This is a genomic window from Colwellia sp. 6_MG-2023, assembly GCF_030547765.1.
Taxonomy (GTDB): Bacteria; Pseudomonadota; Gammaproteobacteria; order Enterobacterales; family Alteromonadaceae; genus Colwellia.
In genome coordinates, this window is record NZ_JAUOPP010000028.1 from 1 (window position 1) to 56734 (window position 56734).

Here is a 56734-nt window from a genome sequence, read left to right on the forward strand (position 1 = left end):
AGATAACTTATTAAAACAGCCCGTTGATGATTCGTTTTGCCTGAACCCCTTGGAACTGGAGCGCATTGTAGAGATTTCTGACTGTACGTCAACACTTTTTTTCAATTAATCCTTAAATTTCTGTTATTTTTTAAGGACAGGGTTAACTATGATCATTAAAACATCAAAAACGATGTTTTTTAAACAACTTACCATATAAATCGCTTCGTCCAGTAAAGTACAACTTTGAATTAGTTTATCTGTACGGCTAAACAATCATCTCATTATTGAAGTAATAGCTTCACCAATGTTGATGATCACATCAATAGTTCGCTGCTTAGATAGCAACTATTATTAATTCAATATTAACCATAATAAATAAAAACTAAAGTTACCTAACTTGAACGCCGAATTAGAAAGCTTAGATTTTACATTAAAAATGGAAGCAATAGATTAAAGATATAAATAATGTACTTTCCATACTACTATCTATAATGCTAAAAAACTCTTTTCTCTATGTTGAGAAATAGATAAGAGTAGCTACTATTATTTAATGAATAGTGTTGGGGATAAAAAAAGTTATTAGATAAGATTTTTAATCACCCTAGGTAAAATCTTCAGGTAGTGACGCTTACTAATGTAGCTTTAATAAAATGCTTTACGATAGCGATCTTATCTTTTACTTACTTTCATCAATATTTGATTAAGTCCGGTAAAGCACCTTGATAACATGCCAACCAAATTTAGTTTTAACTAAATGTGGCTCTAATATTGCTCCACTGAACGCAACTTTATCAAACTGCGGCACCATTTGACCTCGTTTAAATTCACCTAAATCACCACCCTTCTTACCTGATGGGCATGATGAATGCTTTTTAGCTAGCGTTTGAAACTTAGCACCTTTACCTAACTGCTTAATAATATCTTCTGCAAGCTCTTTGTGCTTAACTAATATATGAAGTGCGTGTGCTGTAGCTGCCATAAGAAACCATCCTAATATTACTGATAACTCAACCTAGATTGAACACATAAATAAATCCTTTGTAAAGATCTTATATCAGTTCAGAGCTAATCTAGATAACTGCTATTTTTTTGACATAAAAAAACCCCGACTCTTACGAATCAGGGCTTTATAATGGTGGTACCAGCGGTCGGACTCGAACCGACACGTCTTGCGACAGGGGATTTTGAATCCCCCATGTATACCAATTTCATCACGCTGGCAAAGGCTTTACGCCCGTTTTGCAATTTGCAAAGAAGTCATTTTTATTTTAAAAACTGATTTCTTTATAAACTAGTGTCTAACTACCGAACTACTCTATTACTACATATTCTTCGATAACTTGAAGAGGTGGCATTATACGAGATATCCTTGTGTGTGCAATAGTTTTTCTTAACTCAGTGGCTATTTGCTGTTTATTTATTCGATTATGAATCAGGATGATAAGCTTTAAGGAATAGATCAACGGCTTTATCAACTTGTTGTTGAATGTTTTCGTCTGTTATCTCCTTATTAGGCAATAACAAAGCTTTAAAATGTAATCGGCCCTTCACCATTTCCATAAGGATTTGTGTAGCAAATAACGGGTCATCTATTGATATGACATTTTCTCTATCCAACTGTACTAAATAATCAGTTAGTGGCTTCATTCCTTTAAGCGGACCTTTTTCATAAACCAGTACTCCTATTCCAGGTAATTTAGGAACGACTTGAAGCACTAAACGATAAAGTGAAACAATAGTATCTGACACAATTCCTTTAACAAAGCGAAAACACATTTCCCTAAGTGCATCTCTAGGTGCTAATTGAATCAATTTAATAGATGCAACACTGGCAGTATGAATAAGAACTTGCTGCTGTATTACCGATGTCAGCAGACCCTGTTTATTACCAAACTCATTATATATGGATCGACGCGATCCCCCTGCCTCGGCAATAATCATTTCAAGCGATGTTTGAGCATAACCATGCTTTAAAAAGAGTCTTTTTGCCGCATCAAGTATTAACTCTCCACGCGAGCTTAAGTCATTTAAAATTAATTCTTCGTTATAGGCCATATTCAAATCTTATTTCACTCTTGTTTAACTATCGTTTGACATTGGTACTACATAGTACCAAAATGTAGATAATTTAACAGTATCAATTTACTTTTAACATATACTACCCTATACAAATGAATAAATTTCATTATTGGAATCATTATGAGACTATTATTAACGCTCCTTTTAACTACATTTTTATTTAGCTGTAGTGAGGAAAAAATCATAACTGAAAAAGCTATTAGACCAATTGCTTGGGAAAAGGTTAGCGAATCGACTTTGCAACAGTTGCGTACTTTGTCTGGCATTGTCGCTCCCGTTGAGTCAACAAGCTTAAGCTTTGAAGTAATGGGAAAGGTGGAAAGCGTTGAAGTAAAGCTTGGCGATACCGTTAAAAAAGGTCAGGTGTTGGCACAACTAAATCACCGCAGCCTTACACTCTCTGTAAAATCGGCTAAAGCACAACTCGATAAAGCAAACTCTGATCAAGTTGAAGCTAAAAACAGTTTTACTCGCTACAGCCAGTTAATTAAAAACGGTTTGGTATCTCAATCTGGATTTGATAACGCAAAAGCTAATTATGAATCGAGCGAAAGCGCGGTAGGTGTTGCTCAGGCACAATTAGATATAGCTCAAAAAAATCTACAAGATGGAACATTACTTTCTCCCTATAACGGTATAATAACAAAACGCTTAATTGAACCATCACAGCAAATCAGCTCTGGGCAACCCGCTTTTGAAATTGAAGGTAAGCATGGTTTGGAAGTACATGTCATGGTACCTGAAACCTTGATCAAAGAATTACAGCACAACAGCATGATACCAGTACGGTTTCCAGTATTACCCCAAACTAAAATGTTAGGTCGAGTTACAGAAATAGGAACCAGAGCAGAAGCAGCGAATGCTTTTCCTATCACAGTTGTCTTACAGGAAGAAAACCCATCATTAAGAGCAGGAATGACAGCTGAAGTAGATTTTACTTTTGAGGATGAAGGAGATAAGGGATACCAAGGAGTTGCTATCAGCGTGCCATTTAGTGCAATACGAGCAGGTCTGAATCAAAAAAGTTATGTATTTATCTACGACCCGGCGACACAATCGGTTAAACAAAGCGAAGTTAAAACTGAAAATATACGTAACAACATTGCCTTTATTTCCTCTGGTTTAAAAAGTGGTGAGATCATTGCTATTGCTGGTGTCGCATTCTTACGAGACGGCCAAAAGGTAACACTTCTAGATAACACTACACAGCGCTTTAATTAAGAACCAACATAATGAATATCACTCATATAGCTTTTAAGTATCGTAAAACTGTATTTTTTATTCTTACATTATTATTAATTAATGGTGTATTTGCCTATTTTACCTTACCTGCACAAGAAGACCCAACTATAACGATAAGAGAATCTGTTATTTCAACTTCTTTTCCTGGGATGGCACCTGAACGTGTAGAGCAGTTAATAACCAAGAAACTTGAAGAAGAAATTAGAAAAGTACCTGAAGTTAAAGAAATAAGATCGCTTTCAACTACGGGAAACTCAACTATTCATGTCAAAATTCATGATCGGTATTTTAATCTTGATGATATCTGGCAGGATGTTCGTAATAAAGCCGTAACCGCTCATACCAAAATGCCTTCAGGTACTAGCACCCCTTATGTAAATACAGAATTTGGTGATGTTTCAGTGGTAACACTAGCTTTAACTGCTGATGGTTTCGACATGAGTGCTATGTATGATATTGCACAGCATATTCGTGATACCTTATATAGCGTTGAAGGAACAAAGAAAATTGAAATTTTAGGCCATTTAGAAGAGCGTATTTTTCTAGAGGCATCAAATGCAAGATTATCGCAACTCGGTATTTCTCCTCAAGCGCTGATCAATGAATTACAAAAACAAAACATTATCCGCTCTGGTGGTGAAGTCGATACAGGTAAAAAGAGTTTCATCATAGAACCATCAGGAAATTTTGGTAGTGTCCCTGATATCGCCAATACTTATATAAATATACCTAACACCGAAGATTTTATTGCGTTAAAAGATGTGGTTAGTATTAAACGAGACTATATCGATCCACCGGACAAATTAGCTTATTACAACGGTAAACCCGCTATCTATTTTGCAATTTCTATGTTGCCTCAATACAACATTTTAGAATTTGCGCCACGTATAAAAACCAATATTAATAAAGTAATTGCTAGTCTACCTATCGGTTACCAACTTGATATTGCTACCTATCAAGCTGAGCAGGTAGAAAAAACAGTACAAGGCGTCTCAATTAACGTACTACAAACACTCGCTATTGTCTTAGTCGTAGTTGTACTATTTTTAGGCTTAAGAACTGGCTTAATTGTCGGGGCTATTGTTCCATTTGTTATGTTAACAACCTTATCAATAATGCTATTTTTTGATATGAAATTAGAGCGTATGAGTTTAGCGACTTTAATCATATCATTAGGTTTATTGGTTGATAACGGTATTGTTATTGCTGAAGATTTTAAGCGAAGAATTGAAGATGGTATTAGTCGTTTCGATGCCATGTTACAAGGTTGTAAAGAGCTCGCCATTCCATTATTAAGCTCCTCTATCACAACAATTTTATTTTTCTTACCATTGATGTTAGCTGAACATGTCGCAGGTGAATTTACTCGTTCAATCTCGCTCGTCATTTTGATTACCTTAATGACAAGCTGGATACTGGCTTTATGTGTCACGCCTATTCTTTGTTACTATTTTATAAAACCGTCGAAAGCCGAAATAGAAAACAGTTTGGTGAAAGGCAAGTTATCCACCATGTATGAAGGTTTTTTGCATTCCGTATTAAAACACAGGCTAATCTTTATTAGCATAATATTAATTTTATTTGTTGGCGCAATTGGTTCAATGAAATTTGTTGCCAAACAATTCTTTCCAGAGTCTGATCGTACGCAAATATTAATGTACATTGATTTACCTAACGGTACTTCTTCACGTGAAACTAATCGCCAAATGAAAGACATATTTACCTGGTTAGATAACAAAGAAAAATTTGCTTTTATTGAAAATTATTCTGGCTACGTAGGCTTCAATGGACCACGTTTTGTATTATCACTTAACCCTGAAGATCCAGCTCAAAATAAAGGTTTTATTGTGCTTAATGTAGTTGAAGGTACAGACGTAGCCAAAAGAGTATCAGAATTAGGAACACAGCTTGAAGCCAAGTTCCCCAATATTTCTGCTCGCGTGAAAAAAATGTTCTTAGGCCCATCTGATGCAAAGACAATAAAAATTCAAGTTAAAGGCCCAGACAAAAACGTTATTTATCAAAAAGCACAACAAATTATGGACTTGCTCCATCAAGTTCCTAATACTATTAACATACGTAACGATTGGGAAAACTTGATTGTTAAAATAGATGTTAAAATTGATCAACATCGAGCCAAAAGAGCAAGTTTAACATCATCTGAAATAGCCGACGCCTTACAAACATATTTTTCAGGGGCGCAAATAACAGAATATAGGGAAGGTGATGAAATTATCCCTATCATTTTACGCGCGCAAGAAAGTGAACGTAATAACTTAGACAAACTACGCACACTTAATGTCTATTCTGAAAAAACAGGAAAAGCGATCCCGTTATTCCAAGTAGCAACATTTGTACCTGTAAATCAATTTTCTGTTATACACCATGAAGATATGTTTCGTACTATTAGCATTGAAGCACGTAATACGGGTATGGCAGCAGAAGATCTACAAAAAGTTATAGATAAAAAAATTCAACTGTTAGCAGCTGACTTACCCGTTAATCACGAAATATTCTACGGTGGTGCAATTAAAGAATCTAAAGCGGCCCAAAAAGCATTAAGTGCTAGTATGCCAATGGTGATTGGTTTTATATTAATACTACTTGTTGCTCAATTTAACTCCTTTAGAAAAGCAGCGATAATTACCTTAACCATGCCGCTCTCTTTTATTGGTGCTGTAATTGGTTTATTAGTGATGCAAGCACCGTTTGGTTTTATGGTTACTTTAGGATTATATAGCTTGGCTGGTATTATCATTAACAATGCTATCGTACTCATTGATCGCATTAACATTGAAGTTCAAAGTGGTAAAACGCAATACCAAGCTTTAGTGGATGCTTGCTTAACGCGATTACGACCTATTGCAATGACAACAATTACAACAGTAATGGGCTTACTACCATTAATTATCAGTAAAGACCCATTGTTCTATGGTATGGCTAATGTTATTGCTTTTGGGTTAGGTATTGGTACCATATTAACACTTGCTGTTGTGCCTGTACTTTATTCTACATTTTATAAGGTTAAGGCTGAATCCTAAACGAACTTAAAATAGTGAAGGTGAATGCCATTTGCAGGTATTCACTTAGCTTAATTTTCACGATTACACACTACTTACTTAAACTCTTGTAGTGTCTTTGATAGACTACGCTTTTGTTAAGCTACCAATCGTATTTTGAGCACTTTGTATGACTTCAACTGATGTAAATGAATTTCCTCGCGCTGGATTCCGTCGCCGCTTTGGCTCTTGGATTTATGATCTACTTATTGCTATTGCCGTTTATATGCTTGCCGGTGCAATATCCTTTTTTATTTTTAACTTATGTATTAGGTATGGGCTTATCGATATGCAAGGCTTCGAGCACTCAATAGATTTACAGCGTTCTTCATTGCTTTTTAGTGTATTAATCTATGGTTGGAATATTGCCTGGGTAAGCTTTTTCTTTGTGTTTTTTTGGTCAAGAACAGGCCAAACATTAGGTATGAAGGCATGGCGTTTACGTGTACAAAATCAAGATGGTACACGTATTACTGAAATGACAGGAATAAAACGTTTACTCCCTACTCTGCTTGGCTTAGGGAATTTAACCGTAATATTTGATCGTAAAAATAAGCTCAGCTTACAAGATAGACTCACTAACACGGAAGTGGTTGTTTTGTCATTAGAAGCGAATAAAGGCAGACTATGAGAGCTCACCAGCTTTTATAACAAGAAAGCAGGATCAATTTTTATATAGCTATTTTAGATTCGGCTGTTCAAGGTGAGCTTTAAATATATCATTTTATTATGTTGGTTTTTTATTCATAAAATACCAAGCCAACATAATAAAAATGATACTTGGTGAAACAGCACCTATTAATGGTGGGAATTGGTACACCAAGCTTAATGAGCCTAATACTTCATTACAAACAAAGAAGATAATACCAGTAATAACCCCCATCATAATACGCGCGCCCATAGAAACAGAGCGTAGCGGTCCAAAAATAAATGACAAAGCAACTAATAGCATTACCGCAACCGTTGCAGGTTGCACCAGTTTCCGCCAAAACGCTAATTGATATCGGCTAGGATCTTGTTCATTCGCTTCTAAATAATCTAAATAATCCACTAAGCCTCGTATCGATAAGGATTCAGGTGTTACGGTTACCACGCCTAACTTTTTAGGTGTTAATGAAGATTCCCATACTTGTTTGTCTATATTACTACTACTAATTTTTTGCTCGTTTAATTGTGTATTTACCACGTTTGATAATAACCAGGCTTCATCTTTATATACTGCCGACTCTGCACTTAACCAACTATCTAATTTGAGGTCATCATTAAAACGATAGACTTGTACTTTCTTTAACTGTCCTTGCTCTAACACTTCGCCAATATTAACAAAATAATCGCCATCTTTAGCCCACACTCCATTTTTAGCTGAGATTAAACTCCCACCGGATATAGCCTGAGCCCGAATTTCTCTTGCTGTTGCTTCTCCTTCAGGCGCTAACCATTCTCCCACAGCCATAGAAACAAAAATAAGTAAAATTGCCGTTTTCATTACCGATTTAATAATATCTAAACGTGATAAGCCAGCTGCTTGCATGACTACCAGCTCACTATTACTCGCTAACATACCAATGCCAATTAATCCGCCAATTAATGCTGACATGGGAAAAAAGACTTCTATATCTCGAGGAACAGAATAGAGTACATAAAGTGCAGCATGCGATAAATCATAATTACCTCGTCCCACAGCACGCATTTGTTCAACAAACTTTATAATACCGCTAACACTAACAAAAACGGCCAAGGTTAAAAAAGTAGTGGATGCGACAATACGCCCAATATAAACATCTAATATTTTCATTAGATCTGGCCTCGAACATTATTACGCTTAAAACTAGGCAGTTTTGCTTTAATCTTTCTGCCGCTACTACGCTCTTTCATTAAAAGAATAATACCTAAAAATAAAGCACTAATATGAATAGGCCAAAGACCAACAGCTGAGGGTAGCGCCTGTCGCTCTACCCCAGATTTCATTGCCGTTAATAATAAAAAATATCCTAAAAATAACATTAATGCCGGCAACATTTTAGCAAATTTACCTTGTCTAGGGTTAACAACACTAAGAGGCACAGCAATAAAGGTTAAAATAATGCATGCAAGCGGAAAAGCGATACGCCATTGTATGGTTGCACTATACTCAGCTGCAGTCTTAACGTCTGTTGAATTAAATAATTGTTGTGTAGGTAAAGCACTCAGCTTACGATGTTTTTGTTCTACTTCTTGATCTTGAATTTGTATATAGTATTTATCAAACGTAACTGCCTGAAAGACCCCGTTAGTTGCATCTTTGTGATAACGCATACCTTCGGTTAGTACTAAGCGTTGAGATCCTGAATCTTCCTCAAGCACTTGTCCTTTTTTTGCATAAACCAAACTAGAATTAATAATACTCTCTTCTGGATGATTTACGTTAGGCAATTGAGCTACAAATACTTTATCAAAACTATTGTCATTGCGATTCTTACCATGAATAAAAACAACCGCTTTTTCATTACCAGTTTTTTGAAAACGTCCGGCAATTAAAGAGCTCAAGCCCGAATCTGCGGCTAACTCGTCTGTTACTTGGTATTGATACTCTGATGCCATAGGGGCTAAATATAAAGTAAATATACCGGTAAAAATAGCAGTAACAAAAGCAAGCACTAAAGTCACTCGTACAACGTACCACTCACTCACTCCACAAGAATGTAGTACGGTCATTTCGTTATCCGCATAAATGCGGCCATACGCCAATAAAATACCTAAAAATAAACTTAAAGGCAGCATCATACCTGCCAAATCAGGAACTTTAAGTGCAATAAATGTCATCACCATTTGCCCAGGAATACTACCTTCTGAGGCGTCACCTAAGACACGAACAAATTTTTGACTGATAAAAATGGTCATCAACACAAAAAATACTGCTAGCTGCGTTTTTGCCACTTCTTTTAATAAATAACGAAAAATGATCACAAAAAGATCCCATTAAAACTGTGTTTTTTCTGACAATCGACAAGTTTTTCTAGTAAACTTGCCGTTTTCATAACTAAACTATATAGTCGACATATAAAATTAATTGATATATGTAGCTATAATTATAGCCCTTAGCACTATCACTTGAATAGTTAAGAGTGCAATTTTTTACTAGTTTTAGCAAGAGATACCCTCATTAAACGTAAAAGGAGAACTTCATGGAGTTCGGTATAAAAAGCGGTAGCCCAGAAAAGCAACGTAGTGCCTGTATTGTTGTTGGTGTGTTTGAGCCTCGTCGTCTTAGTTCAACAGCAGAACAACTTGATGAAATAAGTGAAGGCTATATAAGCAATCTTTTGCGTAAAGGTGATTTAGAAGGTAAGTCAGGACAGATGTTATTATTACATCATGTACCTAATATTCTTAGTGAACGTGTTTTATTGGTTGGTTGTGGTAAAGAACGTGAATTAGACGAACGTCAATATCGCCAAATAATCAAAAAAACGATTAATACACTAAATGAAACAGGTTCAATGGAAGCAGTATGTTTCTTATCTGAACTTCATGTTAAAGGTCGTGATACTTACTGGAAAATTCGCCAAGCGGTAGAAGCAACCCAAGATGGTTTATACAGTTTCAATAGTTTAAAAACTCATAAAGAAGAGCCTCGTAGACCTTTACGTAAAGTAGTATTTAACGTACCTACACGTCGAGAGCTACCAATTGGTGAGCGCGCTATTAGCCACGCATTAGCAATTGCTGAAGGTATTACAACCTGTAAAAATGTTGCCAATATGCCACCTAACATTTGTAATCCGGCATATTTAGCAGAGCAAGCCAAAATTTTAGCCAATGATTACGATAAAGTATCTACCACAATTGTTGGCGAACAAGAAATGGAAGAGCTTGGAATGGGGTCATACTTAGCCGTAGGCCGAGGTTCTGTAAATGAATCCTTAATGAGCATCATGACTTATAAAGGAATAGATGATGATTCAAAACCACTTGTATTAGTTGGCAAAGGCCTTACTTTTGATAGTGGTGGTATTTCATTAAAGCCTGGTGCTGGCATGGACGAAATGAAATATGATATGGGCGGTGCTGCAGGTGTTTTAGGTGCTATGCATGCCTTAGCCGAGTTGAATTTACCAATTAATGTTATCGGTATTTTAGCGGGCTGTGAAAACATGCCAAGCAGTAATGCTTATCGTCCAGGTGATATTCTAACAACAATGTCAGGACAAACAGTAGAAGTATTAAACACCGATGCTGAAGGTCGTTTAGTTTTATGTGATGCTTTAACCTATGTTGAGCGTTTCGATCCTGAAGCGGTAATTGATGTTGCTACATTAACAGGTGCCTGTGTTGTTGCCTTAGGTAAACATGCAACAGGTTTGTTAAGCTCTCATAACCCACTTGCTCATGAGCTATTAAATGCCTCAGAACAAAGTGGTGATAGAGCATGGCGTTTACCTTTATGGGACGATTATCAAGAACAACTTGAAAGTCCATTTGCTGATATGGCAAATATTGGTGGTAAAGAAGCAGGTACTATTACCGCCGCTTGTTTCTTAGCGCGCTTCACTAAAAAATATAACTGGGCTCATTTAGATATTGCTGGAACTGCATGGCGCAGTGGCGGTAAAGATAAAGGCTCAACAGGCCGTCCTGTTAGCATGTTAACGCAATTTATGCTTAACCGTGCAGGTCAAGAAGTGGACGAGTAGTTTCGTTTAAATTAGGCAAATACCATGCAAACACAGGTTATGTTTTACCTTCTCAATGACGAGAAGACTGACAATAATGATAAAGATGCTGAAACAACAGATAAAAGTTCAGCACTTTATCATGCCTGTTTACAAGCAAGCCATTTTTATCGTCAAAACCAGCGGGTATTTATTTATACACAAGATAAAGAGCAAGCTGAGCAAATTGATGAATTATTATGGGCATTTGACACTGATAGTTTTGTGCCTCATAACTTGGCGGGAGAAGGACCAAAACAAGGTGCTATGGTAGAAATTAGCGATCAACCGTTACGTGGTCGCCGCCCTGTTTTAATCAACTTAACCGAAACTATGCCTACATTTGCAAATCAATTTCAATTTATTGTTGATTTTGTCCCTAGCGATGAAATCTTAAAACAAAAAGCCCGTGAGCGTTTTAAAACGTGTCGACAATGGGGCTTTCAAGTAAACAATCAAGTAGTGGCACAGCCACAATAATATAGGTTGCACCTTAAATTCTGTAAAGTCTTAATTCAACTTACCATTAACAACTTTTTATACCGGAACAATGATGGAAAAAACATTCAACCCAACCGACATTGAACAATCTTTATATACCAGCTGGGAAGAGCAAGGTTACTTTAGCCCAACAGGTGAAGGCGATAGCTATAGCATTGCCATTCCGCCGCCTAATGTCACCGGCTCTTTACATATGGGACATGCTTTTCAACAAACCATCATGGATACTTTAATTCGATACCAACGTATGCAAGGTAAAAATACCTTATGGCAAACAGGTTGTGATCATGCTGGTATTGCTACTCAAATGGTTGTTGAACGTAAGATTGCTGCTGAAGAAGATAAAACACGCCACGACTATGGCCGTGAAGGCTTTATCGATAAGATTTGGGAATGGAAAAACGAATCTGGTGGCACTATAGGCAAGCAAATGCGTCGTTTAGGTAACTCTATCGATTGGTCACGTGAACGCTTTACCATGGATGATGGTATGTCTGAAGCAGTTCAAGAAGTGTTTGTACGCTTGTTTGAAGACGATCTTATTTATCGTGGTAAACGCTTAGTTAATTGGGATCCAAAATTCCATACCGCAATTTCAGATTTAGAAGTAGAAAACAAAGACAAAAAAGGCCACATGTGGCATTTACGTTACCCACTTGCTGATGGCCAAAAAACGGCAGAGGGTCTTGATTATTTAGTGGTAGCAACAACGCGTCCAGAAACCATGTTAGGCGATACCGGTGTTGCGGTTAACCCTGAAGATCCACGTTATAAAGACCTAATTGGCAAACAAGTATTACTACCATTAGTGAATCGTTTAATTCCTATTGTGGGTGATGAACATGCTGATATGGACAAAGGCACGGGTTGTGTAAAAATCACACCTGCTCATGACTTTAACGATAATGAAGTCGGTAAACGTCATGCGCTACCTCAAATCAATATTTTTAATAAAGATGCTGCAGTGTTAGCAACAGCTGAGGTTTACGACACTAAAGGCGAAGTATCGAATGCTTATGATGGTGCACTACCTGCAGAATTCGCAGGTATGGATCGCTTTGTCGCGCGCAAAGCTATCGTAGCTAAATTTGATGAATTAGGTTTATTGGTTGAAGTGAAAGACCATGATTTAGTTGCGCCATACGGCGATCGCTCAGGTGTTATCATTGAACCTCTTTTAACTGATCAATGGTACGTACGTGTTGAGAAATTAGCAGGTCCTGCCGTGGATGCAGTGAAAGACGGTCAAATTGAATTTGTTCCTAAACAATACGAAAATATGTACTTTGCTTGGATGAACAATATTCAAGATTGGTGTATTTCACGTCAACTTTGGTGGGGACACAGAATTCCAGCTTGGTATGACGAAAGCGGCAAAGTTTACGTTGGTCGTACCGAAGCTGAAGTACGCGCTAATAACAACATTAGCGATGATATAAAATTAAGCCAAGATGATGATGTACTTGATACTTGGTTCTCATCTGCACTTTGGACATTCTCAACGTTAGGATGGCCAAAAGAGACCGATGATCTAAAAACGTTTCACCCTACTGATGTACTAGTAACAGGTTTTGACATTATTTTCTTCTGGGTTGCTCGCATGATCATGATGACGATGCATTTCAATAAAGATGAAAATGGTAAATCACAAATACCTTTCAAAAAAGTATACATGACCGGCCTTATTCGCGATGAAAATGGCGATAAAATGAGTAAATCAAAAGGTAACGTAGTTGATCCATTAGATATGATTGACGGTATTTCACTTGAAGATTTATTACAAAAACGTACTGGCAATATGATGCAGCCTAAGTTGGCCGCTAAAATAGAAAAATTAACCCGCAAAGAATACCCAAATGGTATTGAAGCACACGGGACTGATGCTTTACGTTTCACTTTAACATCGGTTGCGACTACGGGGCGTGATATTAGCTGGGATATGAAACGCTTAGAAGGTTACCGTAACTTTACTAATAAGTTATGGAATGCTAGTCGTTATGTAATGATGAACACTGAAGAATTTGATTGTGGAGCAAATGGCGGCGAAATGGAATTGTCTCTTGCTGACCGTTGGATCATAGGACAGTTTGAGCAAACAGTAAAAACGGTTCATGAAGCTTTTGATACTTACCGTTTTGATCTTGCTTCACAAGCTTTATATGAGTTCACTTGGAATCAATTCTGTGACTGGTATTTAGAATTAACTAAACCTATTTTATTCAAAGGTAATGAAGTACAACAACGTGGTACTCGCCATACATTAGTCAACATTTTAGAGGCATTGCTACGTTTAATGCACCCTATTATGCCGTTTATTACTGAAACTATTTGGCAGCGCGTTCAGCCATTAAGTGGTTTTGCTAAAAAAGGTGATTCAATTATGATTCAGGCATTTCCTGAATTTGACGCCAGCAAATGTGATCAACAATCAATTGACGATCTAGAGTGGGTTAAACAATTTATTATTGCCATTCGTAATATTCGTGGCGAAATGGATATTTCACCTAGTAAAGAGCTACCAGTATTACTTAAAAACGTAAACGAGAACGATAAACGTCGCTTAAATGAAAATGAACAATTCTTAAGCTCGCTGGCAAAACTTGAAAGTATTACTGTGTTAGCAGAAAGTGAACAAGGCCCTGCTTGTGCTTCAGCTGTCGTTGGTGATTTATCTGTTCTTATACCAATGGCTGGTTTAATTAACAAAGAAGCCGAGATTGCTCGTTTAGATAAAGCCATTGATAAACTAGATAAAGAAGCAACTCGAGTGCGTGGCAAACTGGGTAATGAAAATTTTGTTAGCAAAGCTCCACCTGCGGTTATCGCCAAAGAAGAAGCAAAACTAGCTGAAGCTGAATCTACCCTTGCAAAAATGCAAGAGCAAAAAGCTCAAATAGCAGCACTATAATTTAGTAAAAGAGTAATTTCCGCCTACGAAAAACACCGTAGAGTAGGCGGAAATTAAAAATATTCAAATTAATTTTTTAAATATCATTACATTAAAAAACAACAACTTACGAATAAAAACCTTCTTAAGTCCTTTTATTTTCATAAAAAATTGAACTATTTGAGCTTTTTATAAAGCAAATTAAAAACAACTGTGCTATGCTGCAATTGCGTTGAGTTTTTGTGTTGCGGATGAAGGTTGATACTAACTTTTGTTTTAGATTTACCAAGTACTTAGGTACTTGTTTATTCTTAACAAATGGATTTTAGGCAATGCAAACTGGTTGTTTGTTCCAAATACTTTTTGTTACGAATATGGTTTGTTTCCTTCCTCTGCCTGTACTACTTATGGTAGAGGGCATTTACTCGGGTAAAAACGGTGTTATTTTTTTTGAGAATTATCTCTTCAAGAAAGCACCACATTAATATTATTTATGACTACGGGAAAATGTAAGTATGTCTGATTCAGTTACTGGTAAAGTTAAATTTTTCAACGAAACTAAAGGTTTCGGTTTTATAGAACAAGAAAATGGTCCTGACGTGTTTGTTCACTTCAGCGCTATCTCTGGAGACGGTTTCCGTACTCTAGCTGACGGTCAAGCGGTAACGTTCACTGTTAAACAAGGTCAAAAAGGCCCTGAAGCAGAAAACGTTCTAGCTGTATAATTTATAGCTATGTAGACCTTCTCATTTGAGAATCTAATTCTGTAAAAAGCGAAGTATTAACATCTGTTAATCTTCGCTTTTTTGTTTCTGCTGATTTATGTTATTGCTTCAATATAGTTTACAGATCCAATATATTAGCAATGATTAGCCGATTCAAACTTACTTCGCTTTCTTCCCTTGCTATACTCTGCTACTAACCCCTACCTTATTTTATAACGTCCTTTGATTAGTAAATCCAACGTCCAAACAAAACCTGTGATACAAAACATTAATGTTAATATTGAAAATAGTATTATTTGCCAATTATTAAAACTGCCTAATGTTCCATAATCCATAAAATGTAGCATAAAGAAAAAGTCAGCAAAGCGCTTATCATCATTACTATGCCCAACGACTCTCCCTGAACTAGCATCTATATAAACACTGGTATATAACTCATCATCAAAGTTAACTCGCCAGACAATGTTTTTTTCTTTTGGAAAATCATCAATAGGCGGTGATATCCTCTCAGTTACACCTATATTTCCCCTACCACTATAAGTGCTAATAGCTAACGTTTGCGCCATTATTTTATCAATAGTTTTCATTTCACCTGTATACGCATTAACTAATGAATGTTCATTATAAAAATGTTGATACAAACCCAAATAATGATTAAGTAGATAATAAGGTTGATCAATTAATTGAATCAATTTTATTGAATTTACCGGCTTTTGAGGCTGTTCTTTATTGAATTGGCTAAGAATATAACTTGGCTCTAATAGGCGCTTATGGTCTATCTTCTTTACCGCTAAATTGCTGACTAGATTCTCATTTCCTTTAGCTTTAGTAGAATCCATCAAATTAAAAAACAAACCGCTACCAAGCCAAATAAATAACTGTATAGCAACAAGAACAGAGAGCCATTTGTGTAGGCATTTAACTAATTTCATACACTCTCCTTTACAATTTTCTTTTTATTGCTATTTCGTTTGAATACGTAAAAATAAGTGAGTATTAAACCAAACAAGCTAGCGACTAACGATAAGACAATAAAAACAAATAACAGCTTATTACTGGCATCTTCTTCCACATAATCCATCACATGAAAACTAAACATCCAATCAAATATCCGCCAAAAGAGATGTCTTTTTGTGACTATCTCTCCTGTTAGCGTACTAATATATAGGCTTGGATTAGAAAAACCCTCAAAATCAACTCGCCACACAGGTAAATGCCTAGCGCTTAATTCAAAAGGAGGATTTTCTGTAATCAAACTCACCTGTTTGATCGCTGTATCTGGCTGTATGTATGAATATTTGGCGATGCCTACGGCATAATTTTCATTAATAGGCGAAAGTAAGCTCCCAGTATCAGCATTGAGTAGATGCTTGCCTTTATCGTTACTAAAACGATAAACAGCATTCCCCTGTAAGTTTGTTAGCTCTACATTTTTCGCATTAGGATAATGCCTATAGAGCTTGGCAATAGAATAATTAATTTGAGACTTATTCAACACCCCTGGCTCATTAACAATCAAGCTATCACCATGAATATAATCAAGATCAAAAATCACCATGAAGGCACCAGATACTGACCAAACAACAAATTGAAAGCCAACAAACAGCATTAACCATTTATGATATTTTCTGCTATTCCGATACCATGACATGAGATTCTTCCTTCAATATTATTCATTAAAACTAAATTAAAAGTTCACGTTCAGTTTTAAATAACCACGTCGACCGAGCAAATCATAAGTCATCACATCGGTATTAGCATCATTCCAAGAAGTTAAGAAAGGCGCGCTCTTATCAAAGAGATTATCAATACCCGCTGATAAACTAAAGTTATTATTCACCTGATAACTTGCTTGAACATCATGATAAGTAATACTCGGTACTGAGCTCCCAATAGGACCTCCACCATTAACATCATCAGCACCACCAATATACCTAATAGCATAATGAGTAGCCCAAGATTGAGCTTCTAAGGTAAAACCTAAATTACCACGCCATTTTGTATAACTACCTTGATCTTCGGTTATTTTACCCAGAAGGTCGTTAATAGCCTGCCCTGGTAAAGGTGTATTTTCGTGAGCTAATAAACGAGTTGCTTCAAGTTCAATTTTAGTATTGAAACCATTAATTTCCCCATTATGCTGTACGTTAAAATCTACACCGCTAACTTTTTCTTGTGCAGCATTCACTGGTCTTTGATTTAGCGAGATAACTTGATTTGTTACGCTATGGCGTGAAAAACTATCACAATATTCACTATAGGCACTGGGGTCGGTGTAACACAGTTTCAGTACATCTGAGCCATTCACGGCAGTAATAGCATCACCGATTTCGATATTAAAATAATCAACTGTTGCAGATAAACCTTCAAGAAAGCTTGCTTGCCATACAATGCCTAAAGTCAGTGTATCAGCAGACTCAGGGCTAACATCAGGGTTTCCGCCAACGGCTGTCAATACAGTAGTACCGTCTTGTTCAAAGTTAGCAGGAACGCCAGCCGCTAAACAATTAGTAGCAATAGCACCTGTTGCGCCTTCACAAGGGTCAATAGTTCTTAAATTTTCTGAATTAGTGCCGCCAAATTGCTCTGTTAGCATAGGTATTCTAAAAGCAGTAGATTTAACACCACGTACCATTAGATTATCAAAAATTTGCCATGTTAAACCAAGTTTGTATGTCGTTTTATCGCCAAACGTACTGTAATCAGCATAGCGGCTAGCCACTTCGGCGTGTAGCGATTTCATCAAAGGTAGGTCAGAAAGCAGCGGGATAGAAAACTCCACAAAAGCCTCTGTTACATTAAAATCACCATCAATAGTGTCTTCGCCACCATTACTTAATACTGTTGAGTCAGGATTACGCCAGCCACTTTCATACCTATGCTCAATCCCTGTTGCAAAAGCTAAAGTTCCGGCAGGTAGCTCTGTTAAATCACCACCTAAGTTAAAAGTGAAAGATCGCATTTCATTGCCGCCATTTCCTTCTCTTCGATATTTAACATAGTCAATCACTTCTTGGCTCAACTCATCTACACCAAACCAATCACCACACGGAATACTTGCGCCCTCTTCATAGCTACATACATCTTCATTTAATGTATCTGCTGCTTTGGCGCTGTCTAAATCAAATGTCCAACCGTCATTACCCGTATTACGGCTATAGTTATACGCTGTATCCCAGTGCCAGTTATTGCTAAACTCGCCGTTTAATCCTAAAACTAAGCGAATAGTGTTAGTTTCTTGAAAGAAAAAAGGAGCACCAAATTCGGTATTCCGCCTGTTTGTTAACTCTAAACCTTGTCCTGTAGGGTTATAATCAAAGTCTTTAGAGACATAAATACTACTGAGGCTTCTTGGCGTAACAATTTGCTCTGACTGACGATTACTGTACATTGCTTCGGTGAATAAATTTACCTGCTCTGTTAACTGATAATTAACCGTTGCCGCTAGGTTAAGGCGCTGACTGGGACTGACTGCATTTAAATAAGGTATCCAAGTAAAAGCATGTTTTTGCGAATCGTATGCTTCATAAGCATTACCATCACCTTGTGTGTCTTGGTTGAATTGTACACTTTGACCATCGGCTAGTAATGCTCTGCCCCCTTCAGTGGTTGAGCTACCAAAACAAGAAAGTTCGCTTGTACCATCATCATGAACTATTTCTTCTTTAGCACAATCAATACGATCTGATTGCCTTACCGCTTCCGTATTGACATAGTTCGCACTTAAAATAAAATTACCACGATCAAAAGTAGAGCCAATATTTAAGTTGAACTCTTGGTGTTCTCCATCACCTTCATCACTAGCCCCTGCTTTTGCCATAAAGGTAACACCATCAATATCATCTTTAGTGATAATATTAACAACACCTGCAACGGCGTCGGCACCATAAATAGCAGAAGCGCCATCTTTTAGTATTTCAATACGTTTAATAATGCCAGTAGGAATAGTATTTAAGTCAGCAGAGCTATTAGCACCTGTGCCCCCATTAACCATACGACGGCCATTAAGTAAGACTAGAGTACGCTTTATTCCCATACCACGTAAGTTAACTTGTGCTGTGCCATAGCCACCACTAGTCCAATAGGCATTAGTCGCATTACCAGCAACTCCAGCAGAGAAAGACATGCGTTGTAATAAGTCTTCTACGTTAACAATACCGCTCAATGCAATTTGCTCTGCGGTAATAACGCTAAGCGGACTCGCCGTTTCAAGGTCAGCTCTTTTAATATGCGAGCCAGTCACCGTCATTTTTTCTATGTCGTCGTTATAGTCATCAGCATAAGATTGATTACAGTTAAACGCGACCAGCATAGCTGTAAATAATAGAGATTTTTTCATGGGAATCACCACTGTCAATAAAATTGATGTGATGATACCAATGAGAACGTATTATTGGGTGTGACATATTGCCGCATTTAGTGCATTGATAGCATAAATAAGCTTGTATTATTAAGAAGATACCTTATTCTCTTGAGCCGTAATTGCTTTTAAATGACTAATACGCCATAGGTAAAATAATGCAGGTAAAATTAATAGCGTTAAAATTACCGCGCTTAACATACCGCCAACCATAGGCGCTGCTATTCTACTCATTACTTCAGATCCTGTTCCTGTGCCATATAAAATAGGTAGTAAACCAACAATTATCGCTGCTGCTGTCATCATTACTGGGCGAACACGTAAACCTGCACCATGTAAAACAGCTTGCAGCACATCCGCTTTTGTCGTATCTATGTTACGTTCTTGATGATCATTAAGCATTTCTTTATAAGCTTGGTTGAGATAGACCAACATAATGACACCAATTTCAACAGCGACACCTGCTAAGGCAATAAAACCAACGCCAACAGCTACCGAAAAGTTAAAGCCCTCAAGGTACATTAACCAAATACTGCCTACCATTGCTAAAGGTAAAGTCCCCATGATCATCGCGACTTCAATCACATTTCTAAAGTTTAAATATAGTAAGATGATAATAATGAATAAGGTTAATGGCACAACGTAAGCTAACTTAGCTTTAGCGCGCTCCATATATTCATACTGGCCTGCCCATGCAATTGAATAACCTGCTGGAAGTTTTAGTTTATCTGCAACAACTTGCTGAGCAGCTTCAACATAAGTACCTATATCGACACCTTCTATATCAACAAACGACCAACCGTTTAAACGTGCATTTTCAGATTTGATCCCTGGCGGTCCATTTTCAATAAAGACATTAGCAACATCGCCTAATGAAATACGCTGCCCTGTAGCTGTAACAATAGGCAACAAAGATATTTGCTCTGGTGAATCACGATAATCTTGAGGATACCGTAAATTTACAGGATAACGCTCTAGCCCTTCAACCGTATTTGTGACATTAATACCGCCAATAGCTGTTGATATAACTTGCTGTATCTCCGCTATATTTAACCCATAACGTGCAGCCTTCGCACGTTGAATATCAATTTTCACATAACGTCCGCCAGCAACACGCTCTGAATAAACGGATGCCGTACCAGGTACATCTTTAAGAATAACTTCTAGCTGCTTCCCTATGTCTTGAATAACAGAAAGATCTGCCCCTGCCACTTTGATCCCAACAGGTGTTTTGATACCTGTGGCTAACATATCAATGCGAGTTTTTATCGGCATAACCCACGCATTAGTTACACCGGGTAACTTAACCAGTGCGTCTAACTCAGCTTTTAAACTTTCAGGAGTAACGCCAGCTCGCCATTGATCTTGCGGTTTAAACTGAATAAAGGTTTCAATCATAGTTAATGGTGCAGGATCGGTAGCGGTTTCTGCCCGTCCCATTTTACCAAATACCGTTTTAACTTCTGGTACTGTTTTGATCAATTTATCGGTTTGTTGTAATAGCTGTCGAGCTTGCCCGATAGATATTCCAGGATACGTTGTGGGCATATACATTAAATCGCCTTCATCGAGTGGTGGAATAAATTCACTGCCAATTTTATTTAGTGGATATATTCCAATAGCCAGTACAACTAAGGCTGCTAATAACGTGATTTTAGGAAAACGTAACACGATTTTTAAAGCTGGCATATAAAGATAGGTTAGAAATCTATTTACTGGATTTTTATGCTCAGGTAATACTTTGCCGCGAATAAAGTAGCCCATAAGAACAGGAACTAAAGTGATAGCCAATGCAGCAGAAGCAGCCATGGCATAAGTTTTAGTAAAAGCTAATGGCGCAAACATTCGCCCTTCTTGTGCTTCTAAGGTAAATACTGGGATAAAACTAACAGTAATGATCATCAAACTGAAAAATAATGCAGGACCCACCTCACTGGCTGAATCAATAACCACTTGCCAGCGGTTTTCATTGGTTAATTTTTGTCCTTGGGATGTTAGCTTTTCCATATGCTTATGCATGTTTTCTATCATGACGATCGCTCCATCTATCATGGCACCAATCGCAATCGCAATACCACCAAGCGACATAATGTTAGCGTTAAGCCCTTGAAAATGCATAACGATAAAAGCTGTTAAAATTCCCACAGGTAAACTTACAATAGCAACCAAAGATGAACGCACATGAAACAGAAAAACAATACAAACTAAAGCGACAACACCAAACTCTTCTAGCAGTTTGAAACCTAAGTTATTTACCGCACGTTCAATCAACGCTGAACGATCGTAAACAGGCACAATTTCAACGCCTTCAGGGAGACCTTTTTTAAGTTCTTCAAGTTTTGTTTTTACGCGATTAATTACTTGTTGAGCATTTTCACCAAAGCGCATAACCACAATACCGCCAACAGTTTCGCCTTCACCATTAAGTTCGGCAATACCTCGACGCATTTGTGGACCTGTGCCAATATCGGCGACATCTTTTAACAGCAAAGGTGTACCATTGTCGTTAACACCTAAGGGAATATTTTCTAGATCATCAATACTTTTTAAATAACCTGTAGCTCGCACCATGTATTCGGCTTCAGCCATCTCGATAACTGAAGCACCAATTTCTTGATTGCCTTGTTGAATAGCCCTTTGAATATGAGAAAGCGGAATACCAAAAGCGCGTAGCTTTTCAGGATCAACATTGACTTGATATTGTTTAACCATACCACCTAAAGCGGTAACTTCTGATACACCTGAAAGGGTTTGTAACTCATATTTTAAAAACCAATCTTGTAAACTACGTAGCTCGCTTAAATCGTGTTGCCCTGTTTTATCGATAAGGGCATATAAATAAACCCAGCCTACACCTGTGGCATCAGGGCCTAATTGAGATTTAGCATTACTGGGTAAATTAGGTACAACCTGACTTAAATATTCAAGTACCCGTGATCGAGCCCAATATAAGTCGGTATCTTCATCAAAAATCACATAAACATACGAATCACCGAAAAAAGAGTAACCTCGCACAGTAACAGCCCCTGGTACTGACAACATAGCGGTAGTCATAGGATAAGTGACTTGCTCTTCCACCACTTGAGGTGCTTGGCCTGGATAACTTGTTTTTATTATTACTTGCACATCAGACAAGTCTGGCAAGGCATCAATCGGCGTTTTATTAACAGAATATAACCCTGCAGCCACCAATAAACAGGTTGCTAGTAACACAAAAAAACGGTTCCCAACGGACCAACGAATTATAGAAGCAATCATAAATATAAACTCCTATATTAGTGGTGTGAATGATCAATGACAGACTTGTCATTAGGCATTAGGTCATCAGACATTTGCTGATCAAGCATTTCAGTATCAGATACATCAATGTCTATAACCTGATAACCTCCTGTTACTTTTTTACTTATTTTAACGCGAACATGTCGACCTTCTGTTAGCTGAGAAAAATCTACCGCATCTATCGCCGTAAAATCCATGGTCATTTCTGGCCAGCTCCATTCAGGGATAGGATCATGAATTAGGGTTAACATTCTATGATCAGCCATAGTGCTTTCTACTTGAGCGTTTACCCAAACGGATGATGGTTCATAAATTTCTTCTTCAATGTTTTCAGGTTCCATACGTTTAAAATCAGAAGTTTTACTTGATTCAGAATCCAATAAGAATTGAGCTGAACTTACAACATTCTCACCTTCAGCTAAGCCTTCTAATATTTCAACGCTGTTTTCATTATAGCGCCCGACCTTAACTTCAATAGACTTGTAGTTACCTTCGCCTAATGCAAGAACAACACGATTTTGTTTGCCTGTTTTGATCAGTGCTTCTTTCGGGATAAGTAGCGTACTTTCATTACCAGAGGTTTGAATGGTGATTTGTCCAAACATGTTAGGTTTAAGTTCGTTGTTGGTATTATCAAATCGTAAACGTGCAATTGCTGTTCTAGTTTTAGGGTTGATCATAGGGTGTATGTGATCGATTTTTCCTTGCCACTCTTTATTAGGTAAATAATCTAACGTCATCACAACATCATTCCCCATTGCTAATAATGAAGCTTGACGTTCGAATACTTCTGCTTTTACCCATACTTGGCTCAAATCGATAATTGATAACATCATGGTTTCAGGTTTAACAAATACACCTGCTCTAACACTTAAACTTTCAACAACACCACTTTGTATTGCATAGAAAGTTACATTCTGTTGAATTTCACGTGTAGCACGTAACTTTTCAATTGCTTTTTGGGGTAAATGTAATGCTGCTAAACGATTTTGAGCTGCACTAATAAGTCGATTATTCTTACGATCTAACGCCAGTAAGAATTCTTCTTGTGCATTTACTAATTCAGGAGAATAAATATCGTACAGTGCTTGCCCTTTTGTTACTTGATCGCCTACCGCTGAGACATAAAGCTTTTCAATCCAGCCTTGCACACGAGAATGAACATTAACCAGTTGTTCTTCGTTGTAAGTGACATAACCAACAGTATTTATTATCGAATTTAAAGGTTTTATTTCTGCTTTAGCAACTCTTACACCTAAGTTATTTTCAACATTGGAAGAAATGCGGATTGTACCAGCACCTTCATCAGGACCTGCGCCGCCATCATCATAAACAGGAACAAGATCCATCCCCATCGGTGACTTACCAGGTTTATCTTTTTTAAAGTTTGCGTCCATTGGTGCAACCCAATAAAGTGGTTCTTCTTCCTTTGCCTCAACTGTTGTCGGACTATGTAATTTATTCATCATAGACGACATCACAATAAAACTAATTAATAAAGCTAACGTTAAACCAATAATAATTCCTATTATTAAGCTCTTTTTATTTGTTGGGTTTACGCTCATAATTTAGCACTCATGTCTGACTTCATTGCGTTATCAGCAAGAAAGTAATTAATTTCTAAAATGATTTTTTGTTCTTGGGTATTAATTGTTAAAAATTCGATCTGAGCATTAAGCTCTGCAATACGTCCACGTACTACTTCAGAAAAGTCACCTTCATTATTTGTATAGGCCGTTAGAGAAGCCTGAACTTGTTGCTGAATTTGCGGTAGTAACCGTTCTATATAGAGTGTTTGCCTTTCTTTAATACGAAAAAATTGACCTTTCGCACTAGCAAAACCCGATATCAACTGACGAATTAATAATAGTTTCTCTGTTTTGATCACTTCAGTGTTAGCAATGGCAGAGCTCACTTCTTTGTCTTGTCGGTTACCAGTAAATAAAGGAAGATCGAACACAACACCTATCGAGAAAAGATCGGCTCGGCTATTACCAAAAGAGTCATCTGCACGATAGCCATAGCTAGCATTTACGCCCCATTGTGGTTGATATTTTTGTTCCGCTAAATTTACCCCAATACGAGTAGCTTCAATATTTTTATCAACGGCTTGTACCGCCGGGTGACGAGCTAAAATTAGTGCTAACTGGCTAGGTTTTAGCTGTTTTTCATCATAAATAGCTTCCTTCCGGTAAAGATCTAATTGCGGAAGTTCACTACCAATGAGCCTTATTAACGTATTGTTGTTCGTATCTAAATCTTCTGATAAAGATCCTGTTGTCCAATAATGGCTTAGCCATTGCTCTAGCATGCCTTGGTAACGGTTTTGCTCAAGCTTTAACTGATTTAATCTATCTTCTAACTGAGTTAGTTCAAGTTGAGCACGCACAATATCAACTTGCCGTGTTCCACCTAAATTACTGCTATAACTCGATTCGGCCAACTGACTTAGCTGTTCAAACAAATTGCGGCTTGTTTCGATTATACGAATACTCTCCTGTACTCGATATAAATCAAGCCATAAACTACCTACAGTAACTGCAACTTTATTTTCTCGATCTTTACGTTTAAACGGTTGCTCTTGTGACTGCAATTGTAATTGTTTACTGCGTATTTCCAGACTATCACCACGACCAAACATCTGAGAAACACCTACTTTAAATTGTGTCATGTTTTCTTGGTCAAAGTTAAAGCCATCGGTAGGCAAGCTAACAAAAGTAACAGACACGCTAGGATCCGGCTGTGTATTGGCAACAAAGCTTAAAGCTTCAATTGATTTTTGTTTATGACGACTGCCATCAAGCCAAGGATCATTTTTTTGCGCGATTTTAATCGCTTGAGTAAAGCTCAATCCCTGCTCAGCGGCATAACTATGACTTGAGAATACGATAATGAGCATAGCTGCGAAGACAGTGATGCGTTTATATAAGGCGTTATATTTATTCATACTTCTTTCTCTTTACATGCGTAAATGTTGAGAATAATTCAATTATGTTAGCTCACACATTATGAGTAATTAATGTAGAGAGACACGGTTTATAAGAATTTTAGGCACAAGTGTGCCGTGAAGTTACGAAATGGGTGGGCGATATAGTGAAGAGCTAGCTTGTGATTTATTTAGAGAGGGGAACTGTGTAATTTTTTTATCTGAAAAAACTTGGGAGTTAAGGGATGTATTCAGTAAAAATGAAAGGCTTAAACAACCATTACTAGGGCATTTACAATCATCTTGGCAGCAATCCATTGAAGCCATCATCGCTGTTTTTTTATCACTATCATCAAGTAACATATGATCATGAGACATCATTGGCATTGTATTCGCCATATCCCCATCAACACAAGAAGCGCCAGAATAAGACATAGCAGTGCTTGCCATTGCTTGACCGATAAAGGCCACTAGCATCAGCATCACTATAACTATGTTGTTACGTACTGGTTTCATGCAATATTACTATTTGTGTTTCGTGTTAATCATTAAATGTACCACTATAGGGTCTTATCGCTTGTAAACTAAGCTAGCAAAAAATAGGCTAGCTATAAACAAGACCCTATCACCTTACTTTTACTTTCATCAAAAAGTCAAAATACGCTAAAGTAAGTATATACCCGTTATCATTCAAGCACTCTGAAATACGCATCTTGATTGGTAACGGGTATAGGTTTATTACTCAGGAATATATTCAACAACTTCTAAGCCAAAACCTGACAACGAATGATATTTAGTTTGTGAGCTTAACAAACGCATTTTACTCACACCTAAATTCGCAAGTATTTGTGAGCCAACACCAACATTGCGCGAGCCAACATGACGATTAACTTCTTTTACCGTTTCGCCTGCATCAATTTTAGCGTATTTTTCAACTAAATTAATTAATTCTGCTGGTGATTCATGTTTACCCAATAGCACTAAAACCCCGCCTTCTTTCGCTATTTTTTCTAAGGCACTTGCCATAGGCCATTTTGCGACACTTTCACGCTGGCTAAATAACAAATCTCTAAAAGTATTTTCTAAATGTACTCTTACTAGCGTAGGTTCATCAGCTTTAATTTCGCCTTTGGTTAAAGCAAAATGTGCTTGACCATCGATGGTATCTTTAAATACGATTAAATCAAATTCACCAAAAGCGGTCGGTAATTTACATTGTGATACACGTTCAATCGTTGTTTCTGTCTCATTTCTAAATTCAATCAGATCAGCAATGGTACCCATTTTTATACCGTGTTTTTCAGCAATGATTTCTAGATCTGGACGGCGCGCCATGGTGCCATCTTCATTTAAAATTTCAACAATAACCGCTGCCGGCTCTAAGTTAGCCATACGTGCTAAATCAACACTTGCTTCAGTATGTCCTGCACGGTTAAGTACGCCACCATCTTTAGCAATCAATGGAAAAATATGTCCCGGTTGAACAATACTTAAATGCGTCGCATCTTTAGCTACAGCAGCAAGTACTGTTGTAGCTCTGTCACCAGCTGAAATACCCGTTGTAACACCGGTCGCCGCTTCAATTGAAACAGTAAAATTTGTACTGAACTGTGCGTCATTTTTATCTACCATCAAAGGTAATTTTAACTTTTCACACTTTTCTTGCGTCATTGGCATACAAATAAGCCCACGACCATGAGTTGCCATAAAGTTAATTGCAGCAGGTGTTACCTTTTCTGCAGCCATGATAAAGTCACCTTCATTCTCTCGGTCTTCATCATCCATTAAAATAACCATTTTACCTAAAGCAATATCGTCGATTATTTCTTGTGGGGTATTTAAATTCATTAGGTTCTCTTTGATTACTTGTTGTTGATTACTTATTTGATAATAATTTTAAAAACTTAGCTAAAAGCGTAAGTTATTTATTATTTAATAAAGCCTGACTTTTTCAATAAAGATTCAGTCACATTTGATGTTACAGCTGGCATTTCAGTTGCTTCTTTTGTAAGTAAACGCTCTAAATATCGTGCGATTAAATCTACTTCTAAATTAACTTTTGTACCCACTTTATAATGAGCAAAAATTGTTTCTTTCACCGTATGCGGCACAATAGTTAATCTAAATTTACTATTTGAACTTTCATCTAATGCATTAACGGTTAAACTTGTGCCATCAATAGTAACGGAGCCTTTTTCTGCAATATAATGAGCTAGATCTGCAGGCATTGAAAGCCAATATTCGATACTATTACCATTATTGGTAATAGATAAAACTTCACTCACACCATCAACATGCCCTGACACCATGTGCCCGCCAAAACGGGTACTTGCTAACATAGCTTTTTCTAGATTAACTTGCATGCCAACATTATAATGAGCAAAGCCTGTACGCTGTAATGTTTCATTTGACACATCAGCACTATAACTATTTTGATCAAATTCAACAACCGTTAAGCAAATGCCATTAGTAGAAATTGAATCACCCAATTTAACATCGCTCATATCAAGGTTATTACTAGCAATAACTAAGCGCGCTCCTTGAGCATTTATATTTATTGCTTTAATAGTGCCAATGGCTTCAATAATTCCGGTAAACATAGCTACTCTCATTTATTTTATAGTTAGATATATTATTTAAGCCTCTGTTGCAGAAATAATATCTATTTAGGCGCTTTCTTTTTCTAGTGTTGCTGTAATTCGAATATCACAGCCTACTTGGCGCACGTCGGTAATTGATAATGATTTAGCCTCTAGTAATTTATTCACATTCGGCATTTCAACTAAACTTTTACCCTCTGCCCCCATAAGTTTAGGTGCTTGGTATAAGATTAACTCATCAACTAAGTTTTGTTCGATAAAAGCTCCTGCTAAGCGAGCTCCCGATTCAATTAATACATCGTTCAAACCGCGATCTGCTAACAATATCAATAACGCAGCTAAATCAATATTGTCTTTCCCTGACTTAGTCTTAATCGTAGAAACTTGGACTTGTTCTACAAAATGCGGCCATTTATGAATGTTTTCAAGGCCTATTTCATCTAATTCTCTTCGAACTAAAATAACCGGCGATACTTGCTTAAAAAAATCTAACTCAGGTGTAAGCCGGTTACGACTATCAATAACAACTCTAACCGGTTGGCGAACCGTACCTTCAGGGTAGCTATCTTTTAATATTCCCAACTCAGACCAACGTACGGTCATTTTAGCATTATCAGTTAAAATAGAATCTGCACCCGAAATTACAGCACAGCTTTGCGCTCTTAATCTTTGTACATCGCATCTTGCGTCGCTTGACGTAATCCACTTGCTTTCACCACTTTTCATCGCAGTTTTACCATCAAGACTCGCCGCCAACTTAACCCGAACATAAGGTAAAGAGTGGGTCATGACTTTAATGAAGCCAAGATTTAGTGCTTTTGCATCACTTTCTAAAAGCCCAAATTCAGCTTGAATCCCAGCTTCTTGAAGCATTGCTAGACCACGGCCCGAAACTTCAGGGTTGGGATCAACCATAGCGGCAACAACCCGTTTTACTTTGGCATTAATTAGCCCTTGGGCACAAGGTGGTGTTCTACCAAAGTGACTGCACGGCTCTAAAGTAACATACGCGGTTGCCCCTTCAATAAGGTGAGGGTAATTAAGTTTAGCATCAAGTAATGCATTAACTTCTGCATGACCCTGCCCTGCTTTTTGATGAAAGCCGGTACCAATTACTTGCTCTTTACCGTCAAGTTTATTGACCAATACACAACCTACCCGAGGATTTGGTGATGTTGTATAGCGCCCTTGTTTAGCAAGCTTAATTGCTAAGGCCATGTATTGATGATCTTCTCTGCTATACATTTGATCACCACAAGTTGTTGTTAATTCTTCTTTTGTCGGCGATTTATTTACCAATTTTGCCTCTCCTTGGACTTTCTTTTCCTAGGCGAGCTATTTCATCAGCAAATTCACTAATATCTTCAAAGGACAAATAAACAGAAGCAAAACGCAGATAGGCAACTTTGTCTAACTCTTTTAGCTGAGTCATCAGCAAGTTTCCCAGCATTTCACTCGTAATTTCTCGCTCACCAGTAGCGCGCATCTGTGATTTTAATTTATTAATCGACAGTTCAACTTGTTCAGTACTAACCGGACGTTTTTCTAACGCTCTCATTAAGCCGCTGCGCATTTTATCTTCGTTGAACGGCTCACGTGTACCATCTCGCTTGATAATACGAGGCATAACTAATTCAGCTGTTTCAAAGGTTGTATAACGTTCATGACAAGCTAAGCATTGACGACGACGTCTGATTTGATGACCGTCTGAAACTAAACGAGAGTCTATGACTTTAGTTTCCTGTGCACTACAAAATGGACAAAACATGGTTTACCTGCGATACGTGAATAAGTTTCATACGACAAGTTCGAAAAATAAATACAAAAATGGCCGCTAATTGCGACCATTTTAATATAAATTCACAATAATTTGTGAATTACTTTAACTTAAAAAACTAATGTTTGACTACTTGTATACAGGGAAACGTGAACATAATTCTTTTACGTTTGCTTGTACCTTAGCAATAGTTTCTTCATTGTTGATATCATCTAAAATATCACAAATCCAACCTGTTAGAGCTTTAGTTTCTTCAGTACCAAAACCACGACGACTGATAGCAGGAGTACCTAAGCGTAAACCACTAGTAACAAACGGAGAACGAGGATCGTTAGGTACTGAGTTTTTATTAACCGTAATGTGAGCTTTACCTAAAGCAGCATCAGCATCTTTACCAGTAATATCTTTATCTATTAAATCAAGTAACAATAAGTGGTTTTCAGTACCATTGGATACAACTTTATAGCCACGGTCCTGTAATACCGCAACCATAGCTTTAGCATTATCAAGTACACTTTGTTGATAAACTTTAAATTCTGGTTGTAGCGCTTCTTTAAATGCAACCGCTTTCGCAGCGATAATATGCATTAATGGGCCACCTTGTCCGCCAGGGAAAACAGCACTATTTAATTTTTTGTAAATAGCTTCGTCATCACAGCCAGAAATGATTAAACCACCACGAGGGCCCGCTAATGTTTTATGCGTTGTTGTAGTTACTACATGTGCGTGTGGTACAGGGTTAGGATAAAGACCAGCAGCAACAAGACCAGCAACGTGTGCCATATCAACGAAGAAGTATGCACCAACACTGTCAGCAATTTTGCGCATACGTGCCCAATCAACAATACCAGAGAATGCAGAAAACCCACCAATGATCATTTCAGGCTTATGTTCATTAGCTAAACGTTCAAGTTCTTCATAGTCAATGTCACCTGTTTCAGGGTGAAGACCATACTGGAAAGCTTCATAAGATTTACCAGAAAAGCTTACACTAGCACCATGCGTTAAATGACCACCATGCGCTAAGCTCATACCTAATACTTTTCCACCAGGTGATACTAATGCTTGGAAAACAGCAGCATTAGCTTGAGAACCAGCATGTGGTTGTACATTGGCATAAGTAGCGCCAAATAACTCTTTTGCACGATCAATTGCTAACTGCTCAGCAATATCTACGTATTCACAACCACCGTAATAACGTTTGCCTGGGTAACCTTCAGCATATTTATTCGTTAATTGTGAACCTTGTGCTTCAAGTACACGAGGGCTACAGTAGTTTTCTGAAGCAATTAGCTCAATATGCTCTTCTTGACGCACAACTTCTTTGCTCATTGCTTGATATAGTTCCGCATCAAAATCGGCAATATTCATATCACGTGTAAACATGTTTTTCCCTTCTTCGCAAATATAAAAGTCAGCACTAGGCTGAAACGATATTTAAGCAAATAACAGGATTTACTTAAACATTCAAAAAAATAATGGCGGTATTTTGCCTGATTTTTACCTAGTTGTACACGGTAAAACAAGCTAGTCTTAGTGTATTTAGCACTGCTTTATAGCGTATTATTGTTAAGTGATTAAGGCTTAGTAGCCCAATAACAATTTTCACGAATAAAAAAAACTATACCGCAAGCTAAAAAACAATAGCACAGCAAAATATAAAATACAAAAACAACGAGCATACCGAATAATAATCAACATACATCATACATTTGGCATTATAAACAAAACAACTAAGAACTATGGTAACAAGTAATCATTAGATAGATAACAGCTCTGATAACTCTTTAACACGCTTTCTTTGAAACCAATGTGTTATTAACCACATGACAAGCAGAAAAATATTAATAACAAAAAAAGGCGGCCAAGGTGACTTTTCTGACTCTGTAATCGTTGCATAAATATACCAATTAACAAGAGGTAAAAATAACCAAAATGACAATTTGGTTAACCTAATATACTTAATAGACGACTCGACTCCGGCAATGGCATTGGCAATCGCTTTATCAGGACTATCAGAACTCTGCTGCCAAGTATGCAGTCGTATTTTTATTTCATAATAAACAAAAATTATTGACGCCATACTGCCAAATGATAAGTAAATAATACTTGCCGTGCCCCAGTCACCTTGGTAGACAGCAACTATTAACATAATAACAATTGCTATCGTAGCCAAAACATTCAACGACAACAAAAACTTAGCTTGTAAGGTTCGCTTTTTCGTTTGTTTTAATAATTTTTTAATATCTGTTTTTTCAAAAGGTTGATCTTGCCAATCTTGAGAAAGCCTTAGCCAATCCTCATCTAATGATAATTCATCATGTGATGGATTTTTTTTATCTAGCACTGGTGAAACACCTTCATTAGCTAATAAAGATGTATCAATATTGTTAGCTTCAACATCACCACTATGATCTGTATCTAGTTTGTTAGGCTCGACAGACGAGCTTTCATCACTTTCAAATGGTGTTTTATCCATTTTCTGCACCCTCCAACAACTTTGTTAATAATGTCTTAGCGCGTTGTAGCCTAACACCAACTAAATTTGGGGTTATCACTAAAACATCAGCCATTTCTTGATAGCTCATCCCTTCTAATGCAAGTGTAATCACTTGTCGTTGTTCAAGGTTAAGTTGTCTGATCGCTTGCGATAAACGAAACTGTCGTTGTGTTTGACTAAGCGCTTGATAAGGTGTTTTTTGTGTAGCTGCTACATATTCAGCTTCAGCACAGTTTTCTATATCAGCAGTTTTAACCGTTTTAACTGTTTTAGCGACATGCGTTGCTAATACATTATGAGCAATACGTGCAACAAAAGTTTTTACCGCAGAATCTTGCCTAAACTTTGGTAAAGCTCGCCAGATATTTAACGCTATATCTTGAAAAAGCTCATCTTGAATGGCAACTTTTGCTTCAAAACCCGTAATGATATGACGCAGCAATTTTTCATGCTCCGTCATCCATTGCGTAAATATTTTTTGATGATCCAATCCGCTTTCCTTACACTCAACAACACTGACTACAATAACATTGAGCGTAATACGTTATTAATTTGCTAAAATTTAACATAATAATTTCTTGTAGATCACCCTTTATTCGATCATTCGCGAAGTCACAGTCTAACTTAATGCCATGACAACTTTTTCTGACTTCAGTTTTTTAGCTAACGCCAAAATGAAGGCTACGGTAATAGCAATAGTCACAGCACTAGTCGCAAAGACCGCCAACCAATTAACCTCAACACCTTTGAAAATATTTTCAATGATCATTGACTGACCTGCTATTGGTAACCAATTTAACCACTCTGGTCGATCATCCATCATTGAAACAACAAAAGGGATAAAGGCAGGAATACCTATAAGCATACCAACTGTTGATTGTGCTTCTTTAAAACTCTTCGTTTGAAACGCGACAAATAATTGGCAAGCCGAGGCAAAAAAACAAATAGGCAATAATAATAATAATAAAAGCGCTGCTGTTGATATATCTAAGCTAAAAGTCGCTCCAATTTTAGTTAAGTCAACAAAACCCACTGAAATCGACGTGAGTACTAATACTAAAACCACACCAATGATCGAAATGGTTGAAGAGCCAATCAACTTAGCTAATACTATTTTTAAGGTACTTACTGGCTGACACAGTAACATTTCAAGTACATTACGCTCTCGTTCTCCGGCACTTGAGTCAATGGCTACAGATAAGCCAGACATAAATGCGGCCATCATCAGATAAATTCCCAACATCATTGAAATCATAATAAAAGTAGCATCAGGTTTTGCGGTATCTTGCTCAACTAATTTAACTGGATTTAACAAACGTACATCCACACCACGCAATAGTAGCCTTTTATAACCAATTGATAATGAGAATTCTCTTACTGCATTATTAATTCTTCTAATTGGAGGGGTAACAGCTTTATCATTAAAATCTGCTTGTAAATGTAACTTAATCGGCTTTCCTTCCGCCATATTAATTGCATAATCGTCAGGAATATTAATAACAATATTACGCTGTTCCCACGTTGCTTTTTCATCTTCAGGCACATCAGCAAAGTTTAATAAATTATTGTCAGCAAAGTGCATTATTAACTTAGGCGCGTATTCAACACCTGAAAACTTGACGTAAACAGGTGGTTCATCAACTAACTTTTCAATCATTATTTTTGACATCAAAACAATTGCCACCGGCGCTAAAAAGGCCATCATTAACGCCACTATTAAGGCTCGTTTATCACGAAAAGCTTCTTTATATTCTTTTAAAATAAGCGCTTTAAATTGAATGATATGTAAATTTAAGTTCGAGTTAACAATATTCACGCTGATACTCCTTCATCTGAGCCAATCAATTTAACAAATGCATCTTCAAGCTGTGTTTCACCGGCTAATTCACATAATTCTTGGGGTGTCCCTTGAGCAGCTAATCGACCATTAGCAACAATGATCACTCGATCACACAACGCAGCGACTTCCTGCATGACATGCGATGAGAATAAAATACAGTGTCCTTTCGCTTTAAACTTAGCAAGGTGATTACGCAATATACGTGTACTCATAACATCTAAACCACGCGTAGGCTCATCCAGTACAAAGTTTTGTGGTTGATGAACTAAAGCTTGTGCTAATGTAACTTTCATCCGTTGCCCTTGTGAAAAACCAATTGTTTTACGGTGCGCTAACTCCTCTAAATCTAAATCTTCAATCACTTGCTGTATAGCATCTTTCTTAGTTTGTCCTGACATACCATGTAAGCTTGCAAAATAATCAATTTGCTCATATGCAGTAAGACGTTCATATAAACCAAATTTATCAGGAAAAATCCCTAACTTTGAACGTGCTTCTAGTGGGTTATCGGTGACATTAATGCCATCAATAGTGGCAAAACCTTCATCAGCAGAAAGTAAGCCATAAAGCGTACGTAGACACGTTGTTTTACCAGCACCGTTTGGCCCTAATACTCCGGTAATTTCACCATCTTTGGCAGTAAAAGATAGTCCATCTAGCGCTTTCACAGTATTTTTTTTATTTTTCTTATCAATAAATTGTTTATGTAAATTATTTACTTCAATCATTAGTATTTCCTTGTCTATGCCATTTAATGCTGTTGAAAACGCATTACTGAATGCCGTTAACGCTTGTCATAAAAGTCTCTTGAGGAACTTCTTTTAAACAAGACTCATCAAGTTTGTTAGGTGACTTACTAGTCAAGAATTCATTAATTATCCTATTTGCGCATGTATTCATTGCAACAGTATGTGAAGCATTTTCAACAATAATATGGTGGCTATTAGGCAAAGACTTAGCTGAATAATCGCCATTACTTGGTGGTGTTACTGGATCTAAATTTCCAGAGAGAATTAAAGTAGGAATGTCTGCAGTAACCGGTTGATAGAAGCTATCACTTGGTCGATATTGTGGGAACAGCGAACATATTCTGTCAAAAATAAGATCGCTAGAAACAGCATTATCAAAACTGTTCTTAGCATCTTTTGCTCTCATTTCTGCAGAAATTTTAGGAGCATCTTCATTACAAACAATATTAAAATGTAAACCAGTATACACCTGTTGCTCACCTTCAGTGCTAGCCATTAAGCCAATTAATGGCTCATAGTTACCTAAATAAGCTTGATTAATAATGAGCGGAACTAAAGATCGTCCTCCCATGCTATACAACTGCATACGTAAATTATTAGTAAATTTACTATCATCGAGCTTGAATTGTGTTGGCGTTCCTAACCGTGGATGTTGAATATCGAGGATTACAGGAGCTTTAGCTAAACGCGCTTTCACTTCGTCAAACTCATCGGCTACATTAGGAAAGGCTCTATTGCATGATTCACTTTTTTTGCAGTTTTCTATTAATAAATTAAATGAACGAGCAACACTTTGCCCAAATAATCCAATAGGTACTTCAATAGGGCCAACACTGTCTAATACAACACTTTCAAGTGATTCGGGAAACATTCGCATATAAACTAAAGCAGCACGTGTACCGTAAGAACCACCATAAACATTAAGTTTTTTATGATCTAAAGCTGCTCTAATACTATCAAAATCACGAATAGCATTTTCTGAATTAAACTGACTTAAATCACCTTCAAACTGGCTAATACAGTCAACAATATCGCTTTCTTTAAAGTCTTCTGTTAGCGTGCTATAAACACTTCCTTCTTCCTCTAAGTCACAAGATAGTGGATGACTTTCACCAGTTCCACGTTGATCAACTAAAATAATATCGCGTGTTTTACGTACTTCACGAAAGACTTGATTCAACCCTGTAGCAAGTTCTACCGCAGCTTGACCTGGACCACCTGCTAAAAACATTAAGGGTACCTTATACTCACTATCATCAATTGCTGGTAATACTGCGAAGTTAATTGTTATTTTATCACCATCTGGTTTTTGATAATTTTCAGGTACTTCGAGCTTGCCACATTTAACTTGTGAACGTATTTCACCTAAATGACAATTTTCCAACGTTAATCCATCAGTATTTGCCCAACTCATTGTTGTGATAGACAGTAAACTTAACGTTAATAATCTTTTCCAAGTTACTTTCATATTATATTTCCTTAATAAAGCGTTAAACACTTAGTCTCAATTCTTTTAAATTTATTACATAAAAAATAAAAAAAATTCAAAAATAAATAAATTTATAACAAAGATAAGCTAGTTATTAGAATCACACTTCCAATAAAACAACGCCATAACCAATTGATTAAAAAATAATTTATACTAATACCATCATCCTGTTAACACAAAATACATTACATAAAAAACACAATAAATAATCGATAAATATAAAAAATAATAACAGGTTTTATTAAGCCTAAATTAAGTTTAAATAGTCATTCCCAAACGTCTGAATAAAAGATAACATTTAGATATTAATTTCCCTCTAATTACCTAAGGACCCCCCATGGAATTAAATCAATGGGTAGATGAGTTATTTGAAGTATTTGATGAAGATAAAGATGGTGTAATTAGCCGCTCTGAATTCGTTGAACTTATTGATGTGTTATTACAAGACAAGGGCATTCGTATGTGTGAGTCTATTTTTAATCGCTTTGATAAAAATCATAGTAATTCTATCTCTAAAGATGAATTAAAAGAAATGGTTATAGAATTAGCTTTATAGTTATATGCATAAGACATTTTCTTAATATTTAGCTCTCTTAAAGAGAGCTAAATACTCCCCATACACTCCATTTTTATAATGCGATCTAATATTAATTTCAAAACAGTTCATCTAAAAATAGTTTACGCTGCTACGCTAAAGAAAGGTTAGAATGATGACCAGTACAATATTTCAATATAGTAAAAATGAAGAGTTAGCTAACACCATAAGCCATGGCTTGGGTGCATTACTTAGTCTTGTCGCATTATTTTTATTGCTCAGTAATTCAGCACCTGACACATCAGTAAACTATTCTATTAGTAATAATACTATGCGCATTGTCAGCTTTAGTATTTATGGCGTAAGCTTGTTGGCACTTTTTTCTGCTTCAACTTTTTATCATGCCGTTACAAATGAACGTACAAAAAAACTATTTAAACTGCTCGATCATTGCGCTATATATACACTTATAGCGGGCACCTATACACCGCTATTATTACTAAGTATAAAAGACTCTCTAGGTTATAGCTTAATGGCAATTATCTGGCTTATTGCTTTAGGTGGCATATTTTTTAAAATTAAATTTGGTGATAAATATAAAAAAACATCTTTAGCTACCTATCTTGGTATGGGCTTTATTTCTTTTGCCATTATAGAAGAGTTATATAATACTCTCCCCAGTAATGCCGTTAATTTATTAGCAGCTGGTGGCTTAGTTTATGTACTAGGTGTCTTTTTCTATGTTCAAAAGAAAATTCCTTTTAATCACGCAATTTGGCATTTATTTGTTTTAGGCGGCGCAACTTGCCATTTTCTGATGATTTATTGGTATATTTAATCTGTATTTTCTAATGAAAAGCATCATATTTTACCTAGCCTCGTCTTGATATTGTATTAACCAGTCAATAAACTCGCACGCTGGAATAGGATGACTATATATAAAACCTTGAGCAACATCACAGCCATTATTCAGCAGGTAAGAAAGCTGACCCGAGGTTTCTACACCTTCAGCAATAACTTTCATATTCAATGTATGAGCTAGCTCTATTATTGATTTAAATATTTTTGCATCAACAGCATCATTTACTACATTTTGAATAAAAAGACGGTCTATTTTCAAGAACTCTGCAGAAATCTGCTTTAAATTGAGCATTGACGAAAAGCCTGTACCAAAATTATCGACAACTAACGTGATCCCTTTTTCCCTCAATTTATCAAATATATCATTACTGTTTTGCGCCCCTTCAAACATGGCCATCTCTGGGATCTCTAACTCAAGAATATCAGCGCCTGAGTCTAATTCCAAAATAGTACTCTCAAGCATATCAATGAAATCACAATAATGTATCTGCTTTACAGATAAGTTCACTGCAATTTTAATATCTAAAATACCGTGTTGACTCCAAAAATTAATTTGCTTTGCTGCCAGCTTAAAGATTAACTTACCCATAGGAATAATAAGTCCCATTTCCTCAGCCAAAGGAATGAAATCGGCAGGTAAGAGTAAACCTTTTTCAGGATGATTCCAACGGACTAAAGCTTCAGCGCCAATCACTTTCTTTGTATTAAGATCTATTTGTGGCTGATAATAAAGCTCTAACTGCTCTTCTTCAATCGCCTTTGCTAATTGCTTTTCTTCGGTTATTCTAAGATGAATGGATTCATCCATCTTTTGATTATAAAAATGGTAACCGTTACGGCCATTCTCTTTCGACTCATATAAAGCGATGTCTGCACACTTAATAATTTTTTCTTGATTTCTACCATCATCAGGAAAAACCGCCACACCTATACTACCTGCGGTATGCACTGTATGCCCGTCAAGTTCAAAAGGTTTAGCCAAAGACTGCAAACAACGCTCAGTTAGCGTATTAATTGTTAATCCACACTGTGTTTCAAGTGCAATAATAGCAAATTCATCTCCGCCTAACCGAGCCACAGTGTCAGTCTCCCTAACACAACCAAGTAAACGTTTCGCAACTTCTATTAATAATAAATCACCAATAGGATGACCCAAGGTATCGTTAATATCTTTGAAATGATCAAGATCAATCATTATTAAATTAACTTTAGTTTTTAACCTAGTTGCAGTAGCAAAAGCGACATCTAAACGATCATTAAATAAATAGCGATTAGGTAGTTGGGTTAACGCATCATACTGCGCCATAAACTGCACCGCACGCTCTGACTCTTTTCGGTCGGTAATATCTTGTATTGCGCCAACAAATGAAATGGACTTATCTTTCATCGCGTTGATAATGATGTTGGCTGTACGAAGCTTTTCTTCATTGCCAACAAACCTAAATTCAAAGGTAATTTCTTTTTTAGGATGTTTAAGAATTTTACTAAAGGCGAGTAAAGCTCCTTCTCTATCGTCTTCATGAATTTTTTTCATAAACTCATTAATTGGAATTTCTTGCTCTGCTAAATACTCGGTAATATTAAGTATCTCTAACGCTTGGTCTGATAAAATAACATATTTAAGGTCTAAACTAAGTTTCCAACCGCCAATACTGGCGATTTTATTGGTTCTACGTAATTCTTCGGTACGCTCTTGTACTAATAATTCAAGATTCTCAGTGAGCGATTTTAACTCAGAACTCTGATTATATAACTCTAAAAACACATTAACTTTAGAGATAAGAATATGATCTTCAATCGGTTTTTGAATATAATCTACCGCACCTGACCGATAACCTTTTAAACGATGCACTTCATCTTTATAAGCAGCCGTTACAAAAATAATAGGAATGGTATTCGTACCCAAGGTAGAGCCTAATATTTCAGCAGTTTCATAGCCATCCATTTCAGGCATATGTGCATCTAATAAAATAAGCGCAAAATCATGCTCTAGTGTTAACTGTAACGCTTCTGCACCTGAACTTGCTTTGATCACCTCGGCCTTTACTTTCTTCAAGAGTAATTTTAAAGCAACTAAGTTCGCAGGTGTATCGTCTACAATAAGTATCTTAGGTGTACTATCAACATTCATATAGGTTTCCAATTCGTTAATTCTAACAACTTAGCTGAAATATCTTGTAGAGGGATAATATGATCAGCGTAACCTGCGTTTATAACACTTTCAGGCATTGATTTAGCTTCAGCCGTTTCAGGTGTTTGTACAATAACTAAACCACCATTATTTTTAACCATTTTTGCACCTTGCGTGCCATCTGAATTAGCGCCAGTTAAAATAATAGAAATTAAGTTTTCTCGATAATATTCCGCAGCTGTTTCAAAAGATACGTCTATAGAAGGACGGGAGAAACAAACTTTAGGGTCCACATTTAAGGCAAACTTACCGTTATCATCAATTAATAAATGATAGTTAGGTGGTGCGGTATAAACATGATGAGCTTTAGGTAAAACTTTCTCCTCTGCATCTATTACGCTTAATTCTGTGTTGTTATCTAAAACGTTTGATAACAAGCTAAGAGTATTAGGACACAAATGAGATACTATTATAATAGGGAGCGGAAATTCTTTTGGAATTCCTGATAATATTTTGCAAAGCGCGTTAACACCGCCAGTTGAGCAACCTATAATAACAGCAAGATAAGAAGTCATTTCAAAATCCTTTTCGTTCAACCTATTGTAGGTAATAACTTATGATAAATTTTATTTACTTTAGATATTGTCGTGAATTGTTCTTTTTGCTTAAAAGCACGTAATGACTCTTTCGTACCTAAACAAAGAAAACCGCTACGTACTAAACTTTGAGAAAATAGGGCAATTGATCGGTCTTGTAATGTTTCATTAAAATAAATCATAACATTCCTACATAAGATTAACTGCATTTCCCCAAAAACACTATCAGCTGCCAAATTATGTTCATTAAAAACAATATGTTCAAGAATAAACTCTGCCAATTTTGCACGAGAGTAACGAGAGTGATAATAATCGGAAAAAGAGGCTCTCCCTCCCATAGCTTGATAGTTTCTCGTATAATCAGGAACTCGCTCTAAAGCAAAAATACCACTTTTAGCAATATCTAAGTTTTTTTTATTTATATCCGTTGCATAAATAGTAGCGCGTTGTAATAACCCTTCTTCATGTAATAATATAGCTAATGAAAATACTTCTTCACCCGTTGCACAACCAGCAATCCATATATTAAGTCGTGGGTAAGATTTTAATGCCGGTAATACATAGGTTCGTAAATCTCTAAAAAAGTCAGGATCTCGAAACATTTCAGTAACAGTTACCGAAAAATGATCAATTATCTCCTTCAAAAACCCCTCTTCATGAAGAACTTTATGAATCAAATCACTAATAAATTCAACTTGGTTATTATTCTTTAATAAACGTAAGCGTCGCTTTAATGAAGCATGAGTATAATCTTGATAGTCATAGCCATACCGAAGCTTAACCGCCTGGAGAAATAGTTTAATTTCAATATTTTCAATATTTTCAATATTAGTAGCCATCCTTTACTCCTATAGTTATAGCCAAGCTCTCATCATTGATAATAATTTATCCATATTAATAGGTTTAGGTAAATAGTCACTAGCACCTGAGGCCATACTAGCCTCACGATCGCCTTTCATCGTTTTTGCAGTAACCATTAATATAGGCATATCAGCATACTTCTCTTTACTACGAATAATTTTTGTTGCTTCATTCCCGTCCATGCCAGGCATCATAGAGTCCATTAACACAATATCAACCTGAGGATTTTGTTCTAACATTGTTAAGCTTTGCGCGCCGTCTTTTGACATCAGTACTTTCATGCCTTTATCACTTAACGCTCTTGATAATGCAAAAGTATTTCTCATATCATCATCAACAACGAGTACTGTTTTACCTTCAAGCGCAGTTTCATAAGCAGGGTTTGCATCGGTATTATAATTTGGATACTTATCAAGTGCATGTTCAGAAGAGGCTTTCCCTTGATTTTCTTTAACACTATCTAAAAACAACATAACTTCGTCTTGTAACCTTTCGACAAAACTACCGTCTTTTAATATTAAGCTATCCGTAAATTGTCTTAACACTCTCACTTCTTCATCAGATAAATCTTTCGATGAATAAATAACAACTTGCGGCATCGGCTCTTCAGACAAAGCATTAATTTTTTCTAGTAATTCTGTCCCATTAATATCAGGTAAATTAAGTTCTAAAATAATACAATCAATATTATGCTTTTGTAATTGTGTTAAGGCCTCTTCCCCTGTAGCTGCCTCAAAAACCTCTATCCCTTCTTTTGTCTGAAATTGCTCACACGCAAAACTCCGTGTTTCAGGCTCACTATCAATAATTAGTACACTTTGTAATTCATTATTACAATTAATTGAAAAACCATGAATCGCTTCATCTATTTGCTCTCGAGTAACCGGTTTAGTAAAGTAATTCGCTCCGCCTATTGCTTTTGCTCTTAATGCAGCATTAGAAGCCGACATAAAATGAACAGGTATATTGTGTGTTTTAGCAATCGCATTTAATTGTTTATACACTTCAATACCATCCATTTGAGGCAACTCGACATCAAGTACAATCCCCATAGGTTGTAATAACTTAGCCAAGCATAAAGCGTCATATGGATTGCCGGTCGCAATTGCTTTAAAGCCTTGCTTATTTATCCGTTTAACTAATATTTGCGCAAAATGAATATCATCTTCTACCACCAAGACAACTTGATCATTTTCTGTTAAATTTTCACGATCATCATCAATAAACAGATCGATATCGGCTAATAATCGATTATCTTCATCTAATTCAACCTTAGTTTCACTCTGTACATCAGGTTGTATGTAATCATCATTTAATGGAATATTAACGTTATCTAGTGATACCTTATCTTGAGTATTAATAAGCTCTTTTTCATTCTGCTGTTCTTCAGTAATTAAATGTCTAGGTAAAATAAGGCTAAACACACTGCCTTTACCTTTTTCGCTTTCAACACAAATAACTCCATTAAGTAATTCCGCAAACTTTTTAGAGATTGAAAGACCTAAGCCTGTACCTCCATATTCTCGACTAGTTGAGCCGTCTTCTTGACGGAACGGTTCAAAAATACTTTGTAAATGTTCATTATTAATACCAATACCGGTATCAATAATGGCAAATTGCACTGGCTCAGTTATATCTTCATCGATATTATTAGGCAGAGACTCTGGAATTTTTATTGATAAAGTGACACTACCTTCTTTAGTAAACTTAATAGCATTAGCGATCAAGTTATCCAATATTTGTACGATTTTATCTACATCTGATGTGATTGATTCGGGTAGGTTTTCATCTAATGTTACATTAAAATCAAGCTTCTTTTCTGCCGCTACATGTTTAAAAGAGCGCTTAATACTATGACTAAGTTCATCTAATATGATCGCATTACTATGAATATACATTTGTCCTGCTTCAACTTTAGACAAATCTAAAATTTCATTAATTCGATGCAATAAAGATGTACCACTTTCATGGATAATTTCAGCAGCTTCGACATTATCTTCATTAAGATCACCATCATCATTTTCTGCTAATGATTTAGACAAAATCAATAAACTATTTAATGGTGTTCTTAATTCATGAGACATATTGGCAAGAAACTCAGATTTATAGCGACTCGATTGTCTGATTTCTTCTGTTTTCTGTTGATTTTCAGCTAATGCTTTTTCTAACGCTTTTTGCTGCGCTTGAATTTCTTTATTATGCTCAGATAGTGTTTGGTTAATTTTACGTTGTTTTAATTGTGCACGTTCTAATTGTAGTGTTTTATCTTCTAAGCCTCGACTATTTTCAACGAGCTCTTCGTTAATAACTCTCAACTCTTCTTCTGATACTCTTAACTCTTCTTCGGAAGCTCTTAACCCTTCTTCAGATAATTGCAATTGCTCAGCTTGACGTTTGGTTTCTTCTAATAATGTTTTCGCATTAATAACTTGGTTGAGTTTCTCTAAACTGAGTGCAATCACAGGTATGATTTCTTCGAGCAACTCATGATTTAGTTGCGATAAAGCATCAAAACTTGCTATTTCAATAACGCCTAGTAAGTTATTTCGATAAATAACAGGTAACACGATTAATGTTGCGGGTTGCGAATCACCTAATGCAGAGGACACGGTAATAAAATCTTCAGGTACAGGAGATAAAATTATATTTTGCTGCTCAAAGGCTGATTGCCCAATAATGCCTTCTCTTAATTTGAAGCTTGTTTGAATACTTTCCTTCTGAACAAAGCTATAGCTAGCTTCTATTTGTAAAAGCTCTGCTTCAGGTTTATAAAGATAGAACACGCCAACCGCTCCGTTTATTAATGGCGTTAATTGATCAATAACCTCTCGACAAAAATCATCCAAGGTGTCAGATTGTTGAGCTTTTTCCGAAATACGTGCAATTTGTGTTTTTTTCCAGTTTTCATCTTCGGTTTTCAAGGCTGATTGCTGAAATATGCTAGCAGCTTTAGTTAAGTGCCCAATTTCTCCTGCTTGATTCGATTCTTCTATATTAATAACAGATCCACCAGATGCAATTTTTGTCATCGCTTCAGTAATATTCTTTAATGGCTCTGTAATTGATTTTTCAGTTTTTTTACCAATAAAGAACGCCGTACCCAACCCCGTTAATAGCAATAACCATTGTATTGCATTCAGTTGAGCCACTGAATAAGCATTATCTTTTGCGATCATCGCAAGCTGTACTCGTTCACTTTTGGCCAATCCCCCATCACGTCTCCCTTCTTCATTTCGCTCACCGGCAAGTAACCCGAGTATTTTCTCTGTAAGCGGCATAACTTCAGTGGCAAGTAAATAATTAGTCATATTCCAACGTTCAGAGCGACGAATATCAAACATTTGTTCAGGTAATGGAGTAAAAATTTCACGTGAGGCTGTTAGCTTTTCAAAGGCACTTAGTTGCTCTGGTAACATTAAATATTGAAGCTTTTTGAGCATAGTAAACTCTTCAGTATTACTATGCCATTGGGTTTGAAACAATTGATAGTGCTCTTCTTGCCCGGTAATAAGAAATGACTGTAATTCATCAAAAGTTGAACTTAATGTATTCCTAAAATCAGACATAGTACCCAGTAATCGAGCACGATCTTGCAATGTAGCAGATTGAAGTTTTATCGCTTCCTCTGGATCACGTAATGAATTGGCAATTGACTCATCAATAAAGGCCAATGCTTTTAATGCCGGCTGATCATCTATACGTACACCTCTATCGATAGTTCTCGCATCAGCGCCATTTAACACGAGTTTTTCTGCTTTGATTAAGACAATACGATAAGATTTCACTACCCTTTCTAAATCTTGCAATGCTGAACGTTCGCTTGAGGTTAAGTTTTGCAATCGATATAAGTTAATCACTTTAACAACTTCATCCAAAGCGAGCTCAGCTTGATTTCTTCTATCAGTTGTTTTACGTAGTATGTAATTTTTATAATGATGAATAAATCCATTATAGCCAAGTAAAACACGAATTTTTGAGGCTATTTGTTGTTTACCTGACCTTGCTGAAGCGTTAACATTATCAAGAAAGGTTAATGCTTCGATAGCGGTACTATCATCTACTTTTACCAAACTGTCCGTTATTTCTGGTAAATTCCCCTCGTCTTCAACAACTTTAATGAGCATGCTATTTTCAGAATAATGGGTAATAACTTGGCTAATAATATCAACAGCAAGTAACTCTTCATCGCTCATTGGATATTTTATATATTCATCTAGAAGCGCACGTGACTTTTTAATAGACTCTTCAAAAGCCTGATGTGATTTATCAGTACCACGTAATACATAATTTTTAAAATTATGTATCATCCCTCCGTACCCCATAGAAGCACGAAGCGCTGTTAATATGGATATTTTTTGTACGCTATCAGGGACATGATTTTTTTCAGAATCAATCATAAGTGATATAAAACGAAACATGTCTGATTTAATTGGGTTAGCTTGCTCAATTAGAATTTTATTAGCAGGCTTTTCTTCCAAGGTATGACCGATATCTTCAACCTTTTGCTGTATCTGTTTGAATTTTTCTAAATATAGCTTTACTTCGCTCCACTTCTCAATACTTTCTTGAGACTCCCATTTAGTTGACAAAGAATCTATTTTTATCGTTGTTAAATCAATAACTTCCCAAGTATTATTTCTATCTTTTTTGAACCTTTCATTACCGGTAATTAACCAACCACCAAGAGAAGCCAACGAGCTATTAATCCCCGTTAGCATGAAAGAACTTTTTTCTGATGATGGCATTCTTTCTTCAACAATTTCTTTCGTTGTCTTATTAATAATATTCGTCAAAATCAACGTTGTGCAGACAGCAGCAAATAAAATGGCACTAATAGCTGAAAAGCCAAAAATTAAATTTTGCTTAATAGTCATACGTTTCCTAATTTTTTTCACGAAAATATCTCTTTAAATTATTATTGATGAATAGTAAGTAATACAGAAGTTTTTTACTGCAAGCTTGTGCTAAATCGATTAAAGTGGTTTTCCTCAAAACGATAATTTAATCAAGTTGGTATTGACTACAGTAAGTCTCTAATTTTATATGCTAAAGTTGTGGGCAGAAACTTTCATATCTTGATTTCAGAGTATGTTATAAACGCTATTCTGTCTAGACGATGTCTTGAATAATATAAAATTTTTTATATTATGGGGAATATTAAGAAAGAAAAGTTATAGAGTAATTAATTTAACATGGTTTAGTCGGTTTATACATTGCCTATATACACAGCAGGGATTATCATAACGAGTAATATCCGTGATATAAAAAAGCCTGCTGTTATAATATTAACAGCAGGCTTTTTCATTAAAAATGTCAACGCATAACAAGACGAGACATACTGAAATTAAATAAAGTAAATTATTAAAGTACTTTAGCGATAGATTGCGTTAAATAATTAACGTTATCAGGTGAAATTCCAGCAAGACTAATGCGGCTTGAACCAACAATATAAATACTGTATTCATCTTGTAGACGTTGTACTTGCTCTTTATCAATGCCTAAGAATGAAAACATGCCATTTTGTGTAGTAATAAAGCTAAAATCACGAGTTACACCATTAGCGGCCAACTGATCAACGAGTAATTGACGCATGCCGTTAATACGATCACGCATTTCTTTTAGCTCGCCATGCCACTGAGTCGTTAGCTCTGCGGAGCTTAAAATTGTTTCTACAATAGCAGCACCATGTGCAGGTGGCATAGAATAATTCACACGTACCACAGAAAGTAACACCGAATTGATAATGTCAGCTGCAATTGCACTTTTACCAATGATAGAACAAGCCCCAATACGCTCACGATACAAGCCAAAGTTTTTCGAACATGAACTACAGATAATCATTTGCTCAACGGTATCAGCCATCAATCTTAAACCGAAAGCATCTGCGTCTAAGTCTTGACCAAAACCTTGATAAGCCATATCCACAACTGGCATAAAGCCAACTTGTTTAGCTACCTCTGCCACTTGTTGCCATTGTTCTTGATTTAAGTCCATACCGCTAGGGTTGTGGCAACATGCATGTAATAACACAGCATCATCTTTAGATACTTGTTTTAATGCTTCAAGCATACCATCAAAATCTAACGTTTTATTTTCATAATCGTAATAAGGATATGTTTTAACTATTAAACCTGCTGCAGTAAAAACACCTTGATGGTTTGCCCAAGTAGGGTTACTTACCCAAATAGTAGCACCAGGAGTACAAGATTTGATAAATTCGCCTGCGGTACGCAAGGCGCCAGTACCGCCAGGTGTTGATACAGTGCGAATTCTATTTTCACTAATAACTTTATGATCACCCAGCATAAGTGAAGTCATTTTTTCATTAAATAATGCAGATCCGGCAGAGCCTAAGTAAGCCTTGCTTTTTTCATTTTCTAAACGAAATTTTTCAGCTGCTTTTACACAAGATAAAACGGGAGTATGGCCATTTTCATCTTTATAAATACCCGCGCCAAGATCGATTTTGTTGGCATTGGCATCTGCTTTAAATTTGACAGATAAACCTAGGATAGGGTCTGGTGGTAACTGCTTTAACTGCGAAAACATAAGATTAATACCTTTCTAATTACAATGGTTAATTATTTAAAATGACAATATAAATAATTATACCTCAAGCTATTTGAATAATCATGCACTAATATTGAATATAAATATTTATATTTGTTTAATAAAAATATATCGTTGATGAATTAGAATTGAGAGGTTATTTTGAAGAGGTATTCTACGATAAAGCGACAAAGATAATAGCACTTGTTTTACTGTGCCATAGTAATTGAGTATAAACTATAGAATGGTGCCCCGACCCGGATTTGAACCAGGGACACGAGGATTTTCAATCCTCTGCTCTACCAACTGAGCTATCGGGGCATTATAGATAAACTTTTCAGCAACTAGGTGCTTCAAAGAACGCGTATAATAGCTATAATTATATAAGCTAGCAACCGTTTTCTTCTTCCTTTTCACTAGGAAGCCTAAAAGCTATAGTTCAAAATCGCCAAAATCTAACGCTTTGTCATCAGATAAAGTTATTTTTTTAGGTTCATCTAACAATGAAGGCTGCTCTACCTGCTGCTCTGGTAAAGTTTTAGCTACTTCAATAGCTTTCGGATTTTCTTTATTTTTTTGACGCTTTTTACGCTGAATACAGCGTTTGATTACTTTTTGTTTTGTATCGTTATCAAGATGAACCCATTCTTTTCTTTCTTCACGCGTACGCATGCAGCCAAGGCAATAGCCCTTTTCATTCGATTGACATACTTCCACACAAGGACTTGGAATATCAAAGAACTCTAGCTGCATTTTTGTTAAACCTTATATAAGAAGACCTTATAACATCAAAAAAGAATCCTTCTAGCCTAGCTTATCTGTTGCTATATGATATTCAGGATCTTCAATCACATTTACTTCAACTAAGTCTCCTGCTTTTTCTAATAACACCTGGCACTCTTGACTTAAATGTTTTAAATGCAATTTTTTACCTTTAGCAAGATAACGTTCAGCTAAAGTATCAATAGCCTCTATTGCCGAATGATCAGCAACACGAGAGCGTTTGAATTCAATCACAACATCATCACTGTCCTTTTCAACATCAAATTGCTCCAAAAAGGTCGAAACAGAACCAAAGAAAATAGGACCAATCACTTCATAAACAGTTGAACCTTGTTCATCAGTATTACGATTAACTTTTATTCGTTTAGCATGTTCCCAAGCAAAAACTAATGCAGAAACAATAACACCTACTACCACAGCTATTGCTAAATCAGTAGCAACGGTAACACCAGATACCAGTACGATAACAAAAGCATCAGCTTTAGGTACTTTTTTCAAGATACGGAAGCTTGACCATTCAAAAGTACCAATAACAACAATAAACATAACCCCAACTAACGCAGCTAACGGGATCATTTCAATTAAACCTGAAGCAAATAAAATAAAGCCAAGTAATGCAATAGCCGCAGTTATACCAGAAGCTCGGCCTCTACCACCAGAATTTACATTGATCATAGATTGCCCAATCATGGCACACCCCCCCATACCACCAAAGAAACCAGTTACCGTGTTGGCAGCTCCTTGAGCAACACACTCTTTATTACCTTGACCACGAGTTCCAGTTAGCTCATCAATAAGTGTTAAGGTTAATAGCGATTCAATTAAACCAATAGCGGCAAGTACCAGTGCAAAAGGTAAGATAATTTTTAAAGTTTCAAGATTAAAAGGTACATTCGGAATAGAAAATTGTGGCAAACCACCAGCAATAGAAGCCGTTGGGTCGTTAGTCATATCACGTAAAAAATCCACCACTGTACGGGTATCTAGCCCTAAACTCTGTACTAATACAGTAACAACAACAATAGCTACCAGTGATGAAGGTATTGCCCTAGTTAATTTAGGTAAAAAATGGATAATCGCCATTGTTAATAAGATTAACCCTGCCATTATCATCATTGGAGTGCCTTGAAGCCACTCTAATTCGCCTGCACTATTAGTAACTTTAAATTGGCCAAGTTGTGCTAAGAAAATAACAATCGCTAAACCATTAACAAATCCCAACATTACAGGGTGCGGTACCAAGCGAATAAACTTACCTAATTTAAATAGTCCGGCCAGTATTTGCAGCAGCCCGGTTAAGACAACCGTAGCAAAAAGGTATTCAACCCCGTGAATAGCCACTAAACTAACCATAACAACAGCCATAGCACCTGTTGCCCCTGAAATCATTCCTGGTCGGCCACCGAATATAGCAGTAATTAAGCCAACCATAAAAGCAGCATATAGTCCAACTAAAGGCTCTACACCGGCAACAAAAGCAAAAGCGACAGCTTCTGGCACCAAAGCTAAAGCGACGGTTAAGCCCGACAAAACATCATTTCTCAGGTTTGACACTTTACTGGTATGTAATTCAAACATTTTTATCTCATTGGTTATATTGAATACGTTGGTATAAACGTATTCATGAAGTTAAGAACAGCGAAGACACCTAAAGCTAACAAGCTTAGATATATACAGAGTTTCAGTTAGATTTAAGGCGCGAGAATACTATAGATCTAATGTGAAAAAGTCAATATATGCTTGTTTTTAGAACGATATTAGCTCCGCTACATAGCATGTATTATTTATAAGTTAAATAGCCTAGTCTTTAACTGGTACTTTTACCTTAAAGCTACTACCTTGCTCGGTTTCAAGTAGTTTAATTGTTCCACCTAATTTAGTATTAACCAAATTAAAAACAATATTCAAGCCTAAACCAGAGCCACCTTGTCCACGCTTTGTTGTAACAAATGGATCAAATATACGCTTTTCAAGTGCATCAGGCACACCCTTACCATTATCACTATAAAGCAATGTTAAATAACCATTATTTTTAGTGAATTCTATTGAGATTTCCCCTTCAATTCGCTCTTCAAACCCGTGGATATGAGAGTTCATTAGGAAGTTCGTTAATATTTGATTCCAAGCACTCGGGTAAGTTATTAAGCTAATGTCTTTATCGACCTCAATATTAATAGTATATTTTTTCTGTTTAAAGAGTGTTTTAACCGTGTTTACTACATCGTAAACATGTTGAGATAAATTAATATTAACTTCAGGATCCGTATGCTGTTCAACAGCAACCGATTTAAAACTTCGAATAAGCTCCACTGATTTGTTTAAACTACGCTCAATTATTTGCTCGTATTCCATCAATAAGCTTAATGTTTCGGTAAGAAATGATTTCGTTAACTCCTGTGACTCAATGGCTTCTTGCAGAGCTTCAACTTTTTCTTTTAATGCGGTGATTGATGTAACACAAATCCCTAGAGGTGTATTTACTTCATGAGCAACACCCGCCACTAACTGACCAAGAGATGCCATTTTCTCAGATTGTACTAATTGATCTTGTGCTAATGTTAAATTGTCGAAAGAACTTTGTAATTGTTGATTACTTTGCTCTAATTTAGCCGTTCTATCATGAACTTTAACTTCTAATTCACCATTTAACGCTAGCAAAGCGTTTTCCGCATCTTCCAGCTTAAATATTTCATCCTTCAGCTTAATGCGCATACTATTTATCGCACGTACCAAATAATCTAACTCATCTTCTTTTTGTGGCCTATTAGACAGAACTAACTCTTTATCTAAATTATAACTAGCAAGTTCTTGAGTATAGTGAGTAATTTGAACTAAGTGTCTAACAACGATTTTATTGACGATAATAATAATAATAAAAGTTAAAATGAATATCTTAATAAACTCAGCTGCTAATATAAATCCAGCTTGTTGCCATAATCGATGGTAAATATCTTGATAAGTGCCGTAAACTTGTAAGGTCCCTACGTGTTTACCTTCAAATTTTATTGGATATTCAACAAACTTTTTAACCGTGAAACTACCATCACCATATTCATATAAATAATCAAAATCATTTTTAACCACAACTAAGCCGATATCGGGTAAATCAACAATACCCTGTACTTGTTGTGCGACTAAAGGCTCATTAAAATCCCACAAACTAGTAGCGATAGATGGTATATAACTTTTTTCTATATTTTTAAAGCGCTGTTCTAATAGCTCTACGTCATATTGGAAAGAGGAATAAAGTTGAACAATCGTTGAAAATACAGAAACAAGCGTACTGCATAATAAAATATAAACTAATAACCGCTTGGTAAGTTTGTCATTGATTTTTACTGCTTTATTCATTAATGCTGCTCATTGACATTATTTTTCATCCATAAACCTTAATTTAAGGTGTGTTAATGATAAAAGTCAATGTAAACAATTATAAATAATAAGGCGAAAATAAAATAATCACGTAAAATCCCTTTGCACTAAATAAAAAAGAAGGGGTTTATTAAGAAGCATCGAACACAAAGAGTATTTTTAAAGTAATATTGAAACGTGTTTACAATCCTGGCAAGACAACTAAAATAATCAGATATTTTACTGTTAAAAGTTGTTACTATCCTTTCATAATTATTACATGAGAAAATAAATGCAAATTATAGCTGTACTTGCCCTAGCCTCAATGGTGTGGTTAATTTGGCAATTAATTAAAGCTAAGCGTTTTACACGCTTTAAGCAAAAGATTGAGGATGAACTAAAAGAGCAGGTTATCGCGAGTATTATTGAAGAAATGGCAGAAAGCCGCAGTGATATATTTCCAAATAACGAATATCATCAAGAGGCAACAATATATTACTGGTGCCAATATAAAAGTCGCATATTGCATGCAGCCTTACAACGAGAAATAATTACAGAGCAATGGCTTAAAGATTCAGGTAACTTACGTAATGCACAACACTTGTTCTTTGTTGAAAGTAAGTACTTACCTTCAACAAAGAATACATAAATAGAAACACTACATTTTAGAAAATTGAATATCCCAAACACCATGACCTAAACGGTGACCACGACTTTCAAATTTAGTTAGTGGTCTTGAGTCTGGACGTGGAACATAATCATTAGTATCAGATAAGTTCTTATAGCCTTGTGAATTTTGCATATCTTCAAGCATACACTCTGCATAATTCTCCCAGTCTGTCGCCATATGGAAAACCCCACCAACTTTTAGCTTTTTACGAATAGCTTCAACAAAATCAGCTTGTACAATACGGCGTTTATGATGTTTCTTTTTATGCCAAGGATCAGGAAAAAATAACTGTACTGTAGTCAGGCTATTCTCAGGAATACAATCAGCTAAAATCTCAATGGCATCATGCTCATATACTTTTAAGTTTTCAACCCCTTCTTCAGCTGCTAAAGAAATACAAGCCCCTACACCAGGTTTATGTACCTCAACACCAATAAAGTTTAATTCTGGTGCTGCCTTAGCCATTTCAACTAATGATTTTCCCATGCCAAAACCAATTTCTAAAACGACAGGATTATCATTGCCAAATAATGCCTCTACATCAATTAAACCATCACTGTGATTTAACCCCATAGTTTGCCAATGGTCATTTAAAGCACGTTCTTGCCCTTTAGTTAAACGACCTTCACGCTTAACAAAGCTACGTACTTTACGAATGTACTTACCTTCTTTTTCCGCTTCCTCTATCGTTTTGTGAATGCGGTTTTCATTTTCTTTTTCAGTCATTTTTCTATCTTTCTATTTGATTTAAAGCAATAAACGCTGGCATCTCTAGCATCAAGGAGTAAATAAAAACATTTCAAGCTAAGTATTAAGCATATTTGCCACTTATTGCACCATGTAAAAATGTTTTTAAATAACTTTAGGCTATTCAGCCCACCATACATCGTAAAGTTCACTCACTGCTACTGCAGTAGCACCGTTATCGGTTAACCATTTTTCAACCGCAGCTCTATGTTCATTTGTACATGAACCTAGTTTTTGTGTGCAAATTAAACCATGCCACAACGTATCACCTTCACCACCAAAACCTAATCCGTTCGGTTGAATCACTTCACTAAAGAATTTATCAATAAATGCATCAAGTTCATCGCTAGTTATGCCTTCATTTAGTTTCCAAGCAACGTCAAAACCTAATTCTTTAAACTCATCAACTCTTAATTTTTTACGTATACGCTGACTTCGGTTCTTTGCATCAACTTTCATGGCATAGCCTTAATAATAGTTACTAAAAATAATTACCGCTATTATACAGATTTCATCCCAAGCAATAAAACTAATTTATTCAACTATCACTTTCTTTAAAAACAAACTCTTTTGAGTCAATCAAAATAATTAGTTACACTGCGCTTACATACTTAAAAGTGAAGTTTATTACCATCAATACTCCAATTTCCACTCCCTTAAAAAAAGATGTAAATATATCCACAGCATCTGCTAAGCAGTTTGCAGCTCAAGTAGTTACTTGGTATCACCATCAAGGCAGAAAACACTTACCGTGGCAGCAAAATAAAACGCCATACAGTGTTTGGGTGTCTGAAATAATGCTTCAGCAAACCCAAGTAGCAACGGTTATTCCATATTACCAACGTTTTATGGAGAGCTTTCCCACCATAACTAGCTTGGCTAATGCAGATGAAGACAATGTACTACACCATTGGACAGGTTTGGGCTATTACGCCAGAGCACGTAATTTACACAAAGCAGCTAAGCTCATTGTAAGTGAGCATAAAGGTATTTTTCCTGAAAATATTGAACAGGTAATTGCACTACCAGGTATAGGACGCTCAACTGCTGGTGCAATTCTAAGTTTATCGTTAAATCAATACCACCCTATTCTTGATGGTAATGTAAAGCGTGTATTAGCTAGAAATTATTTAGTAGAAGGCCATAATGGCTTAGCTAAATTTGACAAAGCACTATGGCAATTAAGTGAAATTTTAACACCTGCTACCGATACTGGTTTTTATACCCAAGCCATGATGGATTTAGGTGCAACTGTGTGTACTCGAAGTAAGCCAACATGTGAAGTATGCCCAGTACAAACAAGTTGCTTAGCAATGGCTAGTAATCTACAAGCTGAATTTCCTCAAAAAAAACCTAAGAAAAAAATTCCTGAAAAAAATACCATTATGGTTATTCCTAGAATAACAACGCCAACAAGCGATAGTGTATTAATGGAAAAACGCCCTCCAGCAGGTATTTGGGGAGGTTTATGGTGTTTTTATGAAGTAAGTGACAAAGATGATATTAATAGTTTATTGCAATCATTAGGCTTACAGGCCACAACCGCAGAAAATTCATGGCAAGAATTAGTCACCTTTAGACATACCTTTAGTCATTTCCATCTGGATATTTCTCCTATTATAATTGACTGTATTCAAGTAACGTCCAATTCACATTCTCAATGCAGTAATCAGGAAATTAATACTCAAGAAGTTAGCGAACCTAGAAAACAAAAATGGTATGATTTACACAGCGAAGCTAGCGTAGGTTTAGCTGCATCAACAAAAAAACTTATTGGCTTACTTCAAAATAACTAGCACTGTCTAGATAATGCCAATAATAAACGTCACAAAAACCTTATAACTAACAAGAGAGAATTATGAGCCGCACAGTTTTTTGTCAGAACCTAAAAAAAGACGCAGAAGGTCTTGGATTTCAACTATACCCAGGTGAAGTGGGTAAACGTATTTTTGATAATATCTCTAAAGAAGCTTGGGGACATTGGCAAAAGAAGCAAACAATGCTAATTAATGAAAAGAAAATGAATATGATGAATGCTGACGATCGCAAGTTTTTAGAAAGCGCTATGGTTGCTTATCTATTTGACGGTATAGAGCCAGACATCGAAGGTTATGTTCCTCCTTCATCAAAATAACCCATATTTTTTCGTATCGTCATTATATTATCGCCAATAAACAAAGTTAAAAGTTATTGGTAATGATGAAAATGAAGCCTAATTAATATTTTTAGCTAGAAAATATATATGGCGCTTCACTTAATAAATTCATTACCATATTCATTTTAGCAGGCAAGTTATTATTAAAAAGCCACTGTAATAGTTAAATAAACAGCAGTAAGCGTAAAAAAACAGCAAACAAACCTTTTTAATGAAAAACTTATAAAAAAACAGTTGACGAACAAAGAGAAAAACAGTCTAATAGCGCTCGTCTTAACGAGGTAACGAAAACACTTCGAAAAGCAATGCCCCGATAGCTCAGTTGGTAGAGCAGAGGATTGAAAATCCTCGTGTCCCTGGTTCAAATCCGGGTCGGGGCACCATTTACAGAAATGGTGGTCATTTATTATTAATTAATAATAAAAAGTATTATTTCGGTGCCAAAGTATTATCTTTGTAAATTAGTAATACTGCACACAGCTTTGTGTGCCGACTTAGCTCAGTTGGTAGAGCAACTGACTTGTAATCAGTAGGTCGCCAGTTCGACTCCGGCAGTCGGCACCATTTATAACAAAGCCTCAGCATATATGTTGAGGCTTTTTTATTTAGCAATACAAATTCGTTGATTTATAATCATCGAAGTTTAATTTTTAGTAGAACCAATTAGTTTAATATTGGTTCGGTGCCAAGATAATTAGTTCAATAGAATATAATTATCGCACACGTTTTCGTGTGCCGACTTAGCTCAGTTGGTAGAGCAACTGACTTGTAATCAGTAGGTCGCCAGTTCGACTCCGGCAGTCGGCACC

General features: G+C 36.3%; 43 protein-coding genes and 5 tRNA genes. 15 read left to right on the forward strand and 33 right to left on the reverse strand.

Going from position 1 to position 56734, the window contains the following annotated elements; all coding sequences use genetic code 11:
* Positions 1-682 precede the first annotated feature (682 nt).
* From ppiC to Q4503_RS15880, 3 genes are all read right to left on the reverse strand, one after another.
* Positions 683-961 carry a peptidylprolyl isomerase PpiC gene (ppiC, locus tag Q4503_RS15870; RefSeq protein ID WP_303602842.1) on the reverse strand — a complete coding sequence of 93 codons (279 nt, stop codon included), beginning with the start codon at positions 959-961 and terminating at the stop codon, positions 683-685.
* A gap of 157 nt (positions 962-1118) precedes the next feature.
* Positions 1119-1203 (reverse strand) — tRNA-Leu (locus Q4503_RS15875).
* A 204-nt stretch (positions 1204-1407) separates the two neighbouring features.
* The gene (locus Q4503_RS15880) at positions 1408-2037 is read right to left on the reverse strand and encodes a TetR/AcrR family transcriptional regulator (protein WP_303602843.1); all 630 of its coding nucleotides are present in this window, start codon (positions 2035-2037) and stop codon (positions 1408-1410) included.
* A gap of 144 nt (positions 2038-2181) precedes the next feature.
* Between Q4503_RS15880 and Q4503_RS15885 the strand changes: the two genes are divergently transcribed.
* The 3 genes from Q4503_RS15885 (at position 2182) to Q4503_RS15895 (ending at position 6993) form a co-directional block, all read left to right on the forward strand.
* The gene (locus tag Q4503_RS15885; protein ID WP_303602844.1) at positions 2182-3282 is read left to right on the forward strand and encodes an efflux RND transporter periplasmic adaptor subunit; all 1101 of its coding nucleotides are present in this window, start codon (positions 2182-2184) and stop codon (positions 3280-3282) included.
* An 11-nt stretch (positions 3283-3293) separates the two neighbouring features.
* Positions 3294-6344 carry an efflux RND transporter permease subunit gene (locus Q4503_RS15890; RefSeq protein ID WP_303602845.1) on the forward strand — a complete coding sequence of 1017 codons (3051 nt, stop codon included), beginning with the start codon at positions 3294-3296 and terminating at the stop codon, positions 6342-6344.
* Between the two features lie 148 nt (positions 6345-6492).
* Positions 6493-6993, forward strand: a complete 501-nt coding sequence (locus Q4503_RS15895) for an RDD family protein (RefSeq protein ID WP_215973617.1) — start codon at positions 6493-6495, stop codon at positions 6991-6993.
* A gap of 96 nt (positions 6994-7089) precedes the next feature.
* On the opposite strand, the gene lptG is transcribed toward Q4503_RS15895, so the two are convergent.
* Positions 7090-8157, reverse strand: coding sequence for an LPS export ABC transporter permease LptG (lptG, locus tag Q4503_RS15900; RefSeq protein WP_215973616.1), 1068 nt, complete (start codon positions 8155-8157; stop codon positions 7090-7092).
* Complete coding sequence (gene lptF, locus Q4503_RS15905; RefSeq protein WP_215973615.1) at positions 8157-9308, reverse strand: LPS export ABC transporter permease LptF; 1152 nt, start codon at positions 9306-9308, stop codon at positions 8157-8159. Before lptF ends, lptG begins: the two co-directional genes overlap by 1 nt.
* A 218-nt stretch (positions 9309-9526) precedes the next feature.
* Here lptF and pepA point away from each other — a divergent pair, with 218 nt between their 5' ends.
* From pepA to Q4503_RS15925, 4 genes are all read left to right on the forward strand, one after another.
* Positions 9527-11035 carry a leucyl aminopeptidase gene (gene pepA / locus Q4503_RS15910; RefSeq protein ID WP_303602846.1) on the forward strand — a complete coding sequence of 503 codons (1509 nt, stop codon included), beginning with the start codon at positions 9527-9529 and terminating at the stop codon, positions 11033-11035.
* Positions 11036-11059: 24 nt separating this feature from the next.
* Positions 11060-11533 (forward strand): DNA polymerase III subunit chi, encoded by a 474-nt coding sequence (locus tag Q4503_RS15915; RefSeq protein WP_215973613.1) that lies wholly within the window; start codon positions 11060-11062, stop codon positions 11531-11533.
* A gap of 73 nt (positions 11534-11606) precedes the next feature.
* Positions 11607-14462: a valine--tRNA ligase gene (locus Q4503_RS15920; RefSeq protein ID WP_303602847.1), complete on the forward strand. Its 2856-nt coding sequence runs from the start codon at positions 11607-11609 to the stop codon at positions 14460-14462.
* 494 nt (positions 14463-14956) lie between these two features.
* Complete coding sequence (locus Q4503_RS15925) at positions 14957-15166, forward strand: cold-shock protein (RefSeq protein WP_159818093.1); 210 nt, start codon at positions 14957-14959, stop codon at positions 15164-15166.
* Between the two features lie 200 nt (positions 15167-15366).
* On the opposite strand, the gene Q4503_RS15930 is transcribed toward Q4503_RS15925, so the two are convergent.
* The 17 genes from Q4503_RS15930 to Q4503_RS16010 all read right to left on the reverse strand — a co-directional run bounded on the left by Q4503_RS15930 (position 15367) and on the right by Q4503_RS16010 (position 36665).
* Positions 15367-16098: a PepSY domain-containing protein gene (locus Q4503_RS15930; RefSeq protein ID WP_215973611.1), complete on the reverse strand. Its 732-nt coding sequence runs from the start codon at positions 16096-16098 to the stop codon at positions 15367-15369.
* Positions 16095-16817 (reverse strand): PepSY domain-containing protein, encoded by a 723-nt coding sequence (locus tag Q4503_RS15935; protein ID WP_215973610.1) that lies wholly within the window; start codon positions 16815-16817, stop codon positions 16095-16097. Before Q4503_RS15935 ends, Q4503_RS15930 begins: the two co-directional genes overlap by 4 nt.
* A gap of 36 nt (positions 16818-16853) precedes the next feature.
* Entirely contained in the window at positions 16854-19505 is a 2652-nt protein-coding gene (locus Q4503_RS15940) for a TonB-dependent receptor (RefSeq protein WP_303602848.1), read from the reverse strand.
* A gap of 111 nt (positions 19506-19616) precedes the next feature.
* Complete coding sequence (locus Q4503_RS15945) at positions 19617-22784, reverse strand: efflux RND transporter permease subunit (RefSeq protein WP_303602849.1); 3168 nt, start codon at positions 22782-22784, stop codon at positions 19617-19619.
* A gap of 17 nt (positions 22785-22801) precedes the next feature.
* Entirely contained in the window at positions 22802-24370 is a 1569-nt protein-coding gene (locus tag Q4503_RS15950; protein WP_303602850.1) for an efflux RND transporter periplasmic adaptor subunit, read from the reverse strand.
* Positions 24367-25752, reverse strand: a complete 1386-nt coding sequence (locus tag Q4503_RS15955; RefSeq protein ID WP_303602851.1) for a TolC family protein — start codon at positions 25750-25752, stop codon at positions 24367-24369. Before Q4503_RS15955 ends, Q4503_RS15950 begins: the two co-directional genes overlap by 4 nt.
* A 123-nt stretch (positions 25753-25875) precedes the next feature.
* Positions 25876-26247: a hypothetical protein gene (locus Q4503_RS15960; protein WP_252727543.1), complete on the reverse strand. Its 372-nt coding sequence runs from the start codon at positions 26245-26247 to the stop codon at positions 25876-25878.
* 222 nt (positions 26248-26469) lie between these two features.
* On the reverse strand, positions 26470-27579 hold the full coding sequence (ribB, locus tag Q4503_RS15965) for a 3,4-dihydroxy-2-butanone-4-phosphate synthase (protein WP_215973605.1): 1110 nt from the start codon (positions 27577-27579) through the stop codon (positions 26470-26472).
* Positions 27580-27659: 80 nt separating this feature from the next.
* Positions 27660-28331 (reverse strand): riboflavin synthase, encoded by a 672-nt coding sequence (locus Q4503_RS15970; RefSeq protein WP_215973604.1) that lies wholly within the window; start codon positions 28329-28331, stop codon positions 27660-27662.
* A gap of 66 nt (positions 28332-28397) precedes the next feature.
* Entirely contained in the window at positions 28398-29576 is a 1179-nt protein-coding gene (gene ribD / locus Q4503_RS15975; protein WP_215973632.1) for a bifunctional diaminohydroxyphosphoribosylaminopyrimidine deaminase/5-amino-6-(5-phosphoribosylamino)uracil reductase RibD, read from the reverse strand.
* A 43-nt stretch (positions 29577-29619) separates the two neighbouring features.
* Positions 29620-30099 (reverse strand): transcriptional regulator NrdR, encoded by a 480-nt coding sequence (nrdR, locus tag Q4503_RS15980; RefSeq protein ID WP_215973603.1) that lies wholly within the window; start codon positions 30097-30099, stop codon positions 29620-29622.
* 138 nt (positions 30100-30237) lie between these two features.
* Positions 30238-31494 (reverse strand): serine hydroxymethyltransferase, encoded by a 1257-nt coding sequence (glyA, locus tag Q4503_RS15985; RefSeq protein WP_303602852.1) that lies wholly within the window; start codon positions 31492-31494, stop codon positions 30238-30240.
* Positions 31495-31867: 373 nt separating this feature from the next.
* Positions 31868-32587 carry a hypothetical protein gene (locus Q4503_RS15990; protein WP_303602853.1) on the reverse strand — a complete coding sequence of 240 codons (720 nt, stop codon included), beginning with the start codon at positions 32585-32587 and terminating at the stop codon, positions 31868-31870.
* Complete coding sequence (locus tag Q4503_RS15995; RefSeq protein ID WP_303602854.1) at positions 32580-33098, reverse strand: RNA polymerase sigma factor; 519 nt, start codon at positions 33096-33098, stop codon at positions 32580-32582. The genes Q4503_RS15990 and Q4503_RS15995 overlap by 8 nt, the downstream gene beginning before the upstream one ends.
* 129 nt (positions 33099-33227) lie before the next feature.
* Positions 33228-34424, reverse strand: a complete 1197-nt coding sequence (locus Q4503_RS16000; protein ID WP_303602855.1) for an ABC transporter permease — start codon at positions 34422-34424, stop codon at positions 33228-33230.
* Positions 34421-35176: an ATP-binding cassette domain-containing protein gene (locus Q4503_RS16005; RefSeq protein WP_303602856.1), complete on the reverse strand. Its 756-nt coding sequence runs from the start codon at positions 35174-35176 to the stop codon at positions 34421-34423. Before Q4503_RS16005 ends, Q4503_RS16000 begins: the two co-directional genes overlap by 4 nt.
* A 43-nt stretch (positions 35177-35219) precedes the next feature.
* Positions 35220-36665 carry an alpha/beta fold hydrolase gene (locus tag Q4503_RS16010; RefSeq protein WP_215973599.1) on the reverse strand — a complete coding sequence of 482 codons (1446 nt, stop codon included), beginning with the start codon at positions 36663-36665 and terminating at the stop codon, positions 35220-35222.
* A gap of 358 nt (positions 36666-37023) precedes the next feature.
* Between Q4503_RS16010 and Q4503_RS16015 the strand changes: the two genes are divergently transcribed.
* Positions 37024-37242, forward strand: coding sequence for an EF-hand domain-containing protein (locus Q4503_RS16015; protein ID WP_159818065.1), 219 nt, complete (start codon positions 37024-37026; stop codon positions 37240-37242).
* 151 nt (positions 37243-37393) lie between these two features.
* Positions 37394-38059 carry a hemolysin III family protein gene (locus tag Q4503_RS16020; protein WP_303602857.1) on the forward strand — a complete coding sequence of 222 codons (666 nt, stop codon included), beginning with the start codon at positions 37394-37396 and terminating at the stop codon, positions 38057-38059.
* Positions 38060-38089: 30 nt separating this feature from the next.
* On the opposite strand, the gene Q4503_RS16025 is transcribed toward Q4503_RS16020, so the two are convergent.
* The 9 genes from Q4503_RS16025 to Q4503_RS16065 all read right to left on the reverse strand — a co-directional run bounded on the left by Q4503_RS16025 (position 38090) and on the right by Q4503_RS16065 (position 52353).
* Positions 38090-40213 (reverse strand): EAL domain-containing protein, encoded by a 2124-nt coding sequence (locus Q4503_RS16025; RefSeq protein ID WP_303602858.1) that lies wholly within the window; start codon positions 40211-40213, stop codon positions 38090-38092.
* On the reverse strand, positions 40210-40788 hold the full coding sequence (locus tag Q4503_RS16030) for a chemotaxis protein CheB (protein ID WP_303602859.1): 579 nt from the start codon (positions 40786-40788) through the stop codon (positions 40210-40212). The genes Q4503_RS16025 and Q4503_RS16030 overlap by 4 nt, the downstream gene beginning before the upstream one ends.
* A gap of 17 nt (positions 40789-40805) precedes the next feature.
* The gene (locus Q4503_RS16035) at positions 40806-41648 is read right to left on the reverse strand and encodes a protein-glutamate O-methyltransferase CheR (protein WP_303602860.1); all 843 of its coding nucleotides are present in this window, start codon (positions 41646-41648) and stop codon (positions 40806-40808) included.
* Positions 41649-41663: 15 nt separating this feature from the next.
* A complete protein-coding gene (locus tag Q4503_RS16040) occupies positions 41664-46544 on the reverse strand; it encodes a response regulator (RefSeq protein ID WP_303602861.1) in 4881 nt (1626 codons plus the stop codon).
* A 487-nt stretch (positions 46545-47031) separates the two neighbouring features.
* Positions 47032-48219: an amino acid aminotransferase gene (locus Q4503_RS16045; RefSeq protein ID WP_303602862.1), complete on the reverse strand. Its 1188-nt coding sequence runs from the start codon at positions 48217-48219 to the stop codon at positions 47032-47034.
* Positions 48220-48464: 245 nt separating this feature from the next.
* Positions 48465-48540, reverse strand: a tRNA-Phe gene (locus Q4503_RS16050).
* Between the two features lie 111 nt (positions 48541-48651).
* Positions 48652-48972: a DUF1289 domain-containing protein gene (locus tag Q4503_RS16055; protein ID WP_215973592.1), complete on the reverse strand. Its 321-nt coding sequence runs from the start codon at positions 48970-48972 to the stop codon at positions 48652-48654.
* Positions 48973-49023: 51 nt separating this feature from the next.
* Positions 49024-50580 carry a SulP family inorganic anion transporter gene (locus Q4503_RS16060; protein ID WP_215973591.1) on the reverse strand — a complete coding sequence of 519 codons (1557 nt, stop codon included), beginning with the start codon at positions 50578-50580 and terminating at the stop codon, positions 49024-49026.
* 222 nt (positions 50581-50802) lie between these two features.
* Positions 50803-52353, reverse strand: coding sequence for an ATP-binding protein (locus Q4503_RS16065; RefSeq protein WP_215973590.1), 1551 nt, complete (start codon positions 52351-52353; stop codon positions 50803-50805).
* A 292-nt stretch (positions 52354-52645) separates the two neighbouring features.
* Here Q4503_RS16065 and Q4503_RS16070 point away from each other — a divergent pair, with 292 nt between their 5' ends.
* The gene (locus Q4503_RS16070; protein ID WP_215973589.1) at positions 52646-53002 is read left to right on the forward strand and encodes a hypothetical protein; all 357 of its coding nucleotides are present in this window, start codon (positions 52646-52648) and stop codon (positions 53000-53002) included.
* A gap of 9 nt (positions 53003-53011) precedes the next feature.
* Here Q4503_RS16070 and trmB read toward each other — a convergent pair whose 3' ends face one another.
* The gene (trmB, locus tag Q4503_RS16075) at positions 53012-53749 is read right to left on the reverse strand and encodes a tRNA (guanosine(46)-N7)-methyltransferase TrmB (protein WP_303602863.1); all 738 of its coding nucleotides are present in this window, start codon (positions 53747-53749) and stop codon (positions 53012-53014) included.
* Between the two features lie 141 nt (positions 53750-53890).
* Entirely contained in the window at positions 53891-54229 is a 339-nt protein-coding gene (locus Q4503_RS16080; RefSeq protein WP_215973587.1) for a YggL family protein, read from the reverse strand.
* Between the two features lie 215 nt (positions 54230-54444).
* Between Q4503_RS16080 and mutY the strand changes: the two genes are divergently transcribed.
* The 5 genes from mutY (at position 54445) to Q4503_RS16105 (ending at position 56732) form a co-directional block, all read left to right on the forward strand.
* On the forward strand, positions 54445-55566 hold the full coding sequence (gene mutY / locus Q4503_RS16085) for an A/G-specific adenine glycosylase (RefSeq protein WP_303602864.1): 1122 nt from the start codon (positions 54445-54447) through the stop codon (positions 55564-55566).
* Between the two features lie 62 nt (positions 55567-55628).
* The gene (locus Q4503_RS16090; protein WP_215973586.1) at positions 55629-55904 is read left to right on the forward strand and encodes an oxidative damage protection protein; all 276 of its coding nucleotides are present in this window, start codon (positions 55629-55631) and stop codon (positions 55902-55904) included.
* Between the two features lie 328 nt (positions 55905-56232).
* Positions 56233-56308 (forward strand) — tRNA-Phe (locus Q4503_RS16095).
* Between the two features lie 105 nt (positions 56309-56413).
* A tRNA-Thr gene (locus Q4503_RS16100) sits at positions 56414-56489 on the forward strand.
* A gap of 170 nt (positions 56490-56659) precedes the next feature.
* A tRNA-Thr gene (locus Q4503_RS16105) sits at positions 56660-56732 on the forward strand.
* Positions 56733-56734 lie beyond the last annotated feature (2 nt).

What these genes read in the sequence shown, in the direction of transcription:
- ppiC (WP_303602842.1), bottom strand. Translation starts at nt 961, where the DNA reads ATGGCAGCTACAGCACACGCACTTCATATATTAGTTAAGCACAAAGAG.
- Q4503_RS15880 (WP_303602843.1), bottom strand. Translation starts at nt 2,037, where the DNA reads ATGGCCTATAACGAAGAATTAATTTTAAATGACTTAAGCTCGCGTGGA.
- Q4503_RS15885 (WP_303602844.1), top strand. Translation starts at nt 2,182, where the DNA reads ATGAGACTATTATTAACGCTCCTTTTAACTACATTTTTATTTAGCTGT.
- Q4503_RS15890 (WP_303602845.1), top strand. Translation starts at nt 3,294, where the DNA reads ATGAATATCACTCATATAGCTTTTAAGTATCGTAAAACTGTATTTTTT.
- Q4503_RS15895 (WP_215973617.1), top strand. Translation starts at nt 6,493, where the DNA reads ATGACTTCAACTGATGTAAATGAATTTCCTCGCGCTGGATTCCGTCGC.
- lptG (WP_215973616.1), bottom strand. Translation starts at nt 8,157, where the DNA reads ATGAAAATATTAGATGTTTATATTGGGCGTATTGTCGCATCCACTACT.
- pepA (WP_303602846.1), top strand. Translation starts at nt 9,527, where the DNA reads ATGGAGTTCGGTATAAAAAGCGGTAGCCCAGAAAAGCAACGTAGTGCC.
- Q4503_RS15915 (WP_215973613.1), top strand. Translation starts at nt 11,060, where the DNA reads ATGCAAACACAGGTTATGTTTTACCTTCTCAATGACGAGAAGACTGAC.
- Q4503_RS15920 (WP_303602847.1), top strand. Translation starts at nt 11,607, where the DNA reads ATGGAAAAAACATTCAACCCAACCGACATTGAACAATCTTTATATACC.
- Q4503_RS15925 (WP_159818093.1), top strand. Translation starts at nt 14,957, where the DNA reads ATGTCTGATTCAGTTACTGGTAAAGTTAAATTTTTCAACGAAACTAAA.
- Q4503_RS15930 (WP_215973611.1), bottom strand. Translation starts at nt 16,098, where the DNA reads ATGAAATTAGTTAAATGCCTACACAAATGGCTCTCTGTTCTTGTTGCT.
- Q4503_RS15935 (WP_215973610.1), bottom strand. Translation starts at nt 16,817, where the DNA reads ATGTCATGGTATCGGAATAGCAGAAAATATCATAAATGGTTAATGCTG.
- Q4503_RS15940 (WP_303602848.1), bottom strand. Translation starts at nt 19,505, where the DNA reads ATGAAAAAATCTCTATTATTTACAGCTATGCTGGTCGCGTTTAACTGT.
- Q4503_RS15945 (WP_303602849.1), bottom strand. Translation starts at nt 22,784, where the DNA reads ATGATTGCTTCTATAATTCGTTGGTCCGTTGGGAACCGTTTTTTTGTG.
- Q4503_RS15950 (WP_303602850.1), bottom strand. Translation starts at nt 24,370, where the DNA reads ATGAGCGTAAACCCAACAAATAAAAAGAGCTTAATAATAGGAATTATT.
- Q4503_RS15955 (WP_303602851.1), bottom strand. Translation starts at nt 25,752, where the DNA reads ATGAATAAATATAACGCCTTATATAAACGCATCACTGTCTTCGCAGCT.
- Q4503_RS15960 (WP_252727543.1), bottom strand. Translation starts at nt 26,247, where the DNA reads ATGAAACCAGTACGTAACAACATAGTTATAGTGATGCTGATGCTAGTG.
- ribB (WP_215973605.1), bottom strand. Translation starts at nt 27,579, where the DNA reads ATGAATTTAAATACCCCACAAGAAATAATCGACGATATTGCTTTAGGT.
- Q4503_RS15970 (WP_215973604.1), bottom strand. Translation starts at nt 28,331, where the DNA reads ATGTTTACCGGAATTATTGAAGCCATTGGCACTATTAAAGCAATAAAT.
- ribD (WP_215973632.1), bottom strand. Translation starts at nt 29,576, where the DNA reads ATGTATAGCAGAGAAGATCATCAATACATGGCCTTAGCAATTAAGCTT.
- nrdR (WP_215973603.1), bottom strand. Translation starts at nt 30,099, where the DNA reads ATGTTTTGTCCATTTTGTAGTGCACAGGAAACTAAAGTCATAGACTCT.
- glyA (WP_303602852.1), bottom strand. Translation starts at nt 31,494, where the DNA reads ATGTTTACACGTGATATGAATATTGCCGATTTTGATGCGGAACTATAT.
- Q4503_RS15990 (WP_303602853.1), bottom strand. Translation starts at nt 32,587, where the DNA reads ATGGATAAAACACCATTTGAAAGTGATGAAAGCTCGTCTGTCGAGCCT.
- Q4503_RS16005 (WP_303602856.1), bottom strand. Translation starts at nt 35,176, where the DNA reads ATGATTGAAGTAAATAATTTACATAAACAATTTATTGATAAGAAAAAT.
- Q4503_RS16010 (WP_215973599.1), bottom strand. Translation starts at nt 36,665, where the DNA reads ATGAAAGTAACTTGGAAAAGATTATTAACGTTAAGTTTACTGTCTATC.
- Q4503_RS16015 (WP_159818065.1), top strand. Translation starts at nt 37,024, where the DNA reads ATGGAATTAAATCAATGGGTAGATGAGTTATTTGAAGTATTTGATGAA.
- Q4503_RS16020 (WP_303602857.1), top strand. Translation starts at nt 37,394, where the DNA reads ATGATGACCAGTACAATATTTCAATATAGTAAAAATGAAGAGTTAGCT.
- Q4503_RS16025 (WP_303602858.1), bottom strand. Translation starts at nt 40,213, where the DNA reads ATGAATGTTGATAGTACACCTAAGATACTTATTGTAGACGATACACCT.
- Q4503_RS16030 (WP_303602859.1), bottom strand. Translation starts at nt 40,788, where the DNA reads ATGACTTCTTATCTTGCTGTTATTATAGGTTGCTCAACTGGCGGTGTT.
- Q4503_RS16035 (WP_303602860.1), bottom strand. Translation starts at nt 41,648, where the DNA reads ATGGCTACTAATATTGAAAATATTGAAAATATTGAAATTAAACTATTT.
- Q4503_RS16040 (WP_303602861.1), bottom strand. Translation starts at nt 46,544, where the DNA reads ATGACTATTAAGCAAAATTTAATTTTTGGCTTTTCAGCTATTAGTGCC.
- Q4503_RS16045 (WP_303602862.1), bottom strand. Translation starts at nt 48,219, where the DNA reads ATGTTTTCGCAGTTAAAGCAGTTACCACCAGACCCTATCCTAGGTTTA.
- Q4503_RS16055 (WP_215973592.1), bottom strand. Translation starts at nt 48,972, where the DNA reads ATGCAGCTAGAGTTCTTTGATATTCCAAGTCCTTGTGTGGAAGTATGT.
- Q4503_RS16060 (WP_215973591.1), bottom strand. Translation starts at nt 50,580, where the DNA reads ATGTTTGAATTACATACCAGTAAAGTGTCAAACCTGAGAAATGATGTT.
- Q4503_RS16065 (WP_215973590.1), bottom strand. Translation starts at nt 52,353, where the DNA reads ATGAATAAAGCAGTAAAAATCAATGACAAACTTACCAAGCGGTTATTA.
- Q4503_RS16070 (WP_215973589.1), top strand. Translation starts at nt 52,646, where the DNA reads ATGCAAATTATAGCTGTACTTGCCCTAGCCTCAATGGTGTGGTTAATT.
- trmB (WP_303602863.1), bottom strand. Translation starts at nt 53,749, where the DNA reads ATGACTGAAAAAGAAAATGAAAACCGCATTCACAAAACGATAGAGGAA.
- Q4503_RS16080 (WP_215973587.1), bottom strand. Translation starts at nt 54,229, where the DNA reads ATGAAAGTTGATGCAAAGAACCGAAGTCAGCGTATACGTAAAAAATTA.
- Q4503_RS16090 (WP_215973586.1), top strand. Translation starts at nt 55,629, where the DNA reads ATGAGCCGCACAGTTTTTTGTCAGAACCTAAAAAAAGACGCAGAAGGT.